The following is a 57671-nucleotide window of genomic DNA, read 5'->3' on the forward strand; positions in this document are numbered from 1 at the left end:
TGCGTCCGGTGCCTGGAACCGCTCGAGCGCGAGCTCACGGTGCGTTTCCAGGAGCTGTACGTCTACCCGGACACGGACGCCGACGAGGACGCCCTCCGGCTGCAGGACGACCTGTTCGACCTGGAGCCGGTCCTGCGGGACGCGACGGTGCTCGCACTGCCGCTCTCGCCGCTGTGCCGGGAGGATTGCCCGGGTCTGTGCTCCGAATGCGGAGCGCTGCTCGCGGAGGATCCCGACCACAGTCACGAGCTCGCCGACCCCCGGTGGGCGAAGCTGACCAGCATCTTCGACGGACCTTCCGCCGAAGCCGACGTTGACGGCGCCTCCGGCGCCGACGAGAACCAGGAGAAGTAGCCGTGGCTGTTCCGAAGCGGAAGATGTCGCGCAGCAACACCCGGCACCGCCGGAGCCAGTGGAAGGCCACTGCCGCCAACCTGGTGACCTGCGAGCGCTGCCGTGAGCCCAAGCTGTCGCACATCGCGTGCCCGAGCTGCGGCACCTACAACCGCCGCCAGGTCCTCGACGTCTGATCAGGCCGGTGGTAGTTCCGGTGACGGAATCACTCGCGCAATACGCGGATCTGGAAGGGCGGCTGGGCTGGTCGCTCGATGCCGCCCTTCTGGAACGCGCCCTCACTCATCGTTCGTACGCCTACGAACACGGCGGGCTGCCGACCAACGAGCGCCTGGAGTTCCTGGGCGACTCGGTGCTCGGCCTCGTCGTCACCGACACGCTCTACCGCAGGCACCCCGACCTGCCCGAGGGCCAGCTCGCGAAGCTGCGGGCCGCGGTCGTCAACTCGCGCGCCCTCGCGGGCGTCAGTCGGCGACTGGACCTGGGCGCCTTCATCCGGCTCGGCCGCGGTGAAGTGGGGACCGGCGGGCGGGACAAGTCCTCGATCCTGGCCGACACGCTCGAGGCCATCCTCGGCGCGGTGTACCTGGACCAGGGCCTGGACGCGGCGACCGAGCTGATCCACCGGTTGTTCGATCCGCTGATCGAGCAGTCGGCGAATCTCGGCGCGGGCCTGGACTGGAAGACCAGTCTCCAGGAGCAGACCGCCGCGGCGGGCATCGGAGTCCCCGAGTACGTGGTCTCCGAGACCGGCCCCGACCACGAGAAGACCTTCACGGCCCTGGCCCGGGTCGCGGGTGTCGATTACGGCACCGGCGTCGGACGGAGCAAGAAGGAGGCGGAGCAGCAGGCCGCCGAAAGCGCTTGGCACTCGATCCGCGCCAAGTACGGAGACGGTTCCGGCGCCTCGCCGGCCACCGCCTAGTCTCCGAGCCAATGCCTGCCGATAGGTAAGTTCGAACCGGTCGACGACCCCCGTCCTCGCCCGGCACGACCTCACCTACCGGCAGGCATTTTCGCATTCCCGAACCCGGTCCAGCCGGGTCCGGCTTCCTCAGTCGCGCCGTCTCCAGGGGGAGTGCCCACGTGCCCGAACTGCCCGAGGTCGAGGTCGTCCGTCGTGGACTGGAGACGTGGGTGGTGGGCCGGACCATCGCACGTGTCGAGGTCACCCACGAGCGGGCGATCCGCCGCCATCTCGCGGGTTCGGCGGACTTCGCCGACGCGCTGGTCGGCGCCCGCGTGCACGCCGCGCGCCGGCGCGGTAAGTATCTGTGGTTGCCGCTGGTGGCACCCGGCGCCGAGGAGCCCGAGGACGCGCTGCTGGCGCACCTGGGGATGAGCGGCCAACTTCTCGTGCAACCGGCCGAGGCGCCCCGGGAGAAACACCTGCACGTGCGCTTCGGCTTCACCGACGGCGGGCGCGAGTTGCGCTTCGTCGACCAGCGCACGTTCGGCGGGCTCGCGGTCGAGCGCGGCGGCGCCGAACTGCCGCCCTCGATCGCGCACATCGCGCGCGACCCGCTTGATCCGCTGTTCGACGACACGCTCTTCCACGCCGCGCTGCGCCGGCGCAACACCGAGGTCAAGCGCGCGCTCCTGGACCAGTCGCTGGTCAGCGGCATCGGCAACATCTACGCCGACGAGGCGCTGTGGCGCAGCCGACTGCACGGCGCGCGCCCGACCGGACGGTTGACCCTCGCGCAGACCACACTGCTGCTCGCCTCGGTCCGCGACGTGATGAACGACGCGCTCGCGGCGGGCGGCACCTCGTTCGACAGTCTGTACGTCAACGTGAACGGGGAGAGCGGCTACTTCTCCCGCGGCCTGGACGCCTACGGCCGCGAGGGCGAGCCGTGCAACCGGTGCGCGACGCCGATCCGGCGCATCTCGTTCATGAATCGCAGCAGTTACTTCTGTCCGTCCTGTCAGCGCGCGCCACGCAGGGCGACGGTCGGGGCGTAGGCACGGTAGTCAGGGAGCGTGTCATGGCATTCAACGGGGACATCGTCGTCGTGCGTGGGGCACGACCGTTGTCCGAGTTCGCGCCGCACGTGGACGTCGCGGCGCACCCGGCCCGAACGATGTGGGAGTCGCCGGACGGCTGGACCGCGACGCATGTCCGGCACGACGACGATCCGTTCGCGTTCGAGCGGCCGTGGGTCGCCGCGCTGGCGGCCAAGGCCGACTCGCCGGTGCTGGTGTGCTGGGTGTTCGAGACGCACGTGGCGCACGTCCAGGGGGTGAGCGAGGCCGGGGAGTGGGAGGCCTGGCTCAACCCCGGCGAGGCGGCGGCGCATCTGGCGATGAGTCGGCTCGAACTGGAGGCGGCGCGCACCGGCGACGACGTCTTCGACGGCGACGGCGACCTGCTGCGGCCGGCGCGTTACGCCGAACTGCGCGACGAGGTGGCCGAGGTGCTCGTCCGGGCCCGGCCGAAGGTGGCCGCGGCGGCGGTGCGCTGGGCTCGGGCGGCGGGTCGGCCCACCACCCGGCCGGCGATCGAGGGGGTGCTCGCGCGCAACCAGGGCGAGTCGGGGCTGCGCGTGTTCGGTCTGCTGGCGGATCGACTCGGGGTGGGCCCCTGCTGACCGGAGCCCGCGGTGTCCGGGTGCCCTGAGGTGTCGGGGTGCGTGGAGCGGGTCAGCGGCCGAATTCCTGGGTCCACCACGGGCCGCCGGTGCCCTCGTGGATGCCGACGCCGAGTTTGGTGAGCGAGCAGTCGAGGATGTTGCGGCGGTGGCCCGGGCTGTTCATCCAGGCGCGCATCACCGCGTCGGCGGTCTTTTGGCCGCGCGCTATGTTCTCCGCGCCCAGGTAGCTCACGCCGGCCTTCTCGGCCCGGTCCCACGGGGTCTGCCCGTCGGGCGTGTTGTGGTCGAAGTAGTCGCGGGCGGCCATGTCGTCGCTGTGCGCGCGGGCCAGCGCGACCAGCTTCGCGTCGTTTTTGACCGGGCCGCAGCCCGCGCTCGCCCGCTCGTCGTTGACCAGCGCGAGCACCCGCTCCTCGGGGTCGCTCGGCAGTTTCGGCGCGCTCGTGGACGGCGTCGCCGCGGGCTTGCCGGGCGTCGGGGTGCTCGGGCTCGGCGTGCCGGTACCGGTGCCGGCGCTGCTCGGGGTGCTCGGCGGCGCGGTCGTGGTGGGGGCGGTGCCGGCGCCGGGATCCGGCAGGGCGGTGCGGCCGGTGGTCGCCGCGCCCGGCAGCAGGCTGCGGGACGCCTCGTCGCCGGTGCGGTCGGCTCCGGCGAGGCCGGCCGGCCCCGATCCGTCGAGGGGCCGCCCGGCGCGGTCGCCGCCGGGGCCGTTCGCGCGCCGCGTGGAGGATTCGCCGGCGTGCTCCGAGACGACCATGCCGGCCACCGTGCCGCCCACGGCGAGTACGGCCAACAGGGCGAGCAGGGGCGCGAGTCGTCGCCGTCGCGACCTCGCGCGTCGTCGATGCGGGCGTGCCGACGTCGGAGTGCGACTGTGCCGGGCCATGGAGGGTCGAGTCACCTTCCGGCAGGGGGAGGTCGATTCACCCGAACGGGTGTGGTGCCGGTGTGACTCTAGGGCACGGCTGTCGGGAGTTGGCGGACAACCGGAATCTTCTTGACGCCGACGTCGAAAGATGATCTCGTACACCCAGCACGATGACCGTCGCCCCAGTCCGCAGAAAACTGCGTTGATCGGGTGAAGGTCCCGTTATCGTGCCGTTATGATATTGACCTCCTGCGCTTTTGATGCGACGCTGGAAGCCCGCGCACCCTATCAGGAGCCTTGCGGCCGGGTGCCACATTTAGACCCGCGAATCTGCGTGGTCATTCATTTTCAGCGTGGAGGACCCTCTCATGGCGAAGGCGCTTCTCGGTTACGTCGGTGGCCCCGATCCCCGACTGCTCGCCGAGAATCGACGGCTCCAGCAGCGTGTTCGTGACCTGGAAACGGAACTTGTCCGTGCCCAGGAGCGCAACGACGCGCTCAATGCCGCCGCTTCGGACGAGCTGCTTGCCGGCTTCGACGTCTCCACGGCGGAACCCGCGCTGTCGCGAGCGTAGGTTTGTAAGCGATAACCAGGGACGCCTTCAGGCGTCCCTTTGTCGTTTCCGACCGCGTTCCCTGTGCCTTCGGTCTCCGCGCGACCCGAGTGCGGCGCGCCCGTCGACCCGCGCGCCCGGTGTTTTTGCCAACCGCCCCGTGTGTCGTCCCCGCCGATCCCCCTTGCCCGCCCTCCCGCTCGCTTCCAGCGTTTGATACCCCCATACGGGGCACTCGACACGCCGACCCGTCGACGGAGCACGGCAATCGTGTGGGCACCGCCGACTACCCTTTTGTCGCGTGCACCTCAAGAGTCTGACCCTGCGTGGCTTCAAGTCCTTCGCGTCGGCGACGACGCTGCGCTTCGAGCCCGGCATCACGTGCGTGGTCGGGCCCAACGGCTCCGGCAAGTCGAACGTGGTCGACGCGCTGTCGTGGGTGATGGGCGAGCAGGGCGCCAAGACGCTGCGCGGCGGCAAGATGGAGGACGTCATCTTCGCCGGCACCGCCGGCCGGCCGCCGCTCGGGCGGGCCGAGGTGAGCCTGACCATCGACAACACCGACGGCGCGCTGCCCATCGACTACGCCGAAGTCACCATCACCCGGCGGATGTTCCGCAACGGCGGCTCCGAGTACGAGATCAACGGCAGCACGTGCCGGCTGCTCGACATCCAGGAACTGCTCTCCGACTCCGGGATCGGTCGGGAGATGCACGTGATCGTCGGCCAGGGCCGGCTCGACTCCGTGTTGCAGGCCGACCCCACCGGGCGCCGCGCGTTCATCGAGGAGGCCGCGGGCGTCCTCAAGCATCGCAAGCGCAAGGAGAAGGCGCTGCGCAAGCTGGACGCGATGCAGGCGAACCTGAACCGGGTCCAGGACCTGACGGGCGAGCTGCGCAGGCAGCTCAAGCCGCTCGGCCGGCAGGCCCAGGTGGCCCGGCGGGCGGCGGCGATCCAGGCCGACCTGCGGGACGCGCGGCTGCGGCTGCTCGCCGACGACTTGGTCGGACTGCGGCGGGCGCTGGCCGAGGAGGTCGCCGACGAGACGGCGCTGCGCGAGCGGCGCACGGTCGTCGAGCGCGAGTTGGGCGTGGTCCAGGCCCGGGAGGCCGAACTGGAGGCCGAGGTGCGGGCGATGGCGCCGCGCCTGGCCCGGGCGCAGGAGACCTGGTACACGCTGTCCGCGCTGGCCGAACGGGTGCGCGGGACGGCGGGGCTTGCGGGCCAGCGGCTGCGGCACGCGAGCACGGCGCCGGCCGACGAGCGGCGGGGGCGCGACCCGGAGGAGATGGAGCGCGAGGCCGAACGCATCCGCGAGCAGGAGGCGGAGTTGGCCGCCGCGTTGGAGTCGGCGCAGATCGAACTGGCCGAGACGGTGGAGCGGCGCGGTGAGCTGGAGCGGTCCCTGGTCGCCGAGGAGGGCCGGCTCAAGGTGGTCGCCCGGGCGCTCGCGGATCGCAGGGAGGGACTGGCCCGGCTGGTCGGACAGGTCGGCGCCGCGCGCAGCCGGGTGGCCGCCGCGGAGGCCGAGATCGGGCGACTGGCGGGCGCTCGGGACGAGGCGCGGGAGCGGGCGGTCGCGGCGCGGGAGGAGTACGAGGAGCTGCGGCTCGGGGTCGAGGGTTCGCCCGAGGACGGTGACGGCGGGTCCGGGCCTGCCGCGATCGAGGCCCGGTTGGCGGCGGCCGAGGAGGCGCTGGTCGCTGCGGAGGAGACGTTGGCCCGGGCGCGTGACGCGGAGCAGGCGGTGGAGCGGGAGCGGTCGGCGGTGACCGCGCGCAAGGAGGCGTTGGAGCCGGCGTTGCGCCGCCGGGACGGTAGCGGTGCGCTGCTCGCGGCCGGTGATCGGCTCTCCGGCGTGCTCGGCACGGTGGCCGCGCTGATCACCGTGGAGCACGGCGCCGAGCAGGCGGTGGCGGCGGCCCTGGGGGCGGCCTCGGAGGCGGTCGCGGTGGACGGCGTGGAGCCGGCCGTGGAGGCGTTGCGGCTGCTGCGCAAGGACGACGCGGGGCGGGCTGCGCTGGTGCTCGCCGGGGCCGCGGCGGAGGGGCCGGCCGTGGGGCCGGAGGGGTGGCCCGTGCTGCCGGCGGACGCGGTGTACGCGACGCGGCTGGTGGTCGTGCCCGAGGCGTTGCGCGGGGCGCTGGCCGTGCTGCTCGATCGGGTCGCGGTGGTCGACGACCTCGGCGCCGCGGCGGACCTGGTCCGGGCGGTGCCCGGGGTGCGGGCGGTGACCCGGGACGGGGATCTGGTCGGCGAGGGCTTCGCGTCCGGCGGGTCGGCCGGTGCGCCGAGCCTGCTGGAGGTGCAGGCCGCGGTGGACGAGGCGGTCGCGCGGTTGGACGTGTTGACCCGGGCGTGCGCCGCGGCCAAGGACGCGCTGGCCGACGCGGTGACGGGTCGGCGGGAGGCCGCGGCGGCGGTCGAGCGGGCCCGGGCGGAGCGGCGCGAGGCGGAGCGCAGGGCGGCCGCGGCCGCGCAGCAGCTGGGTCGGCTCGGCGGGCAGGCCCGGGCGGCGGCGGGCGAGGCCGAGCGGTTGGCGGGCGCGGTGGCCACGGCCGAGGCGGCGCGGGAGCAGGAGGAGGCGAAGGCCGAGGAGTTGGCGGCCCGGCTGGAGAGCGCCGAGGAGTACAACGCGGCCGAGGGCGACGAGGAGCCGGACCACGCCGAGCGCGATCGGCTCGCGGGCGCGGCGGGCGCCGCGCGGCAGGCCGAGATGGAGGCCCGGCTCGCGGTGCGCACCCACGAGGAGCGGGTGCGCTCGCTTGCGGGTCGGGCCGACGCGCTGGACCGCGGCGCGCGGGCGGAGCGGGAGGCGCGCGCGGCGGCCGCGCGGCGCCGGGAGCGGTTGGCGGTGGAGGCACGGATCGCGCGGGCGGTGCTCGTGGGCGCGGAGACGCTGTTGCGCCACGTCGAGGCGTCCTTGGCGCGCGCCGGCGCCGAGCGCGAGGCGGCGGAGGCGGCGCGGGCCGCGTGCGAGGCGGACCTGGCCCGCGAGCGTGGACGGTCCCGGGAGTTCGCCGCCGAGTTGGAGAAGTTGACCGACTCGGTGCACCGGGACGAGATGTTGCGGGCGGAGAAGCGGTTGCGGGTCGAGCAGTTGGAGGCCCGGTCGTTGGAGGAGCACGGGATCGAGGCCGAGGGGCTGGTCGCCGAGTACGGCCCGGACCGCCTCGTACCCGCGTCGTTGCCGGCCGAGGGCGAGACGCGCGATCCGGATTCGGCCGAAGCGCAGCCGCGTCCGTACGTCCGGGCCGAGCAGGAGAAGCGGCTGCGCGCGGCGGAGAAGGCGCACGTACAGCTCGGCAAGGTGAATCCGCTCGCGTTGGAGGAGTTCGCCGCGCTGGAGGAGCGGCACAACTTCCTGACCGAGCAGTTGGAGGATCTGAAGAAGACCCGCCGCGATCTGATGACCGTGGTCAAGGAGGTGGACGAGCGGGTCGAGCAGGTCTTCACCGCGGCCTTCCACGACACCGCGCGGGAGTTCGTGGGGGTGTTCGCCCGGCTGTTCCCCGGTGGCGAGGGGCGGTTGGTGCTCACCGACCCGGAGGACATGCTGACCACGGGCATCGAGGTCGAGGCCCGGCCGCCGGGCAAGAAGGTCAAGCGGCTGTCGTTGTTGTCCGGCGGCGAACGTTCGCTGACCGCTGTGGCCCTGCTCGTGGCGATCTTCAAGGCCCGGCCCAGTCCGTTCTATGTGATGGACGAGGTCGAGGCGGCGCTGGACGACATGAACCTCCAGCGGCTGATCGGGATCTTCGCGGAGCTGCGGGAGAGTTCGCAGCTGATCGTGATCACCCACCAAAAGCGCACGATGGAGGTCGCCGACGCGCTCTACGGCGTCTCGATGCGCGGCGACGGCGTGACGACGGTGATCAGCCAGCGGTTGCGGCAGGAGGACCGGCGGGAGGCGACGGAGCACGCCGAGCCGATGAGCGGGGCGGTGCGCTGAGATACGCCCGGGGCGGTGTGGTGGGCCCGGACCGGACGAGGGCCGCGCTCCGGGGCGGAGCGCGGCCCTCGGCAGGGGTGTTACGCCGGGACGTTGCGCGGCATGACCTTGTCGTTGAACAGCTGCAGGCTGGCCCAGCCCGCGTCGATCGGCAGGCCGCCGACCAGCGGGTGCAGGATCAGCGCGTCGGTGAGGCCGCCGGCCTGCCCGATCTCGACACACTCGTCGGGGGTGAGGCAGCAGTAGATGCCCTCCTCGCGCAGCGCCGCCACGGTGGTGGCCGACGACTCGACGACGGAGGCGATGTCGGGGGTCTGCCAGCCGGCGTAGGTGGTGGCCTCGTGCAGGAAGTATTCGCCGTACTCGGCCCATGCCTTGTCCGGGTCCTCGGTGCAGTAGATCATCCGGGTCTTCACCGGCGGCAGGATCGCGAAGCCGCCCTCGAAGCCCTCCTCCGCGGCAAGTTCGTAGTAGTACTGCTCCAGCTCCGGGATCGGCGCCGCCGCGTAGAACGGCAGGCGCAGCCGGACCGCGCGGCGCACGGACGCCTTCGCGGTGCCGCCGACCATGACCATCGGGTGCGGGTCGGTGAACGGCTTCGGGGTCACCCGTACGGTGGTGCCGCGGTATTCGAACGGCTCGCCGGTCCACGCCTTGAGCAGGGTCTCCAGGACCTCGTCCTGGATCTTCCCGCGCCGCTTCCACTCCTTGCCGAGCGCCGCGTACTCCTCGGGCCGGTAGCCGATGCCCGCGACGAGGGAGAGCCGGCCGCCGCTGATGTTGTCCAGGACGGCGATGTCCTCGGCGAGCCGGATCGGGTCGTAGAGCGGGGCGAGCAGCGCGCAGACGATCACGCCGATGCGCTCGGTGGCGCCGAAGATCGCGCCCGCGGTACTCAGCGGTGACGGGCTCCAGGCGTTGTCCGCGCCGTGGTGCTCCTCCAGGCTGATCATGTCGAACCCGTTCTTGTCCGCGAAGGCCGCCATCTCGACGGTGGCCCGATAGCGGGCGGACATCTCCTGCCGGTCGAGACCGGGGAGCACCTGGTTGAACCGCAGATTCGTGACAGCCATGGACCGTGAACACCTTCCGGGTCGGGCCGAGCCGTCTCGGACACGTGTCGTCGGCCGGACGGTGCTTGGCATCGGCAAGCTATCTGACGCAGTGTCAGGATTCAACGGTCTCCGGGTGATCGCACCGCCCGCCGGGCGCGGACCCGCCGGAGGTGGTCGGTCGCGGTTCGCCGCCGGGCGGTCTGGGAGACTGGAGGTCCTATGGAGACTGTGATCCTGATCGTCGTCATTGCCCTTGTCGTCCTCGGCGCCGCCGGCTGGTTCGTGGTCGGCTCGCGCCGCAAGGGCGTCCCGCCGGCGCCGCCGCGCACGCCGGTCGAGCCGGGCGTCGGTGACGAGGCCGCGCCGGGCCTCGAGGCGCCGCGGCGTACCGTCGCCACGGTCGACCTGCCGGAGACCACGGTGGTGGTGCCGGCCGAGCCGGAACCGGCGCCGCTGGAGATTCCCGACCCCACCGCCGGCCGGCTGGTCCGGCTGCGGGCCCGGCTGGCCCGTTCGCAGACCTCGCTGGGCAAGGGGCTGCTGGCCCTGCTCGCGCGCGAGCACCTGGACGAGGACACCTGGGAGGAGATCGAGGACACCCTGCTGACCGCCGACGTCGGCGTCGCGTCCACGCAGGAGCTGGTGGACCGGCTTCGTACCCGGGTGAAGGTGCTCGGTACTCGGACGCCGGCCGATCTGCGGGCGCTGTTGCACGAGGAACTGCTCACGCTGGTCGGGCCGGACCTGGACCGGACGCTGAAGACCGCCCGGCACACCGGGGGAGAGGCGGGCGACCGGCCGGCCGTGGTGCTGGTGGTGGGCGTCAACGGGACCGGGAAGACCACCACGACGGGCAAGCTGGCCCGGGTGCTGGTGGCCGACGGGCGCAGTGTGGTGCTGGGGGCGGCGGATACGTTCCGTGCCGCGGCGGCCGACCAGTTGCAGACGTGGGGCGAGCGGGTGGGCGCCCGTACCGTACGGGGGCCGGAGGCCGGGGACCCGGCCTCCGTCGCGTTCGACGCGGTCAAGGAGGGCATCGCCGAGGGAGTGGACACGGTGCTCGTGGACACCGCCGGGCGGCTGCACACCAAGACCGGGCTGATGGACGAGTTGGGCAAGGTCAAGCGGGTGGTGGAGAAGCACGGGCCGGTGGACGAGGTGCTGCTCGTGCTGGATGCCACCACCGGGCAGAACGGGCTGGTCCAGGCTCGGGTGTTCGCGGAGGTGGTGGACATCACCGGCATCGTGCTCACGAAACTGGACGGGACCGCCAAGGGGGGCATCGTGGTTTCGGTGCAGCGGGAGTTGGGCGTGCCGGTGAAGTTGATCGGGCTTGGGGAGGGGCCGGACGATCTGGCGCCGTTCGAGCCGTCGGCGTTCGTGGACGCGCTCATTGGGGAGTAGGCGCGGGTTGGCGCGGAGCGCGCGGGTCTTCGGGCTGCGGTTGGGCTTCGCCCGCGCCGGGGTGTCCTCAAACGCCGGACGGGCTGGGTGGTTCGGGTGTCGTTTGCGCCGGAGGTCGCGGTTGGGTGGTGGCCTCCGGCCCGGTGTCCTCAAACGCCGGCCGGGCTGAGGGGTTGGGTGCTTCGGGTGCCGGAGGCTGCCGTTGGGTGGCCTCCGGCCGGGTGTCCTCAAGCGCCGGACGGGCTGGGTTTGCTTGGCTCGGGCTGCGACGCGGGTCCTCAAGCGCCGGACGGGCTGGATTTGCCTGGCTCCGGTTGCATCGCCGGCCGGGCTGAGGGGTTGGGTGGCCTCCGGCCGGGTGTCCTCAAGCGCCGGACGGGCTGGAGTTGTTTGGCTCGGGCTGCGACGCGGGTCCTCGAGTGCCCGACGGGCTGAGGGGTTGGGTGTTCGGGTGTCGGAGGCTGCCGTTTGTGGTGGCCTCCGGCCGGGTGTTCTCAGGGGCCGGGCGGGGTGGATTGGTCAGGAGGCCAGCCACAGGGATCGGCCTGTGGGGGGTGTGTCCTGGCGGTGGCAGGTGTAGGCGAGGGTGCCCAGGAGTAGGCGGGCTTCGGGGAGGATCGGGGTGCCTGGGGCCGGGGGGCGGATCCATTCGACCGGGCCGAGCAGGCCCATGGGGGATGGTGGGGCGAAGACGTAGTCGCCCGTGCCGTGGCAGCGTAGGTCCAGGTCGGCGTCGTCCCAGCCCATTTGGTAGAGCAGGTGCGGGAGTTCGGCGGCGGCTCCGGGGGCGACCAGGAACGCCAGCCGGCCGGTCGGGGTGGCAAGGACCGGGCCCAGCGGGGTGCCCATACGTTCCAGGCGTGCCAGCGCCCGCGAGCCCGCCGCGCGCGGCACGCTGATCGCGTCGAAGACTCGACCCGTGGGGACCACCACGGTGCTGTCCGGCCACTGCGACCACAGGTAGCGCACCGCCGCCGGCGACGCGGTGGCCCGTTCGGACCAGCGCGGGTCGGCCGGGTGCATGCCCGGCGCGGCACACGTTCGACGGCCGCACGAACAGTGTGTGCCGCGTCCGTCGCGGACCAGATGTGCCCCCTGGGCCACCGGCCAGCCGCGTTCCTCCGCGAACTCGGCCACCGCCTGCCACAGTGCGGCCCGCGTGCGCCGGCGCGATCCGAGCATGATGTCCATGTCCTCCCCAACGGCGCTCATTACTTTTGGTTACGCTGTGACCGCATAAGGTCACCTCGACGATCGTGGTGTCCGCACGATATGAACGGCGGCAACGGGCAGCCGTCGGTGACACCGCGTCGCCGATCAGTCAAACGTGGCCTCCCCCGTAGCGCGTCCCGGGCGCGTGGGGTGGCGAAGCGTGGCGTTTGCGGTATCGACCGGCACCTGCGCGCGAGTCGGAATACGTTCGGCGAACGGGCCTGCGCGTACGGTTTCCCATCGGGGCCCGACGCCTGACCGGCCGGACCGCTGAGGGCATGGGGGCGATGCGGTGGCGACGACGCGAGCGCGGGACGGCGGGTGCGCCGACGAACCCGAGCCGGACGGCGGGCGGCAGCCCAACGATCGGCTCTCGACCTGGTTCGCGCGCAGCGGCTGGTCGAAGGGCGAACTGGCGCGCCAGGTGAACCGCCATGCGAAGGCGATGTCCGCCCCGCACGTCAGCACCGACACCTCGCGGGTGCGCCGCTGGCTGGACGGCGAGCAGCCGCGCGAGCCGATACCGCAGATCCTGGCCGAGCTGTTCACCCGGCGCTTCGGGCGTGTGGTCAGTATCGACGAACTCGGGCTGCGCGAGCCGGACGAGCCGCACGGCGACTTCGGCGTGGACCTGCCGTGGACCTTCGAGACGGTGGTGGACATCCTCGGCGAGTACACGCGCGGCGATCTGCTGCTGGGCCGCCAGGAGTTCGTCGGCCCCGCGCTGCGGCTGGCCGCGGGTCGGGACCTGGTGGAGCCGTTGCAGCGCTGGTCGGCGCCGCTGCCGGTATCGCTCCCCGCGGTGGTCCCGGGCCGCCCGGCGAGCGCACGGGGTGCGAGGCCGAGGCGCTTCGCGCGGTTGCCGGCCGGTGCGACCGAGCACCTGGACGAGACGGTCCGGCTGTTTCGGCGCTGGGACATGCAGGGCGGCGGCGGACTGCGGCGCAAGGCGGTGATCGGGCAGCTCAACGGGCTCACCGACCTGCTGCGCGACGAACATCCGCCCGCTGTGCGCGCCCGGCTGCTCGGGCTGACCGCCGAACTCGCGCTGCTGGCCGGGTGGATGTCCTACGACACCGGCCTGCAGCCGGGCGCGCAGAAGTACATGGTGCTCGCGCTGCACGCGGCGAAGGAGTGCGACGACGCGCCGTTCGGGGCCAATGTGCTGGGGGTGATGTCGCGGCAGATGATCCACTACGAACTGTCCGAGGACGCACTGGAGTTGATCCATCTGGCGCAGTACGGCAGCCGGGACACGGGCAGTACCGCGCTCCAGGCGATGTTGTACGCGCTGGAGGGCCGGGCGTATGCCGCGCTCGGCGACGCGGACCGATGTCGGCGCGCGCTGGGCCTGGCCGAACAGGCGCTGGCCGACACCAGGGCGGAGTTCGAGCCGGACTGGATCCGCTACTTCGACCGGGCCGAACTGCTCGCCGAGAGCGGTCACGCGTTCCGGGATCTCGCCTACACCAGACCGGTGTTCGTGGCCCCGGCGAAGGAGCGGCTGGGCGAGGCGGTGCGGCTGCTCCAGGGCACCGGCGAGTATGTACGCAGTCTGGCGCTTGCCCGGGTGGGGTTGGCCACCGTGTTCCTGATCGAGCGCAACCCGGGGGCCGCGGTGGAACAGGCCGCGGCGGCCCTGGAGATCGCCTTCCGGGTGCGCTCGGAGCGGCTGATCGTACGGTTGCGGCGCACCGTCGAGGCATTGGTGGGCGCCTTCCCGGCGGACGCGGCGGTGCGCGCGCTGGCCGCCCGGGTGGCGCGCGAGTTGCCCGAGGCGCCGTTTCCCACCGCGTGACGCGCGTCGGCCCCCTCCCACACCCGGGAGGGGGCCGACGCGCGCGCGGGTTCGGCGACTACTTGAACCCGATCCGGTCCATGAAGAAGACGCCGGTGTTGAACTGCACGACGCCGGTGATCTTCTTGTTGGAGATCACCGCGATCGAGGACTCCGCGTAGGTCCACGCCGGCAGGTCGGCGACCATCGCCTTGCTCAGGTCCGAGGCGGCCTTCTTGCGCACGGCCGGGTCGGTGGAGTTGCGGCCGGTCAGCAGCGCGGCGTCCACCGCGTCGCTCTTCCAGCCGACGAAGTTGGTCGGGCTCTTGGAGAACCAGTTGTTGAACGTCACCGGTTCGGGGTCGGCCAGCCACTGCTGGAAGAGCATCGCCTGGAAGTCCTTGCGGAACGCGTACTTCTCGACGTACGCGCCGATCTCCAGCGGCTCCAGCTTCATCGACACGTTCTTGTAGTCGGCCAGCTGGGTCTGCATCCACTCGGCGACCTTGATCGACGACGGGTTCTGCGGCAGCAGGTAGGTGAACTCGACCTTCTTGCCCTCCCGCTCCAGTTCGTCGAAGAGCTGCTTGGCCTTGGCCTTGTCCGGTGCGGCCTGCACGGCGGCCGGGTCGTAGAACGGCGACTTCTGGGCGAAGAAGCCCTTCGCCGGCACGTAGCCGTTGGCGAGGGTCTTGGGGATGCCGGCCGGGTCCAGGGCCAGCGTGATCGCCTGGCGCGCCCGCAGGTCGTCGAACGGCGGACGGGTCATGTTGAACTGGATCATCTGGCCGCCGTCGACCGTGCGCTGGACGACGCCGATCTCCTTCTCCGCCTGCGCGATGGTGGCGTTGTCGGAGCTGACGAACACGTCGGCGCCACCGCTGGTGACGGTGCTGTACTGCTGCTTGATGTCCGGCACGTTCTTGATCGTCAGCTTGTCCAGCTTGGGCAGACCCTTGTCCTTCTGCCAGTACTTGTCGTTCTTGACGAAGACCTGCTGGCTGCCGCGTGTCCAGCTTTCCAGCTTGAACGGCCCCGCGCCCACGGGCCGGTTGCGGTACTCGTCCGGACCCTTGGCCAGCGAGGCGGGCGAGGCGATGTAGGTCAGGTCGATCGCGATCGCCCGGTCGAGGTTGGCGTTCGGCATGCCGAGCGGGGTGATCTCGATGGTGTTCGGGTCGACCACCTTGGTGGTCAGCCCGGCGGCGATCTGGCGGTGCAGGGACTGTACGTCGGCCTTGGCGTGCATGTCCCAGTTGGTTTTGACCGCCTCGGCGTTCAGCGGCGTGCCGTCGGAGAACACGACCCCGGGACGGAGCTTGAGCAGCCACGTCTTGCCGTTGTCCGCGGTGGTCAGCGCCTCGCCCAGGTGCGGCTTGACCGAGTTGTCCTTGTCTATGTAGAACAGCGGGTCGTACAGCGCCGCCAGGCGCGGCTCGTCCGCCACCGCGACCGAGGAGGCCTTGAACGGGTCGAGCGAGGCGGAGTCCTGGACGGCCAGCATGGTCATGCCGCCACCGGACTTGGCCTCGCCCTGGACCGCGGACTGATTGCCGCCGGAGGACTTCGAGTCGTCCGAACCGCCACACGCGGTGGCCGTGATGCCGAGAGCCAGCGTCATCGAGACCAGAGCAGTGCGACGTGCGGTCGTGCGTCGTGCAGACAACGTTCTTGCCACCTCCGCCGGGGAACAACACAAGTGGTGCCGGGAGCCTTGAGCGTGGAGCGTGGAGCGGGGACTGCCGAATCGGTACTGCGTGCGGCACACCGTAGATCCACTCGGCGCAACATGCACGACCTGTACGCCGATCTGTTACATCGTTACAGGCAGTCGTTGAATCGTGTCGGAACCTTGCCCCGCACGGCCCCGCGGAACCGGCCGGGAAGCCCGTCCGCGATGTGCGAACGAGCCTCCCGGACACCGTCGGTGACGATGCGTCGGATCCGGCCGGGGTCGATCCGGCGCGCGGGATCGGCTACTTCAGCCCGACCCGGTCCATCAGCATGCCACCGTCCTGGACGCCGACCACACCCACGGCCCGGGGGCCGGAGATGATGTTGGTGACAGCCTCCTGGTAGGCGAGCATCGGCAGATCCTTGACCAGCGCCTTCTGCAGATCCGCGTAGGCGGCCTTGCGCACCGTCTCGTCGGTGGTGGAGCGGCCCTTGATCAGCGCCGCGTCCGCCTCGGGGCTCTTGTAGCCGGTGAAGTTCAGCGGGGTCTGCGAGAACAGGCTGTTGAACAGGATCGGTTCCGGGTCGCTCGACCAGATCTGGTAGAGCGCGGCGGTGTAGTTCTTCTGCACCGTCAGTCGCAGGTAGTAACTGCCGACCTCGGCCTTGTCGAGCTTGACCTCGACGTTCTTGAAGGCGTTCAGCGCCGTCATGGTGTATTCGGAGGTCGCGTTGGAGGTCGGGTTCTCCGGGACCAGGTAGTTGAACTTGACCGGCTTGCCCTCGCCTGCCAACTCGTCGAAGAGCTTTTGCGCCTCGACCTTGTTCGGGCTCGGCTGCACGGCGGTGGAGTCGGTGAAGTTCTTGCCGCTGTGGAAGATGCTCTTGGCCGGGGTCGCCGTGCCCGCGAACATCTTCTGGTTCAGGTCGGCCGGGTCGAGCGCGAGCGCGACCGCACGGCGGGCGCGCGGGTCGTCGAACGGCGCCTGCGAGGTGTTGAACACGATCATCTGGCCGCCGTCGAGGGTGAACGGCGTGACGCCCAGGCCCGCTTCCTGGGCGGCCTTGGTCTTTTGCGCGTCGATCGTGAAGGTGATGTCGGCGCCGCCGGCCTTGATCGTGTCGACCTGCTGCTTGACGTCGTTGACCACCTTGATGGTCAGCGTGTCCAGATACGGCTTGTCCGCGCCCTGCCAGTAGTTGGGGTTCTTCTCGAACACCATCTGGCTGTCCCGGTTCCAGGTCTTGAGGATGAACGGGCCCGCGCCGACCGGCCGTTCGCCCTTCGGGTCGATCCCGTACTGCTTGGGCGACTCGATGTAGGACAACTCCGTGGCCACGGTGCGGTCGAAGTTGGCGTTCGGCATCGGCAGGGTGACTCTGAGCGTCAGCGGGTCGGCCACCTCCAACCCCAGGCCGGACGCGGCCGGGCGGTGCTGGCTGAGCACCTCCGGCTTGGCGTGCATCTCCCAGTTGAACTTGACCGCCGCGGCGTCCAGCGGGGTGCCGTCGCTGAACTTGACGTTCGGCTTGACCTTGAGCTCCCAGGTCTTGCCGCCGTCGTCGCTCTTCAGGCTCTCGCCGATCTGCGGGACGACCTTGTTCTGCGTGTTGTCCACGTAGAACAGCGCGTCGTAGACCGCGAGCATGCGGTTGAGGTCGGTGACCGCCGCGTAGGACGCGTTGAACGGTGTCATGCTGCGGGCGTCGGAAACGGTCAGCAGGGTGAGGTTGCCACCCTTCTTCGCGCCCGCCGAGGCGTTCGGGTCCGCCTTTCCGCCCGGGGCGTCGTCACCGCCGCCGCACGCGGCGAGGGTCAGGGCCAGGACCGAGGCGCCGGCGAGGGCCGCCGTACGCCGTCGTGCGATGGTGCCGTGGTGCTTGCTCATGTGACTCCTCCGTTGTCACAAGGCACACCGGTCCCCGTTCGGACCGGATGTGGTGGTGCGGTGGTGCACGGCCGGGTGGTGCCGGCGGCGCCCGAAACGCGGCGTCGTGGCGGCCACCCGGCCGGGTCTGTGGGGTCAGCCGTCCATCAGCGCCGCCCGATGGCGTCGAAGTGGATCAGCCCGTCGTTGTACAGCTGGATCCCGACCACGTCGGAGCGGTGGACCGCGCCGATCACCGCCGACGAGTAGACCCAGAACGGCAGATCACGATTGACCTGGTTCTGCAGCCGGGTGTAGGCGTCGCGTCGCGAGGCCGCGTCGGTGGAGCGTCGGCCGTCCTCCAGGGCGGCGTCCACGACGTCGTTGGCGTAACCGGTGATATTGCTCAACCCGGCTTTGCTGTACAGGAACTGATAGATCGTCGGTTCCACGTCGTCGGCCCACAGCTGACACACCGTGGCGTCGAAGTCGTTGCCGGCCAGCCGGGTCACCAGCGAGGCCATGTCGGTGACCTCGACGATCACGGTCACGCCCGGATAGCCCTCCAGGGTCTGCCGGATGTATTCGGCGGTGTCCCGCATCTTGCCCGCGTCGGGCACCAGATAGCGGAAGACGAACGATTTCCTCCCGTTCGCGGTGATCTGCGCGAACAGCGCCCTGGCCTCCTCCGGTCGGTTCTCCGGTGCGGCCAGGTTGACGTTCGCCAGCGGCGAGGAGGCGTCGAAGATGCCCCGCGCCGAGTCGTCCCGGCCGCCGTAGAAGCGCCGATTGATCTCCGTACTGCTCAGCGCGAGCGTCACCGCCCGGCGGGCGTTCGGGTCCTGGAAGGGGCCCTTGCGCACGTTGAAGGCGACCATCAGGCCGCCGTTGAGCCGGGCGTCCTCGACGACGAGTCCGTCCGCGCGGGCCTGGGCGATGCCCTGCGGATCGGTGCTCAGCGTGAGGTCGGCCCGCTTCGCGCGGATCGTCTTGTTGCCCGACTCCGCGTCCTTGTCGACCCGGAAGACCACCTCGTCCAGATAGGGGCGATCGTGTTGCCAGTACTGCGGGTTGCGCTCCAGACGCAGTTCCTTGCCCGGCTCCCAGCTCTTGAGCTTGAACGGGCCCGCGCCGACCGGCGCGTGCTTGAGCTCGAAGCGGCCCTCCGGCGTGGCGGCCAGTCGCCGGGGCGCCACGAACGACAGGTTGCGGGCGACCGTGTGGTCGAAGTTCGCATTGGGAGAAGGGAGTTCGATCTTCAGCTGGAGCGCCGACACCTCGGTCAGCTGCACCTTCTGCAGCGGGCCGCCGACCAGCGAACGCACCGAAGGGTCGCGATGCGCCTCCCAGTTGGCCTTGACCGTGCCGGCGTCGAGCAGGCTGCCGTCGGTGAAGCGCACGTCCGGGCGCAGCGTCAGCGTCCAGATCCGCGAGGTCTGGTCCGACACCAGCGACTCGGCCAGTTTCGGGCGCACCCCGCCGGTGGTCGGATCGGTCCACACGAGGACGTCGTACAGCGCGGAGAGTCGGTTCGAGTCGGCGATGCTGGAGTAGGACGCGGTGAACGGATCGAGCCCGCGTTCCTCGCCCGGCATCAGGATCGTCATCGAACCGCCGTGTGGGGGCTCGCCGGACGAGCCCTTGGAGTCGGACGAGCCCAGCCCGCAACCCGCCGCGGCCAGCGCCGTCGCCGCCGCGAGCGCGAGGGTGAGCGAGAGCCGGCGGCGCGGGCCCCGGCGTCCTGGTGGTAAGGGTGTCTTCTTATTGGGTACCACTGCCGGCCTACCTACCTATCACTGTGGGGTTCGAACGTGCGTCGTGCGTCGGTGCAGTCGTTCCAAAAGTGCGGTAGCGCTGTGGTGCGAGGGCGCGGATCGGCGGAGGGATCGGGCCCGTCCGCGGTTCGGGGGAGGGACGGACCCGGATGCGCCGGGGGCGTCCCGCCCGGGTTCACGGATTCCGGGCGGGACGAGGTGGAACGACTAGCCGGTGGTTCCGATCCGGTCCCACAGGACGATGCCGTCGTTCATCAGCTGGACGCCGGTGATCCTGGGGGCGTAGATCGCGGCGGTGACCGCTTCCTGGTAGACCCAGAACGGCATGTCCTTGTTCACCTGCAGCTGTACACGCGTGTACGCGTCACGTCGGGCCGCGGGGTCGGTCGTCTTGCGCGCGTCCTCGAGCGCGGTGTCGACCGAGGCGTTCTCGTAACCGCTGTTGTTCGTCATGCTCTTGCCGTGCAGGAGATCGTAGATGCCCGGCTCCGGGTCGTCGATCCACTGCTGTCCGAGGGCGGCCTGCCACTCGGTGCTGCCGCCGCCGCGCACGGTTTTGACGTAGGTCGCGATGTCGACGACCTTGACCTCCATCTCGACGCCGGCATACGTGCCGAGCACCTGCTTCATGTACTCCGCGACCCGGATCGAGGCCGGCGCCTGCGGCACCCAGTACGTGAACTTGATCGGCTTGGTGCCGTTCGCGGTGACGTCGTCGAAGAGTTCCTTCGCCCGCTGCTTGTCGTTCTCCGACGCGGCCAGCTGGATGTTGGCGACGGGGGAGGACGCCGCGAAGATGCCCTTGGCGGGGATGCCCTTGGCGCCGAAGAACTTCTGGTTGATCTCGGCGCCGCTGAACGCGAAGACGAACGCGCGGCGGGCGCGCAGGTCCTTGAAAGGCGCGACGTTCATGTTGAACACGACCATCTGGCCGCCGTTGAGGCCGATCCGCGACACGCCGAGCTTCTTGTCCTCGCCCTGCGCGACGGCGAGGGGGTCCACCGCGACGGTGAGATCGGTCTTGCCGTCGTCGACCGCCGCCACCGAGTGGGTGACGTCCGTGTCGACGGTGATGGTCAGGTTGTCCAGGTGCGGCAGCCCCTTCTCGCGCTGCCAGTAGTCGGGGTTGCGGGTGAAGGTCTGCTTGACCCCGCGCTCCCACGCCACCAGCTTGTAGGGGCCCGCGCCGACCGGCTTGTCGGCGATTCCGGTCGGGCTGGCCCGCAGTGCGGTGGGCGAGGCGATGAAGGCGAGTGAACGGGTCACCAGGTGGTCGAAGTTCGCGTTCTCGGAGATCAGTTTGACGTCGAGCGTGAGCGGGTCGCTGACGGTGAGCGAGAGGATGTTGCTCGCCGCGCCCCGCTGGAAGGAACCGATCTTGGGGTCCTTGTGCCGGTCCCAGTTGAAGCGGACCGCCTCGGCGTCCAACACCGTGCCGTCGCTGAACTTCACGTTGGGGCGGAGCTTGAGTCGCCACGTGTCGGCTTTGCTGCCGAGGACGGCCAGCGACTCGGCGAGCTGCGGGCGCACGCTGCCGGTGGTGGGATCGGTCCACACCAGCGAGTCGTACAGCGCGGACATCCGACTTCCGTCGGCGACGTTCACGTACGAGGTGGAGAAGGGGTCCAGGCTCGTGGAGTCGCCCGGGAGGCTCATCGTGAGCGAGCCGCCCTGTTTGGGCGTGCCCGCGGCCGACGGTTTGGTGTCGTCGTCGTTCCCGCAGCCGGCGAGGCCGCCGGCCAGCGCGGTCGCCGCGAGCAGCGCGACTATTCGACGGCGGGTACGACACGAGGATCGAAGGGACAACAGGGAAGTACGAGTCACTGCAAGGCCAACCTTCACCTGACGGACCGTCCGGGCAACCGGGCCCGGGCGGCGGACGTGCTTGGTGCCGGGGGCGCCGGCCGACTCGGGGGGAGAGGGCGACGGTGCCCCGGGTGGAGCATGGTGGTGCGTCCGTGCGGTTGTGCGGTCGTGCGGTGGTACGGGGTGTACGGGAGTACTCGACTGTCTGCGACCTGGAGACGAGATGCGTGAAGGCCGGGAATCGAGGAATGATTCCCGGCCTCCACGAACCGACTGGTAAGGGCGCCGTCCCTTTCTACTGCCTTCCGGCGAACGGGTCCATCAAGATCGGGTCACCGTTGTACTTCTGATGACCAGTCAGCCCTTTTTGCCGAGCCGGTCGAACAGGAAGATGCCGTCGTTGCACAGCTGCACGCCGGTGACCCCGGAGTGGAACACGCCCGCGACCACGGCCTCCTGGTAGACCCACAGCGGCATGTCGCGGTCCAACTGCAGCTGGAGCTGGGTGTAGGCGGCGCGCCGGCGGGAGGGGTCGGTGGTGTTGCGCGCGTCGTCGAGCGCGCGGTCCACCGCGTCGTCGCCGTAGAAGCAGCAGTTGCTCGGGCTGCCGCGGTGCAGGTACTGGTAGACCACCGGCTCCGGGTCGTCGGCGAGGAGTTGGCTGACCTTGACGTCGAACGCGTCGGCCAGATTCGATCGTTTGACGAACTCGGAGAGGTCGGCGGTCTCCACGTCGAGGGTGACACCGGGGAACTTCTCCAGCGTCTCCTTCATGTAGCGGCCGAGTTCGTCGATCGCGGCGCTCTTGGGCGCGATGAACTTGATCCGCATCGGCTTGGCGCCCTTGTCGGTCACCTTGGCGAACAGCTCGGCCGCCTGCTGCGGCTTGTTCTCCGGTGCCGACAACTGCGGATTGGCCAGCGCCGTGGACTGGTTGAAGATGCCGCGGGCCGGGGTGCCGGCGCCGCCGAACACGCGCCGGTTGATCTCCTCGCTGCTCAGCGCCAGCACGATCGCGCGCCGCACGTCCGGGTTGGCGGTCGGGCCGCCGGAGGTGTCGAAGCTGAGCAACTGCCCGCCGGACAGTGCCAGGGTCTCGACCCCGACCCCGGCCGCGCGAGCCGCCTTGAGGGTGAACGCGTCGCTGACGTTGGCGACGTCGGCCCGGCCCTTCTTCACCCGGTCGACCGCCGCGGTGCCGCTGGACTCGTAGCGGAACGTGATGGAGTCCAGATACGGCTTGGCCGGACCCTGCCAGTAGGTCGGGTTCTTCACCAGGGTCAGGTGGTCGCCCTTGACCCAGCCGCCCGGGGCCAGCATGAACGGACCGGCGCCGACCGGGTGTTCGGCCAGCTTGTCGACGCCCTCGGCGATCGCCTTGGGCGAGGCGATGAAGGACAGGCTGCGCGCGACCAGGCGGTCGAAGTTGCCGTTCGGCTTGTCCAGGATGATCCGCAGCTCCAGCGCGTCCGCGCCGATCTGGCTCTTCATCCCCACGGTGGCGTCGCGCTGGCGGGAGTTGGTGGTGGGGACCGCGTGCGTGTCCCAGTTGATCTTGACCGCCGCGGCGTCGAAGACGGTGCCGTCGGTGAACTTCAGATTGGGCCGCATGCGCAGGCTCCAGATCTTGTTCCCGCCGCCCTCCACCGGGTTCAGGCTCTCCGCCAACTGCGGCTGTACGGAGCCGGTGACCGGGTTCGTCCACAGCAGGCTGTCGTACAGCGCCGCCATCCGGTTGCCGTCGGCCTGCGCGGCGTAGGAGGGCAGGAAGGGGTCCAGGCTGCGCGCGTCGGAGGTGGCCAGGATGTCCAGCGAGCCGCCGGCCCGGGGCGTGCCCACCGCGCTGGGCGGCTCACCGGAGTCGGAGCCGCAGCCGGCCGCGGCCAGCAGGCCGATCACCGCGACGACGGCGGCGGCGCGGCGGCGGGCCCGAAGGGCGAAAGGTCGTGCGTGTGCCACAGAAAACGTCCTCAAGCGTGGAGCAGGCCGGCCGGAGGCCGGTTGCCGCGCGAACAGCGCGGTCAGCGCCGTGAGGCTATAGCTCGACACGTGTCGCATCGAGGGCGGGATGCCCGATTCGGGCCTCGATCGACCGGCCCGGACACGGCCGTGTACGCACAGCGACGCGGTACGGCCGGTCGTGGGCCGTACCGCGTCGGACGAGAGTGCGTCAGTCCTGCTTCGGGGCCTCGGAACCGGGCTCCGCGGCCGGTTCGGCGTCCGCGGCCTCGGCCTTCGGCGCGCCGGTGGTCGCCTCGTCGGCGAACACCGCCGCCTCGCCCACCAGCGGGAAGTGACACGCGACCCGGTGCCCCGGCGCGATCTCGCGCAGCGTGGGCACATGCGCGGCGCACTGCGCGCGGGCGATCGGGCAGCGGGTGCGGAACCGGCACCCGCTGGGCGGGTTCATCGGCGAGGGGATCTCGCCGCCGAGCGCGGGACCGGACGGGGCGGCGGCCGGGTCGGGTGCGGGTACCGCGTCCAGCAGGGCCCGGGTGTACGGGTGCGCGGGCGTGTCGTAGATCGCCGCGGTGTCCCCGGTCTCGGCGATGGTGCCCAGGTACATCACCGCGACGTCGTCGCTGATGTTGCGCACCACCGCGAGGTCGTGCGCGACGAAGATCATCGACACGCCGGTGCGGTGCTTCATCTCGTCGAGCAGGTCCAGCACCTGCGCCTGTACCGACACGTCGAGCGACGCCACCGGTTCGTCGCAGATCAGCAGGTCGGGGTCGACGACCATGGCCCGGGCGATGGCGATCCGCTGGCACTGGCCGCCGGAGAACTGGTGCGGCCGGCGATCGGAGACCAGCTCCGGGTCCAGCCCCACCTGGCGCAGTACCGCCTCCACGCGCGGGCGGATCTGCTCGGCGGGCAGGCCGGAGATGACCAGGCCCTCGGCGACGATGTCGAAGATCTTCCGGCGCGGGTTCAGCGCCGAGATGGGGTCCTGGAACACCATCTGGATGCGCCGGCGCATGGTGCGCAGGCCCGCCTTGGGCAGCGTGGTCAGCTCCTGCCCGTCGAACCGCACCGAGCCCTCGGACGGCTTGGTCAGCTGCAGGATCGCGCGGGCGAGGGTGGACTTGCCGCAGCCGGATTCGCCGACCAGGCCGAGGGTGCGGCCGCGGCCGAGTTCGAAGCTGACCCCGGCGACCGCGTTCATCATCCCGCCGGGCACCCGGAAACGCTGGACCAGGTCGGTGACCGTGAGCAGCGGGTCGGTACCCGTGGCGGCCGCGGGCTTGTCGTCGAGGGCGAGCGCGCCCGGCGCGGTGTCGTCGGCCGTCATGCGGGGGTCTCCTTCATCAGGGACGGCTTCTCGTCGGCGCCGGTGCCCGAGGCGGCGTCGGCGGCGCCGTCGGCCGGCGCGTCGGTGCCGACCGGGTGGTGGCAGGCGAACCGGTGCGTGCCCAAGTCCTCGCCCAGCTCGGGGCGTTGCGCGCGGCACAGGTCGTCGGCCGCGCCGCAGCGGGCCGCGAACGCGCACCCGGAGGCGAGCGTGATCAGGTCGGGCGGGCTGCCCGGGATCGCGCGCGGCCGCTGGTCCCGCGGTACGTCCAGGCGCGGTACGGCGCCGAGCAGGGCCTCGGTGTAGCGGTGCCGGCGATGCGCGAACAGGTCGGCGGTGGGCGAGTGTTCGACCATCCGACCGGCGTACATCACGGCGATCTGGTCGGTGCGTCCGGCCACCACGCCCAGGTCGTGGCTGACCAGGATCATGCCCATGCCGCGTTCGGCCTGGATCTCCTGGAGCAGGTCGAGGATCTGCCGCTGCACGGTCACATCGAGCGCGGTGGTGGCCTCGTCCGCGATCAGCACGTCGGGGTCGCAGGCGAGCGCCATCGCGATGGTCACCCGCTGGCGCATGCCGCCGGAGAGCTGGTGCGGGTATTGCCGGGAGCGCTTGAGCGGTTCGGGGATGCCGACCAGCGTGAGCAGTTCGATCGCCCGCTCGCCGGCCTCCTTCTTGCCCAGGCCCAGGTGCAGCCGCATCGACTCGGTGAGCTGGCGGTCGATCCGCAACACCGGGTTGAGCGAGGTCATCGGGTCCTGGAAGACCATCGCGATCCGGTTGCCCCAGATCTTCCGGGCCTCCTTGCGCGGCACCCCGACCAGTTCGCGTCCGTCCAGGCGCACGCTGCCCCGGATGTTGGCGATCGAGGGGCAGATGCCCATCAGCGAGCGGACCAGCATCGACTTGCCCGAGCCGGACTCGCCGACCAGGCCCAGGGTTTCGCCGCGTTCGATGGCGAAGGACACGCCGTCCACGGCCTTGAGCAGGCCGCGCGGGGTGTCCAGGTGCACCCGCAGGTCCTCGGCCCGCAGCAGGGGTTCGTCCGGCGTGGGCGAGCCGGTCGTGGTCGGCTCCGCCATGGTCACCACGCCACCTTCGTGCCGCGCGGCCGTTGGATCCCATTCATGAGAGCGGTCCCGTCTGTGTGATGGGGTCGAAGCAGGGCGCCGGCGACGGCCGTTCGGGGGGCCGTCGCCGGTGCCGCGGCTACAGCTTGGTGTCGCGGACGTCGAACTTCGCGCGCAGCCGGTCGCCGATGACGTTGAGCGAGAAGACGGTCAGGAACAACACGGCGCAGGGCACGAACACCTGGGACGGATACAGCGACAGATCGTCCTTCGCGGAGTTGATCATGCCGCCCCAACTGGGCATCGGCGGCGGGATGCTGAGCCCGAGGAAGGACAGCGAGCCCTCCGCGACGATCAGCACGGCCATCACGATCACCGAGTAGGACATCACCGCGGGGAAGGTGTTGGGCAGCAGTTCCTTGAAGATGATCCGGCCCGGACCCGCGCCCATCGCCTTGGCCACCGTGACGTATTCGCGGTTGGACTGGGCGATCGCGCTCGCCTTGGTCAGCCGGGTGAAGCCGGGGATGGTGAGCACGGCGAGCCCCGCGGTGATGCTGGTCTGCGACGGCTCGTACACGGAGGACAGCGCGAGCAGCAGGATCAGCGGCGGGAAGGCGAGCAGCGCGTCGGAGAACAGGTCGATGATCATCTCGGTGACGCCGCGGAAGTAGGCGGCGACCAGGCCGAGCAGGCCGCCGACGAGCACGCCGACCACGACCGACACCAGCGCGACGATCATCGACACGCGCGCGCCGAAGGCCAGCCGGGTCAGGTGGCTGCGGCCGAGGCCGTCGGTGCCCAGGAACTCCGGCCAACTGGAGAACGGTGCCTGCTTGGCCTCGCCGAACGCCTTGTCGTACCCGTGCGGGAAGACGCCGGAGGCGACCAGGCTGAGCAGCGCGCCGAGCAGGACGACGGCCATCCACGCGATGGCGAACCAGAGCAGGAAGCTGGGCCGCTTGCGCGCCTTGCCGCTCTTGGCGGCGGCCACCGTCGCGGGGGTCTCGCCGACGGCGGGGGCGGTTTCGAGTGTGCTCATCGGGCCCTCACTCTCGGGTCGATGAGGGAGTAGCCGATGTCCACGAGCGTATTGAGCAGCACGTAGATCAGCGCGATGACCACGACCGTGCCCTGCACGACGGGGATGTCCTTGCCGTTGATCGCCTGGTACATGCCCTGTCCGAGGCCGGGGATGGCGAAGTAGGACTCGACGATGACGGTGCCGCCGATCAACCGGCCCAGGGTCAGCCCCGAGACGGTCAGCAGCGAGAACGACGAGGGCCGCAACGCGTGCCGGAAGAGCACGTACGGCGTGGACAGGCCCTTGGAGCGCGCGGTGAGGATGAAGTCCTCCTGCAGCGTGGCCAGCATGTCGCTGCGCAACAGGCGCTGGAACTGCGGGATCTCGGCGAGTGCGAGGGCGAGCGCGGGCAGGAACGCGAACTCGATGTTCTTGGCGAAGTCGACCGAGATGTACTCCCATCCGGTCGGCTTGAACGCGAGCATCATCTTCGGGTTGGCGAAGAAGTAGACGAGGATGAACACGCTCACGAAGGTGGGGATGGACAGCAGCCCGGAGGAGACGCCGCCGATCACGCGGTCCACCCGGCCGCCGGCCTTGGCGGCCGTCCACACACCCAGCGGCACGGCCACGATCAGGGCCATGAGCAGGGCGAAGACGGCGAGTTCCAGGGTCACCGGGAAACGTTCGGCGATGCCGTCCATCACGGAGGTCCGGGTCTTCAGGGACTCCCCGAGGTCGCCGGTGAGCGCATTGCCCACCCAGGTCACGTATCGGACGGGCAGCGACTTGTCGTACCCGAACTCGTGCTCCAGGTCCTTCAGGTCCTGCGGCGTGGAACCGGGGCCGAGCATCTGGGCGACCGGTGAACCGTCCACCAGGTCGGGCAGGGCCGTGGTCGCGAAGGTGACCAGGAACAGCACCGGAATCAGGGCCAGCAACTTGCGACCGAGCAGGCGCAACACGACGGTGTCACCCCCTCTCGCTGGTCTGGTCGGTTGACGAGGTCTGTTGAACATTCCGTGCGGTGGTACACCCGCGCCGAGGCGACGAGGCCCGGGTCGGCCGGATCACCGGTGGTGACACGTGCCTTGACGGGTCGTCAGTTAAGCGCGGTGATTAATTACGGCAGTGGGCGCGATCAATGTCAATGGATTCATCGCAACCGTTAGCGGGTCGAAAACGTCCGTCGCGAGCCGGTGCGCCGCCGGCCGTCGGCACGTGTCGACCTGCGGGAACAAGGTGTGGAGAGCAGCTAACTGACGGTGCGTCAGATGTCGTCGACGGGCCGTGTGCGGGACGCGTTCCGCTCACCCCGCGGACACCCCTCGGACACTCCCGGCGACCGGCCGGGACGGTCTCGGTGACCGGTGGGATCCGGCCGTTCGCAGGCGTGAGCGGACGTTCATCCGCCCGAAACACTCGTGCGGCAAGCGTCACGTCGGCGAAACACGGGGCGCCACGGCGTGAAACCTCACACCCCGAAGCTCCTTCCCATGAGCTCCCGGAGGTCGGCCGGGGCCACGGAGAAGAGAGGCAGAGTATGGACACGGGTAACACCGCATTCGTACTCCTGAGCGCCGCACTGGTGATGCTCATGACGCCCGGGCTGGCGTTCTTCTACGGCGGCATGGTCCGCGTGAAGAGCGTCCTGAACATGTTGATGATGAGCTTCATCTGCCTGGCTGTCGTGACGGTGCTGTGGGTGCTCTACGGGTTTTCCATGACGTTCTCCACGGACGCCTTCGGCGGCCTTGTGGGCAACCTGGACTGGTACGGCATGCGCGACATCGGAGTCGCGGAACTGTGGGACGGCTACACGATCCCGGTCACGGTGTTCGCGGCCTTCCAGCTGATGTTCGCGATCATCACCCCCGCGCTGATCAGCGGCGCCGTCGCGGACCGCACCAAGTTCACCGCCTGGGCCCTGTTCGTCGCGTTCTGGGTCACCCTGGTCTACTTCCCCGTCGCGCACTGGGTCTGGGCCGCGGACGGCTGGTTGTTCGAGAAGGGCGTGATCGACTTCGCCGGCGGCACCGCCGTGCACATCAACGCGGGCATCGCGGCACTGGCCCTGGTCCTGGTGATCGGCAAGCGGGTCGGCTTCAAGCGCGACCCGATGCGCCCGCACAACCTGCCGCTGGTGATGATCGGCGCCGGGCTGCTGTGGTTCGGCTGGTTCGGCTTCAACGCCGGCTCCTGGCTGGCCGCCGACGGCGTCACCGGACGGGCCCTGATCAACACCCAGATCGCCACCGCCGCGGCGATGCTCGGCTGGCTGTTCCTGGAGAAGATCCGCGACGGACACCTGACCACCCTCGGCGCCGCCTCCGGCGCGGTGGCCGGCCTGGTCGCGATCACCCCCGCGTGCGGCGCGCTCAGCCCGCTCGGCTCGATCGCGCTCGGCGTGGTCGCGGGCGCGGTCTGCGCGTGGGCGGTGGGCCTGAAGTACCGGCTCGGCTACGACGATTCGCTCGACGTGGTCGGCGTGCACCTGGTCGGCGGCATCATCGGCTCGCTCGCCCCCGGCCTGCTGGCCACCGGTCACGTCCAGAGCGACGCGAAGGGCCTGTTCTACGGTGGGGGCTTCGACCAGTTGGGCAAGCAGCTGATCGGCGTCGGTGCCGTCCTCGGTTACTCCTTCGTGGTCACGTACATCCTGGGCACGGTCATTCACAAGACCATCGGCTTCCGGGTGTCCGAGGACGACGAGGTGGCCGGCATCGACCGGGTCGAGCACGCCGAGACCGGGTACGACTTCGCCGCTCTCGGCGGTTCCACCCGACCGACGGCGGGCATCGGCACCGCTACGGGCGCGGGTGCCGCGGCACCCGCCGACACGAAGGTGGATGCGTGAAGCTCATCACGGCGGTGATCAAGCCGCACCGGCTCGACGACGTCAAGAACGCCCTCCAGGCGTTCGGCGTGCACGGCCTCACCGTGACCGAGGCGAGCGGCTACGGCCGGCAGCGCGGCCACACCGAGGTCTACCGGGGCGCCGAGTACCAGGTCGACCTCGTGCCCAAGGTCCGCATCGAGGTGCTCGCCGACGACGAGGACGCCGAGGAACTGCTCGAAGTCCTGGTCAAGGCCGCCCGCACCGGCAAGATCGGCGACGGCAAGGCCTGGATCGTCCCCGTGGACAGCGTGGTCCGGGTCCGCACCGGCGAACGCGGCGCGGAAGCCCTGTAGGACCCGATGGCCGGTCCCGCCCCGAAGCGCGTGTTCGGGGACGGGTCCGGCCATCGGCCTTTTCGGGTCGAGCGCGCGGCGCGCGCCGATGCCCGTGAACGAGGGAGCAGTCACCATGGAACCGACCGCCGGCTCGCGCTACACCCGGGCCCGGGACGACCTCCTGGCCGATCCGGCCGGGCCCGCCGGCGCCGCCCGCCGACAGGCGCTCTGCGCGCTGACCGACCGCTGGCTGACCGAATTGTTCACCGCCGCCGGCGCCCCGCCGCGAGGCGTGGCCCTGGTCGCCGTCGGCGGCTACGGCCGCCGGGAGCTGTCCCCGGGCAGCGACCTCGACGTGGTCCTGCTGCACGACGGCCGCGCCGGCGTCGCCGAACTCGCCGAGGCGATCTGGTACCCGGTCTGGGACGCGGGCATCGCCCTCGACCACTCGGTGCGCACCCCCGACGAGGCCCGCCGGGCCGCCGCCGACGACCTGCGGGTCCAGACCGGCCTGCTCGACATCCGGCACATCGCCGGCGACCCCGAGCCGACCGCCGCGCTGCGCACGTCGATGTTCACCGCGTGGCGCGCCGCAGCGGTCAAGCGGCTGCCCGAACTGCACCGGGCCGGCCGCGAGCGCGCGGAACGCCACGGCGAGGTCGCCTTCCTGCTCGAACCCGACCTCAAGGAGGCTCGCGGCGGTCTGCGCGACGCCACCGCCCTGCGTGCGATCTCCGCCTCCTGGATCGCGGACGCCCCGCACGAGGAGGTGGACGCCGCCCGCGCCACCTTGCTCGACGTGCGCGACGCGCTGCACCTGGTCACCGGGCGCGGCGCGGACCGGCTGCTGCTCCAGGAACAGGACGCGGTGGCCCGCCGGCTCGGCCTGCTCGACGCGGACACCCTGCTTCGCCGGGTCTCCGAGGCGGCCCGGGCGCTGGCCTACGCCGGCGACGTGACCTGGCGCGAGGTCTCCCGGGTGCTGGCCGCGCGCGAGGCGGGCGCGGGGCTGCGCCGGTTGCGGTGGGCGCAGCCCCGCGCGAACGGAGCGTCCGCCCGTACGCCGCTGGCCGAGGGCGTGGTCGAGCACGCCGGCGAGGTGGTGCTCGCCCAGGCCGCCCGGCCCGCCCGGGATCCGGTCCTGCTGCTGCGCGCCGCGGCCGCCGCGGCCCGGGCCGGATTGCCCCTGTCGCGGCACACCGTGGACCGGCTGGCGAACGAGTGCCCGCCGCCGAGCGATCCGTGGCCGGCCGACGCGCGCGAGGCGTTCGTGGCGCTGATCGGCGCCGGGCGCGACGTGCTGCCGGTGTGGGAGGCGCTGGAATCGCGGCGGCTGATCACCCGGTTGTTGCCGGACTGGGAGCGGGTGCGCTGCCGGCCGCAGCGCAACGCCGTCCACCGCTTCACCGTCGACCGGCACCTGATCGAGACCGCGGTCGAGGCCGCCGCGCACACCCGCCGGGTGGCCCGGCCCGACCTGCTCCTGGTCGCCGCGCTGCTGCACGACATCGGCAAGGGCTGGCCCGGCGACCACAGCGTCAGCGGCGAGGTGATCGCGCGCGAGGCGGCCACGCGGATGGGCTTCGCCAAGGACGACGTGGACGTGATCGGCACGCTGGTGCGCCGACACCTGCTCCTGGTGGACACCGCGACCCGGCGCGACCTGGACGACCCGACCACCGTGGCGGCGTTCGCCGAGGCGGTGGGCAGCGTGGAAACCCTCGAACTGCTCCACGCGCTCACCGAGGCCGACGCCGCCGCCACCGGACCCGCCGCGTGGAGCGACTGGCGGGACGCCCTGGTCCGGGACCTCGTCGCCCGGACCAGGGCGGTGTTCGCCGGCCGCCCCGCGCCGGCGGCGCTCGCGCTGCCGGCCGAGCGCATCGTGCTCGCCGAGGTGTCCGGCGACCTGCCGGTGGTGCGCCTGGAGCCGCTGCCGTTCGGCGCCGAGGTGACCATCGCCGCCGCCGACCGGGTCGGCCTGCTGGCGCTGGCGGCGGGCGTGCTCGCGCTGCACCGGCTCACCGTGCGCTCGGCCGCGATCGACGTGGTCGACGCGCTCGGCGTCACGATATGGACGGTGGAGACCGAGTTCGGCCGGCTGCCCGACCCGGCGGCGCTGCGCGAGGACTTGCGCAAGGCCCTGGACGGCGGCCTCGACGTGGCCGCCCGGCTGGCCAAACGCGAGGCCGCCTACCCGCCCCGGCGCGGCGCCCCGCGCGCCCCCGCCCGGGTCGAGGTGATCCCCGACGCGTCCGCGACCGCGACGGTCCTGGAGGTACGCGCGCCCGACAGCCCCGGCCTGCTGCACCGCATCGGCCAAACCCTCGCGGACGCGCACGTCAGCGTCCGGCAGGCCCGGGTGGGCACCCACGGCGCGGACGCGGTGGACGCCTTCTACGTGGTCGCTCCCGACGGCGCGCCCCTGACCGCCGCCGAGGCCCGCGGCCTGGCCAGGACCCTGGAGAAGGCGCTGGCGCCGTGACCGGTCGGGCCCGCCGCCGGCGGAACCGGGACGCGTGCCCCCGTCACGACCGCTCGGTGGGCGGTTAGGCTGGGCCCGACACCACCCGTATCTGACGAAGGACCTCTGCCGACGTGTTCGACACTCTCTCCGACCGCCTCGCAGCGACCTTCAAGAACCTTCGCGGCAAGGGGCGGCTCTCCGAAGCCGACATCGACGCCACCGCCCGCGAGATTCGGGTCGCCCTCCTCGAGGCCGACGTGGCGCTCCCGGTGGTTCGCGAGTTCATCGCCCGGGTCAAGGAACGCGCCCGCGGCGCCGAGGTGTCGGGCGCGCTCAACCCGGCCCAGCAGATCGTCAAGATCGTCAACGAGGAACTGGTCGGGATCCTCGGCGGCGAGACCCGCCGGCTGCGCTTCGCCAAGACCGGCCCCACGGTGATCATGCTCGCCGGCCTCCAGGGCGCGGGCAAGACCACGCTCGCGGGCAAGCTGGGCAAGTGGCTCAAGGCGCAGAAGCACCAGCCGCTCCTGGTCGCCTGCGACCTCCAGCGCCCGAACGCGGTCAACCAGCTCTCCGTGGTCGCCGAGCGCGCGGGCGTCGCGGTCTACGCGCCCGAGCCCGGCAACGGCGTGGGCGACCCGGTCAAGGTGGCCCGCGACTCGATCGAGTTCGCCAAGACCAAGCAGTACGACGTGGTCGTCGTCGACACCGCCGGCCGGCTCGGCATCGACGCCGAGATGATGCAGCAGGCCGCCGACATCCGCGACGCGGTCAAGCCGGACGAGATCCTGTTCGTCGTCGACGCGATGATCGGCCAGGACGCGGTGGTCACCGCGCAGGCGTTCCTCGACGGCGTCGGCTTCGACGGCGTGGTGCTCTCCAAGCTCGACGGCGACGCGCGCGGTGGCGCGGCCCTGTCGGTCGCCTCGGTGACCGGCCGGCAGGTCATGTTCGCCTCCAGCGGGGAAAAGCTCGAGGACTTCGACGCGTTCCACCCCGACCGGATGGCCTCGCGCATCCTGGGCATGGGCGACATGCTCAGCCTGATCGAGATCGCCGAGGCCAAGTACGACCAGGACCTCGCGCTCAAGGCCGCGGAGAAGCTGCACGGCGGCGGCAACAACTTCACCCTGGAGGACTTCCTCCAGCAGATGGAGCAGGTCAAGAAGCTCGGCTCGATCTCGAAGCTGCTCGGCATGCTGCCCGGCATGGGCGCGATGAAGGACCAGATCGACAACATCGACGACCGCGACCTGGACCGGGTCGCGGCGATCATCAAGTCGATGACACCGGCCGAGCGGGCCGACGTGAAGATCCTCAACGGCTCGCGCCGGGCGCGCATCGCCAAGGGCGCCGGCACCGAGGTCAACGCGGTCAACAACCTGATCGAGCGGTTCGTCGAGGCCCGCAAGATGATGGGCCAGATGGCCAAGGGCGGCGGCATGCCGGGGATGCCCGGCATCCCGGGCATGGGCGGCGCCGGCAAGAAGAAGGGCAAGGCGCCCAAGCAGGCCAAGGGCAAGCGCCAGTCGGGCAACCCGATGAAGCGCAAGCAGGAGGCGGCGGCCGAGGCGGCCCGGCGCGAGGAGCGCGCCGCCAACCCGTTCGGGCTGCCGGCCGGAAACGGCGCGGGCGGCGGCGCGGCCGACTTCGAACTGCCCGACGAGTTCAAGAACTTCCTGCCCCCGGGGCAGAAGTAGCGGCGGGGTACAACAGGCGGGCGGGGACCGCGACGTGGGGGCACCACGTCGCGGCACACCCACGAGGTGCCGTCTCGACCCGCTCGGACGACGAGGCGAGGATGGAGATGACGGGGGCCATGGACCTGTACACCGTGCCCGGGTGCCGGGTGGGCGTGCGACCGCCGACCGCGGCCGACGCGGCAGCCTCCGCCGAGGCGATCCGCCGCTCCGAGCACATCTCCCACTGGAACCCGGCCGACCCGAACGACCTGCCGGACCTGATCCGCCGCCAGGGCGACACCTTCCGCACGTTTTTGGTGATCGACCTCGCCGAGCGCGGCCTGGCCGGCCGGATCAACGTCTCGAACATCGTGCGGGCGCGCTTTTGCAACGCGACGCTCGGCTACGACGCCTACACGCCCTACGCGGGCACCGGGCGGATGACCGAGGCGCTGGCCCTGGTGATCGATCGGGTGTTCGCCGCCGACGGCCTCGCGCTGCACCGCCTGGAGATCAACGTGCAGCCCGGCAACGACGCCTCGATCGCGCTCGCGCGCCGGATGGGCTTTCGCTACGAGGGCTTCACCCCGCGCATGTTGTTCCTCAACGACGCCTGGCGCGACCACGAGCGCTTCGCGCTGACCGCCGAGGAGTGGCCGGGCGCGGAGAAGACCATTCTTCCCTCGTAGGGCCGGACATGGCAGGCTGCCCGCCCATGACGTACGAGGTCGAGCCTGCCGTTCATCCAGAACTCGCCGCGCACACCGCGCACTTCGCCAAGCGCGTATACACCGTGGCGGGACACGTGCACGTCGCCGTGGGCTGGTCCTCGGCCAACGCCGCGGTGATCGAGGGCCCCGAGGGACTGGTGGTGGTCGACACCGGCAGCGGGGCGGACCTGGCCGCGGTGATCGAGGCCGAACTGCGACCGCAACTGCGCGACCCCCGGGCCCCGGTGCGGGCCGTGGTGGTCACCCACCACCACCCCGACCATGTGAACGGACTGAGCCACTGGGCCGCGACGCCCGACGTGGACGTGTACGCGCACCGGACCTTCCTGGCCGCGCTCACCGACCAGTCCGGGCCCACGCTGCACATCATGGGCCTGCGCTCGGTGTACTCGCTCGGCAACCTCCTCGGCCCCTCGGACACCGAGGGCGTCAACGACGCGGTCGGTCCGCACGCCGGGGTGGGCACGCCGTCGTTCGTGATGCCCACCGTGCTGGTGGGGGACGCGCTGGAGACCGAGGTCGCGGGGGTGCGGCTGCGGCTGTTCCACAACCCCGGCGAGACCGACGACGCGATCAGCGTGTACCTGCCGGACAGCGACGTGCTGCTGTGCGGCGACACCATCCAGGGACCGACCCTGCCCAACATCCACACCCTGCGCGGGTGCCGCTACCGCGACCCGATGCAGTGGGTGCGCAGCATCGACGCGCTGCGCGCACACGGGGCCGCGCACCTGATCCCCAGCCACGGCCAACCGGTGTCCGGGGCGGACCGGGTCGCTGAGGTGCTGGCCGTGGAGCGGGACTGCATCCAGTACATCCACGACCAGACCGTGCGCCGGATGAACGAGGGGCTGACCCCCGACGAGTTGGCCGAGACGATCGAGCTGCCCGAACACCTGGCCTCGTACGCGCCGTACGCGCGGGAGTACTACGGCACCGTCAAGCACACCGTGCGGCAGATCTTCTTCGGCTACCTCGGCTGGTTCGGCGGCGATCCGGTGGACCTGGATCCGCTGCCCCGGGCCGAGCACGCGCGCCGGACGGTGGCGCTGATGGGCGGCCGGGAGCGGGTGCTCGGCGCGGCGACCGAGGCATACGAGACGGGCGAGTACCAGTGGGCGGCCGAGCTGGCCACGCACCTGACCCGGATCGACCGCGAGGACACGGACGCGCGGGCGGTCAAGGCCGCCGCGTTTCGCCGACTCGGCTACGCCCAGCTCAACGTCAACTGGCGCAACTGGTACCTGACCAGCGCGGACGAGCTGGAGGACCGGATCCAGCCGATCCTGCCACTGATCAACTTCGCTGCGGTCTTCGCGCCCAGGGACCTGGTCGCCCGGATCCCGGCGGCCTGGCTGATCGAGCTGTACACCACCCGGCTGCGCGCGGAGGAGGCGCTTGAGGTGGACACCGTGCTCGGCTGGCGGGTGCTCGGCGGTGTGCACGGCGAGGAGGAGGTGGCGCTGCACATCCATCGCGGTGTGGCCCGCTTCCTGCGGGAGATCCCGGCGGACGCCGCCGTGGTCCTCGAACTGCCGCGCGAGACCGTGGAGTCGCTGCATCTGGGCCGGACCGATCTGCGCGGCGCGCTGGCCGGCGGGGACGCCCGGGCGATCCGGGGCGGTGCGGCGGAGGCGGCGGCCCTGCTCGACCTGTTCGACCCGCTCCAGCCGCGCAGGCCCACCGAGTTGACGCTGCGCTGACCCCCGCACGACGAGCGCCCCCGCCGAGTGTGTTCGGCGGGGGCGCCCAGGCCTTACGCGAGGGGGTCAGCTCGCGTCGAGGACCAGCTTGCGCACGTACTCGACCGCCTCGGCGACCGGGACCAGGGCCTTCTCGCCGCTCGCGCGCGAGACGATCTCCACGTTGCCCTCGGCCAGGCTGCGGGCGCCGACCGTCACCCGGAACGGGATGCCGACCAGCTCGATGTCCTTGAACTTCACCCCGGGGCGCTCGGCGCGGTCGTCCAGGATCGTGTCCACCCGCTGCCGCCCCAGTTCCGCGTAGATCTCCTCGGCGGTCGTGCGCGACTTCTCGTCGTCGACGTCGAGCAGCGCGACCGCGACCTCGAACGGCGCCACCGCGACCGGCCACACGATGCCGTTCTTGTCGTGGTGCGTCTCGACCATCGCGGCCATCGCGCGCTCGACACCGATGCCGTAGCTGCCCATGACCGGGGTGATCCGCTCGCCGTCCGCGCCGAGCACGTTCACCCCGAGCACATTGGTGTACTTGTCGCCGAGCTTGAAGATGTGGCCGATCTCGACCGTCTGCTCGACCTCCAGGCCGGTGCCGCACTTCGGGCACGGCTCGCCGGCCACCACCTCGCGCAGGTCCACCCAGCGACCCACCGTGATGTCCCGCTCGACGTCCACGCCGCGCACGTGCACCTTGTCCACGTTGGCGCCGGTGACCATGTCCCGACGGCCCCGCAGCGCCTCGTCGGCCAGGATCGGCAGGTCGGTCACGCCTACCGCGCCCAGGCTGCCCGGGTACGCGCCGAGCGCGGCCTTGATCTCGTCCGGCGTGGCCGGGCGCACGTCGTTGGAGCCGGTGGTGTCGATCAGCTTCTGCTCGACCAGCGCGTGATCCCCGCGCAGCAGGGCCAGCGTGAGCTGCCCGCCGACCATGTAGACCAGCGTCTTGATCTGCCGGTCGGCCGCGACGCCGTGTGCCCTGGTCAGGTTCTCGATGGTCTTGACGCCGGGGGTGTCGAACCGCTCCGGCGCGTCGAGCCCCGGGCCGTCCTCGATCGCCGCGAGCGTGGACGTGGCCTTCTCCACGTTGGCCGCGTAGCCGCAGTTCGGACAGTGCACGACGAGGTCCTCGCCGGCCGCCGACGGGCACATGAACTCGGTCGAGCCGCTGCCGCCCATGGTGCCGCTGGACGCCTGCACCGCGATCGCGGGGATGTTCAGCCGCTGGAAGATGCGGACGTACGCCTGCCGGTGCGCCTCGAACGAACGGTCCAGCCCCTCGGCGTCCAGGTCGAAGCTGTACGAGTCCTTCATGGTGAACTCGCGCACCCGGATCAGGCCGCTCTTGGGCCTCGGCTCGTCCCGGAACTTGGTCTGGAACTGGTACCAGGTCTGCGGCAGGTCGCGGTAGGAGCTGAGTTCGAGCGCGAGGGTCGTGAAGATCTCCTCGTGCGTCATGCCAAGCGCCAGGTCGGTGCCCTTGCGGTCCTTGAGCCGGAACATCTCGTCGCCCATGACCTCCCAGCGACCGCTCTTCTGCCAGATCTCGGCCGGATGCATCGTCGGCAGGATCATCTCCTGCGCGCCGATCCGGTCCATCTCCTCGCGGATGATGTGCACGACCTTCGCGCGCACCCGCACCGCGAGCGGCAGCAGCGAGTAGTGGCCGGCCATCAGCTGCCGGATGTAGCCCGCGCGCACGAGCAGACGGTGGCTGACCGCGTCGGCGTCGGCGGGGTCCTGACGGAGAGTGGGTACGTACAGTTCGGACCAACGCATGAGACCGTGGCGACCTAACGACTAGGGGGAAGGGCGTGCGACCTGCATTCTAAAAGCCGCGCGAGGCTCGACCACCCGGGTTTTCCCCCGGTCCTCGCCCCGGCTTTGGTCGGCGCCCGGAAGTCTGGCAGAATGGCGAGCTGAGTACCCGGGGCATTGCCGGACCCTCTCTCCGCATGCTTACCGTGTCCACGATCAGCCGAGCCTCATGTCCCCACGTGAACGCCGGCTGTTCACCCACGTCAAGATGCAGGAGACACCACTCTCGTGGCAGTCAAGATCAAGCTGAAGCGCCTGGGCAAGATCCGTTCGCCCCACTACCGCATCGTCGTCGCCGACGCCCGCACCAAGCGTGACGGTCGGGCGATCGAGGAGATCGGTATCTACCACCCGATGGAGAACCCCTCGCGTATCGAGGTCGACTCCGAGCGTGCGCTCTACTGGCTGGGCGTCGGCGCGCAGCCGACCGAGCCCGTCGCGCACATCCTCAAGCTGACCGGCGACTGGCAGAAGTACAAGGGCGAGCCGGCTCCGGCCCCGCTCCTGGTCGCCGCGGAGAAGGCCGACAAGAAGTCGCTCTTCGAGGCCGCCGCCCGCGAGGCGATGGACGAGCCCAAGGACGGCGCCACCACGCCGAAGGCCAAGAAGGAGAAGAAGGTCGAGGCCGCCGCCGAGACCGAGACTCCGGCCGCCGAGGGCGAAGCCGCCGCCGAGACCGCCGCTAACGAGGGCTGACCGTGCTCGAGGAAGCCCTCGAACACTTGGTCAAGGGCATCGTCGAGCATCCGGACGAGGTCAAGGTACGGGCGCGTAATCTTCGCCGCGGCCGCATTCTCGAGGTCCGGGTCCACCCCGAAGACCTCGGGAAGGTCATCGGGCGAGGTGGCCGCACCGCGCGTGCGCTGCGTACCGTCGTGACCGCGCTCGGCGGCCGGGGAGTCCGCGTCGACCTCGTCGACGTCGACCAGGTTCGCTGACGTACCCGGACATCACGTCCAACCGGGAGCTGCCCGGCGGAGTCATATCCGCCGGGCAGCTTCTTGGCATTTCCGGTGCTCGGCGGTCGGACCGTCGGGTCCGGTCGGTTTTCAGGGTTTCCAGGCAGAGATTGAGGAGTCGCAGGTGCAGCTTGTGGTCGGCCGTATCGGCAAGGCACACGGCATCAAGGGCCAGGTGACCGTCGAGGTCCGTACCGACGAGCCCGAACTGCGGCTCGCGCCCGGAGCGGTGCTGATGACCGACCCGCCGTCGGTCGGTCCGCTGACCATCGCCGACGGTCGGGTGCACAGCGGTCGACTGCTGCTGAGCATCGAGGGCGTGACCACCCGCAGCGGCGCCGAGGCGCTGCGCAACACGCTGCTGATCGCCGAGATCGACCCGGACGAACTCCCCGAGGACCCCGAGGAGTTCTACGACCACCAGCTGATCGGCCTGGATGTGGTCACCGCCGACGGCGAGGCGGTCGGCGAGATCACCGAGGTGGCCCACCTGCCCTCGCAGGACCTGCTCATGGTCCGCCGGGCGGACGGGCGCGAGGTGATGATCCCGTTCGTGCAGCAGATCGTCCCCGAGATCGACCTGGAGAACCAGCGCGCGGTGATCACCCCGCCGCCGGGCCTGCTCGACGCGGAGGACGCGGTGCTCGCGGTGCCGGACCCGGCGCGGGGCGACACGTCCGAGGACCCGTCGTGAGGATCGACGTCGTCACCATCTTTCCCGAATACCTGGCCCCGCTGGACGTCTCGCTGGTCGGCAAGGCGTGCGCCAAGGGCCTGTTGGACGTACACCTGCACCAGCTCCGGGACTGGACATACGACGTGCACAAGACCGTCGACGACACCCCGTACGGCGGCGGTCCCGGCATGGTGATGAAGCCCGAGCCGTGGGGGCTCGCGCTGGACGCCGTGCTGGAGCAGGGCGAGAGCGCGGCGGCCCCGGTGCCCCGGATGATCGTGCCCACGCCGTCGGGCCGGCCGTTCACCCAGGACCTCGCGGTCGAACTGGCCGAGGAGCCGTGGCTGCTGTTCGCGCCCGCCCGGTACGAGGGCATCGACCGGCGGGTCCTGGACGAGGCGGCGACCCGGATGCGGGTGGACGAGGTGTCCATCGGCGACTACGTGCTCGCGGGCGGCGAGGTGGCCGTGCTGGTCATCGTCGAGGCGGTGGCGCGGCTGCTCCCGGGAGTGCTGGGCAACGCGGAATCGCACCGGGACGACTCGTTCGCGCCGGGCGCGATGGCCAACCTCCTGGAGGGGCCGGTATATACCAAGCCCGCCGAGTGGCGCGGGCGCGAGGTGCCGCCGATCACGGTGTCCGGGAACCACGGCGCGATCGCCCGCTGGCGGCGGGACGAGGCGCTGCGCCGGACCTCGGCGCACCGGCCCGATCTGATCGGCCGGATCGATCCCGCGGCGGTGGACAAGAAGGACCGGGCGCTGCTCGCCGAGCTGGGCTGGGTCGAGCGGGACGGCCGGTTTCATCGGGCCGACCCACCTGTGGCAGACTGAGACGCTGTTGCCATGTCCCGATCCGGACCGGGTTCCCCGGGAGCCGGACGGCACCCCTGCCACAGGGGGAGCGCCATTCGGGACCGGCGACCCCCCTTTCGTAACCACGAATCCCCGTGGGTGACCTGTGGCACCCCCGAGAAAGCGACGCGAGATGAACAAGCTCGACCACATCGATGCCGCATCCCTGCGGGACGACGTCCCGGACTTCCGCCCCGGTGACACCCTCAAGGTGCACGTGCGCGTCATCGAAGGCAACAAGTCCCGCGTCCAGGTCTTCCAGGGCTTCGTGCTGCGTCGCCAGGGCGACGGCGTCCGCGAGACCTTCACGGTCCGCAAGGTCAGCTACGGCGTCGGCGTGGAGCGCACCTTCCCGGTGCACACCCCGGTGATCGAGAAGATCGAGCTGGTCACCCGCGGCGCCGTGCGTCGCGCGAAGCTCTACTACATGCGTGACCTGCGCGGCAAGGCCGCGAAGATCAAGGAGAAGCGCTCGGACCGTCCGACGCGCTGACCCGTGCGCCACACCCGGGGTGCCTCGCCCATGGCGAGCCGACCCGGACGCTAGGCTCGTTCGTGATGGACGACGCAGAGCAGAGCAGAGGCCGTGCCTCCACGGCGGAGGAATCCGCCGGTACCTCGTCCACCGAGGTCGTGGAGGCGCGGCCTTCGCGTGTCCTGGGACGGGCGTCGGGCGGGAACGGTCACGGGGGCGGGCTCGACGGGGCGCTCGGGACGGTGCCGGTGGTGCCGGTGGCGCCGAAGTCCCCTGATTTCGCAAAGGATTCGACGGCGGGCACGGGCGGCGGCGCGGGTGTCTGCTCGGCCGCCGAGGCGAGTGTCGATGTGCCGTCGAAGGGTCCGGAGAAGGCCGACACCCCCGAGGACGGGGCGGGTGCGACGGTCGAGACGGCACCCGAGCCCGGGACCGCGACGGCATCCGGGGCCGAGACTGTGACCGCCGAGGCCGCGACCGCGTCCGGGACTGACGTTGTTGCCGGGACCGAGTCCGACGGCGACCTTGATGGTGGCGCCGACGCCGACGCCGACGCCGACGCCGATTCCGAGGCCGAGTCGGGTCCCGAGGTCGAGGGCGCTCCCGAGGCGCCGCGTCGGCGGCGGATGCCCGCGTGGGTCGAACTCCCGCTCCTGGTCGCGATCGCGATGGTCGTCGTCCTGGTGGTGAACTCGTGGGTCGCCCAGCCGTTCGTGATCCCCAGCGGTTCGATGGAGAACACGCTGGAGGTCGGCGATCGGGTCCTGGTGAACAAACTCGCCTACAAGTACGGGGACATCCACCGCGGCGACATGATCGTCTTCGACGGGCGCGGCTCGTTCACCCCCGAGGGCGGCTCGCCCGACCCGGTGACCGGCGCGCTGCGCAAGCTCGGCGGGGTGTTCGGCTTCACCAACCCCGACGACAACGACTTCGTGAAGCGCGTCATCGGGATCGGCGGCGACGTGGTCAAGTGTTGCGACCCGCAGGGTCGGGTCACCGTCAACGGGGTGCCGCTGGACGAGGGCGACTACCTGCATCCGGGCGACAAGCCCTCCGACTTTCCGTTCGAGGCCGAGGTGCCCAAGGGAAAGCTCTGGGTCATGGGCGACCATCGCAGCAACTCGGCCGACTCGCGCGACCACCTGGGCGACCCCGGCGGCGGCATGGTGCCGGAGAGCAGGGTGATCGGGCGCGCGCAGTGGATCATCTGGCCGTTCGGGCGGATCCAGGGCGCGGATCGGCCGAAGACGTTCGATCGGTCGGACTTCGACCGCCGTGGGTAAACGCGGCAAGCCCAAGGGCGCCCGGGCCGCCGATCCGGTGCCCGCGCGGCCGAGTGCCCACCCCGAGGGTGCGGCCGGTCCGCTCCCGACCCCGGAGGTCGCGGGCGCGGTGGCGCTCGGCGAGGCCGAACCGGTCCGTGCGGCGCCGTCGGTCGAGGCGCCGACCCCCGCTCCCGCGCGCCGGCGTCGGGGCAGGCGTTCGCGGCGCAAGGACAAGGTGGTGCCGCTGTGGCGCGAACTGCCGATGCTCGCGGTGATCGCGCTCGCCCTGGCGCTGCTGATCAAGACGTTTCTGGTACAGGCGTTCTACATCCCGTCGGGATCGATGGAGCACACCATCGACGTCGGCGACCGGGTCCTGGTGGACAAGTTCTCGCCGTGGTTCGGGTGGACCCCCGAGCGCGGCCAAGTGGTCGTCTTCAAGGATCCGGGCGGCTGGCTGGGCAAGAAGAAGACGGACGATCCGCCGCCCGGCCTCAAGCAGTTCAAGCAGGGACTCGTGTTCGTGGGCATGTTGCCCTCGGACGACGAACAGGACCTGATCAAGCGGGTGATCGGGGTCGGCGGCGACACGGTGGCCTGCTGTGACCCGTCCGGGCGAATCACCGTCAACGGTGTTCCGCTGGACGAGCCCTACCTGTACAAGGGCAATGCGCCCTCGGAGAAGCGCTTCAGTGTGACCGTGCCCAAAGGGCGGCTGTGGGTGATGGGCGACCATCGCGGCGACTCGGCCGACTCGCGGGCACATATGGATCGGCCCTATCAGGGCACGATCCCGGTGGACGATGTGGTCGGGCGGGCCGTCCTGGTGGCCTGGCCGTTCGGTCGCGCGCATCGGCTGCCGGTTCCGGACACATTCGGGAACAAAGCCCTGTCGGTTGCGATTCTCCCGCCCACCCCGGTCGTTATGGGAATGGTGGGTGCGGTTCCGCTGGTCCTGCTACGCCGACGTGTACGCTCGCGCCGGCGCATGCCGGCCCCGTGGGGTCGACATCGACCCGGCGACGTGCGCGGCACGGGTCGGAAATCATCAAGACAGAGCTGTGGGCAGCCGGTGGACAGCCCCGACCGGATGCCGTGTGGCCTGCACGGGTACGAGGAGGCGCCGTGGGGGAAGTCGTGATCGGAGCGCGATCCGCTGGTGGAGACGACGATCGTGGGCGGGAGCCGCACGAGCGGCACCCGACCGACGCGCCGCACGATCCCGGAGCGCCACCGACCCAACCAACGAGCGGGGACGAGCCCCGGCAGTCACCCGATCTGGTGAAACATCCGAAGAACGGGGCCGCCGCCGACGCGGCGCCGATCTTTCCGCCGGTGGCGCCGACCCCCGCGACCGGTGGGCCGGGTGCGGGCGGACCGTCGGACGCGGACGGCCCCGGCGGTCCCGGTGGTCCGGGCGACTCCGGGGGATCGGGCGGCTCCGGCGAGCCGGAGGGTGTCGGTGAGCCGGAGGGCGCGGGCACCGACGAGGGCGCCTCGGCCTCGGGCGAACGGCGCAAGAAGAAGGGGTCGTTCTGGAAGGAACTGCCGCTGCTTCTGGTGATCGCGGTGGTCCTGGCGCTGCTCATCAAGACCTTCCTCGTGCAGGCCTTCTCGATTCCGTCGGAGTCGATGGAGAACACCATCAAGGTCGGCGACCGGGTCCTGGTGAACAAGTTTTCGCCCTGGTTCGGCGCGGAGCCGGAGCGCGGGCAGGTCGTGGTCTTCCACGACCCGGGCAACTGGCTCCAGGAGGCGCCGAAGCAGTCCGACAACGCGGTGGTGCGCGGGCTGCAAAAGGGCATGTCCTGGGTCGGCCTGATGCCGTCCGCCGACGAGAAGGACCTGATCAAGCGGGTGATCGGGGTCGGCGGCGACCGGGTGCAGTGTTGCGACGCGCAGGGCCGGCTCATGGTCAACGGCAAGCCGTTGGACGAGAGTTCGTACCTGAAGAAGGGCGTGGCCCCGTCGACGAAGGTGTTCGACGTGACCGTGCCCAAGGGCCGGATCTGGCTGATGGGCGACAACCGGGACAACTCGTCCGACTCGCGCTATCACATGGACCAGCCGTTCAACGGGACGGTGGACAAGGACCAGGTGATCGGCCGCGCGTTCACCGTGGTGTGGCCGCTGAACCGGATCCACGGCCTCGGCGTGCCGGGCACCTTCGACCAGCCGGGCCTCGGGCTCGACGTGATCGGCGGCACCCCGATGGCGGCCGGGCTGATCGGGGCGGTGCCGCTGGTGTGGTGGCGGCGCAGGCGGCGCGGCGGGCCCGAGGAGCGTACGGCCACGCGCCCGCCCTCGGCGGCGCCGCCGGCCTGACGGCCGACCTCTCGCATCCGGCCGGGCGCTCGGGAATCCCCTCCCGCGCGACCCGGCCGTTCGCGGCTCGGGGCACAATCCGGGGATGACGACTCAACCCGTGTCATGGCCCGGAGACGTACCGGAGCCGGTGCCGGACTATCCCGCCGACCTGGCTCCCGACCTGGAACGACGCGCCGTGCGCGTGGTGATTCTCGACCCCGACGACCGGGTGCTGCTGTTTCGCACCCGGGTCCCCGAATCCGATCCGTCCGACTGGTACGACCTGCCGGGCGGCGGCCTGGACCCCGGGGAGACCTATGTGGACGCGGCCGTTCGGGAGATCCGGGAGGAGACCGGCCTGCGGATCGAGCCCGCCGAGGTGGGGCCGCCGACCTGGCGGCGGAGTGTGACGTGGGTGCGGCCGGGGCATCGGCGGGTGCAACACGAGTTCGTGGTCCTGGTCCGGGTCGCCGAGCGGGCGCCCGCGGTCTGCGAGGACCGTTCGTTGTGGACCGCGGACGAGTTGGCCGAGTACCAGGAGGCGGTGTGGTGGCCGGTGGACGAGATCCGGGCGGCGCCGGCGCGGTTCTACCCGGGCCGGCTGCCCGAGCTGCTGCCGAGGTTCCTGGCCGGCGAGCTGATCGACGAGCCGTTCGAGTGGTGGAACGGCTGAGCGCCGCGGTGCCGGCGGGTCGACGGCCGGTCGATCCGGGCCGCCGGGGGTGTCCCGGACGGTTGTGCCATGGTGCGCCGGTGGGCGCGAGGGTCGCCGGTACACAATGGGAGGCGTCAGCGAAGCGCAGGAGCGAGGGGCGCGCATGAGTGCGGAAGATCTCGAAAAGTACGAGACCGAGATGGAGCTGCAGCTCTACCGCGAGTACCGCGACGTCGTGGGTCTCTTCAAGTACGTCATCGAGACGGAAAGGCGCTTCTACCTCACCAACCAGTACGAGCTGCACGTGAGGTCGGCCGACGGGGAGGTCTTCTTCGAGTTGTCCATGGCGGACGCGTGGGTGTGGGACATGTATCGACCCGCGCGATTCGTTAAGAATGTCCGGGTTCTTACGTTCAAGGACGTCAACGTCGAGGAACTGACCAAGAGCGAATTCGAGATGCCCGCGGGCAACGAAGGGTTCGGCGGCTGAGCGGACTCCGCCCGCCCGCAAGGGCGGTATCCACAACGACCGGTTTGTCCACAGGTCACGGTGGGCCGACACACGACCACCTCCGGCTCCGGCAGCGTCGAGCCCGGAGGTGGTCGTTGTGCGGACCGATGCGGGTGGCAGGGAGGGTCGGGGCGGCCCGGCCCGGCAGTCCCGGAACGGCGCGGTGGGGCGCTACGGCGAGCGGGTCGCGGCGCGCTATCTGACCGAGGCGGGCATGGCCGTCTTGGCGCGCAATTGGCGCTGTCGGGACGGCGAGATCGACATCGTCGCGCGCGATGGGCCGGTCCTGGTGGTGTGCGAGGTCAAGACCCGGCGCGCGGGCGGGTTCGAGCACCCGCTGGAGGCGATCGGCCCGGTCAAGGCCGCCCGGCTACGGGTGCTGGCCGAGCGCTGGCGGGCGGCGAACCCGCTTGCCGGGCCGCCGGGGCGCGAGGTGCGGATCGATTTGGTCGCGGTGGTCGCGGCGGTGCGTGGGGCGGCCGGGGTCGAGCACGTCCGGGGGGTGTGCTGAGCATGGGCTTCGCGCGCACCCGGTCGGTCACCCTGGTCGGGGTGGACGGCGTCGTGGTCGAGGTGCAGGCCGACCTGGAGCCGGGGGTGACCACGTTCACCCTCGTGGGTCTGCCGGATCGGACCCTGGTGGAGTCCAAGGAGCGGGTCCGGGCGGCGGTGGTCAACAGCGGCGAGGAGTGGCCGCAGCGCAGGCTGACGGTGGGGTTGTCGCCGGCGACGGTGCCCAAGACCGGATCGGGCTTCGATCTGCCGATCGCGGCCGCGATGCTGGCCGCGGCGGGCGTGCTGGACCCGCGCGCGATCGAGGACCTGGTGATGATCGGCGAGCTGGGCCTGGACGGGCGGCTGCGGCCGGTGCGCGGGGTGTTGCCGGCGGTGATGGCCGCCGCGGCGGCCGGGTGCGTCCGGGTGGTGGTGCCCTCCGTGGCGGCCGGCGAGGCCGAGTTGGTGCCGGGCGTCGCCGTGTGGGGGGTGACCTCGCTGCGGCACCTGCTGGCGAGGCTGCGCGGGGAGCCGGCGCCGGCCGAGCCGGAGGCGGTGCGCGACATCGGTCTGGGCCCCGATCCGTTGGCCGTGGTCGGCGCTTTGACGGCGGGCCCGCCGGCCGGGTCGGCGCCGGCCGATCTGGCCGACGTGGCCGGTCAGGGCCGGGCCCGCAGGGCCCTGGAGGTGTGCGCCGCGGGCGGGCACCACCTGTTCCTGCTCGGCAGTCCGGGCGCGGGCAAGACCATGCTGGCCGAGCGGCTGCCCGGGATCCTGCCGGCGCTGGACGGACCGGCCTCGCTCGAAGTCAGCGCGGTGCACTCGATCGCGGGCACGCTGCGCCCCGATCTGCCGCTGGTGACCACGCCGCCGTTCTGCGCGCCGCACCACAGCGCGACGATGCCCGCGATCGTCGGCGGCGGCAACGGCCTCCCACGCCCGGGCGCGGTCTCGCTGGCCCATCGGGGCGTGTTGTTCCTGGACGAGAGCCCGGAATTCAGCGGGCGGGTGCTGGACGCGCTGCGCCAGCCGCTGGAGTCCGGCACGGTCACCGTGGCGCGCAGCGGGGGGATGTTGTGCTTCCCCGCCCGGTTCCTGCTCGTGATGGCGGCCAACCCCTGCCCATGCGGGCGGTTCTCCGGACGGGGGCTGGACTGCACGTGCTCGTCGCTGATGCGGCACAAGTACCTGGCCCGGCTGTCCGGGCCGCTGATGGACCGGATCGACGTGCGGGTCACGGTGGATACGGTCTCCCGCGCCGAGTTGTTCGCCCCGGAGGCGGCGGGGGAGCGGTCGGAGGTGGTGGCCGCACGGGTGCTGGCGGCCCGGGAGCGGGCCGCGCGGAGGCTGGCCGGCACGGGGTGGACGGTCAACGCCGAGGTGCCGGGGCGCGAGCTGCGCACGCGGTGGACGGTCGACGGCGACGCCCTCGACCGGGCGGCGCGCGACATGGAGCGCGGCTTCCTGACCGCCCGGGGGCTCGACCGAGTCCTCCGCGTCGCCTGGACCCTGGCCGACCTGCACGCCCACCCCCGCCCCACCCGCTCCGACGTGGACACGGCCCTCGAACTGCGCACGGGAGTGATCCGAGGCGACACGGCGGACGACGACGGGTTCGAGAGATGAGGCACCGCCGACCCGGCAGGCCGCTTGCGGCCTCGCGTGGTGGCTGGGGGTGGTGCGGGCGTCCGGATGTGGAAGGCCGGGGAGCGGGCCCGTGGGGTGGGTGGGAGTTGCGGCGGGGTGGTCCGGGGTGAGCGGACCACTGCGCGCGTCACTGCGTCACCACGTACGTCCGACAGCGTCGGATGTGGGCCCGCCGTCACCACACGTCCGGGGCGTCGCCGTTGCCTTGCCCCGGGGTTCACCCGCACCGCAGGCCCCGACCGGGCCCGCCTACCCGCGCTCGCCCCTCTGGCCGGCGGCCTCGTGTGCGGGGGGTGGTGGCGGGGCGGTGTGCGGGGCGGAAGGTCGGTGGTGGCCACCGTGGGGTGGGTGGGAGTTGCGAAGGGGTGGCCCGGGGTGAGCGCGTCAACGCCCCGCGCCGGGCCCGGTAACGCACGTGGTCGGCACCCGAGCGGGTGGCGGTCTTTTGGCGGGGAGCGCGGTTTTGTTGGGCCCGGCGGCGGTGTCGGGGGACGGAAGGCGTGGGGGTGGGCGGGGTGGAGTCGTTGCCATGGGGGGATGGGGACTTTCCCGAGCGGGATGTGGTGGGGGAGCGGGCGGCTCGGGCGGTGTTGAGTCGGCTGGTGGAGCCCGGGGACGCGGTGTTCGGGCGGGCCGTGCGGGTGTATGGGGCCGCTCGATTGTTGCGGGATCTGCGGGGGCACGGGGCGTTGCCGGGGGAGTTGGCCCGGCGGGATCCGGCGGGGTATCGGGTTCGGCTGGGGGCGTGTGATCCCGACGAGGACTCGGCTCGGCTCGCCGAGGTGGGTGGGAGCTTTGTGGTTCCCGGCGATCCGGGGTGGCCCACCCAGCTCGACGACCTCGGGGACGCCCGGCCGCTGGGGCTGTGGACGCGCGGCGCGACCCCGCTGCGGCTCGCCGCGCTGCGGTCGGTGGCGGTGGTGGGCGCGCGAGCCTGCACCGACTACGGCGCGCACGTCGCGGGGGCGCTCGCGGCCGAGCTGGCCGAGGCGGGCTGGACGGTCGTCTCCGGTGGCGCGTACGGGGTGGACGGGGCCGCGCACCGGGGGGCGCTCGCGGTGCGCGGGTCCACCGTTGCCGTGCTGGCGTGTGGCATCGACGTGAACTATCCGCGTGGGCACGAGCGGCTGCTGGCCCGGATCGCCGAGGAGGGTGTGCTGGTCACCGAGCTGCCGCCGGGCGCGCATCCGACCCGCTACCGCTTCATCGAGCGCAATCGGGTCATCGCGGCACTGACCCGGGGCACCGTGGTGGTCGAGGCGGCGCTGTGCAGCGGTGCGCTGATCAGTGCCCGGCGGGCCGCGCTGCTCGGCCGCCAGGTGATGGGGGTGCCGGGGCCGATCGGCTCGCCGAGTTCGGCGGGCGTACACGTGCTGCTGCGCGAGCCGGGGTCGGTCCTGGTGACCCGGGCGGCCGAGGTGATCGAGCAGGTCGGGGCGATCGGCGACGACCTCGCGCCGGTCCTGGCCGGCCCGAGTCGTCCGGGGGACGATCTGCCGCCCGAGATCCGCCGGATCCTGGATGTGGTGCCGTGGCGCGGCGCGCTGTCCACGGCCGCGATCGCGCACGAGGCGGGATCGGCGCCGGCCGCCACGCGCCGCCGACTCGACGTGCTGGCGGCCCGCGAACTCGTCGATCGCACCTCGAAGGGGTGGCGTCGCCGTGGCGGTGCTTGACCTGGGGCCGCAGTGATCATCACCGTGAGGGGAGGAGGTCCGATCGAGGAGGTGTGCCATACCCGTGACCGACGAGCGCGCGCCCGAGAACGCCGCCCCGGACATGAATCACCCCACCGGCGACCCGTCGCCGTCCCGCAGGACCCACCCACCACACTCCGACACGGCCCACGACGAAGCCCCCGACGCGCCCCACCCCCGAGCCCACCCCCACTACCAGCGCGCCGCCCGGGGTGTTGGTTGTTTGTGCGCCGGTGCCGGGGTGTGGGGGCGTGCGGGAGGTGGGGTGTGCGCCGCCTTGGGTGCAAGTGCTGTTGGCGGGCGTGTCGTGCGGGGCAGGCCGGTCACGCCGCCGCAGAGGGGCCGCCGTGTGCGCGGGTGTGGCGAGGGGCGTGGTTCGGGTGGCGCCGAGCGACCCTTTTCGCCTCGGTCCGAGCCGGGCCGAGCGACCCCTTCGCCTCGGTCCGGGGTGGTTCGGCGTGCGCCGGGCGGCTTCGGGCGGGATGCCGTGATTCGGGCGACGGGGGCCGAACCCCGCCGTTGTAGCGCTCGGGAGTCGTCAGGTCACGCTACGCTCGCGAGGACGCAGATCTACACGCACGTTTCCGTGGAACGACACAAGGCCACGTATGCCCAAGCACACCCCAGGGCGTAAGAGCGCCACCGCGGCCGCGTCCGAGAACGGACCGGTCGTCACCGTCGAGGACGGTGGCGCTTCCAACCGCGCGCTGGAGAACCTTTGGAGCGACTTCAAGCGCTCGGGGGACCCCACCCTGCGGGAACGCCTCATCCTGAACTACTCGCCGCTCGTGAAGTACGTCGCCGGGCGGGTCGGCGTCGGCCTTCCGGCCAATGTGGACCAGGCCGATTTCGTCTCGTACGGGATGTTCGGCCTGATCGACGCGATTGAGAAGTTCGATCTTGATCGCGCGATCAAATTCGAAACCTATGCGATCAGTCGCATCCGCGGCGCGATCATCGACGAACTGCGCGCGCTGGACTGGATCCCCCGGTCCGTCCGCCAGAAGGCCCGGGCGGTCGAACTGGCGTACGCGGGACTGGAAGCCAAGCTCAACCGCACCCCCTCGGAGGTCGAGGTGGCCCGCGAGATGGGCATCGCGCTGGAGGACCTGCACGCGATCTTCAGCCAGCTCTCGCTGATCAACGTGATGGCCCTCGACGAACTCCTGCACACCGGCCAGGACGGCGGCGACCGGCTCAGCCTGGTCGACACGCTGGAGGACACCACCGCCGACGACCCCGTCGAGGTGGCCGAAAGCCGCGAGATGCGCCACCTGCTCGCCCGCGCGGTCAACGCACTGCCGGAACGGGAGAAGACCGTGGTCACGCTCTACTACTTCGAGGGATTGACCCTGTCCCAGATCGGCCAGGTGCTCGGGGTGACCGAGAGCCGCACCTGCCAGATCCACACCAAGGCCGTGCTCCAGCTGCGCGGCAAGTTGTCCGACGCGCGGTGAAGGCTTCGCGCAGTGTTCGTGGCCCGGCCTCCGTCGAATGTCGGAGCAATTCCTTAATGTGGACAAGTGGACAGCACATCGGCAGACCCGGCGACACCCCGCTCCGTACCGCGGCGATACGGCCCCGACGACCTCGCCCGCTGGGTCCCCGAGCCCAACAAGCGACGCGGGCGCACCGCGTTCCAGCGGGATCGGGCCCGGGTGCTGCACTCGGCCGCGCTGCGCCGACTCGCCGGCAAGACGCAGGTGGTGACCCCCGGCGAGAGCACCCCGGCCGGCCAGGACAGCCCGCGCACCCGGCTCACCCACTCGCTCGAATGCGCCCAGATCGGCCGTGAGCTGGGCCAGGCGCTCGGCTGCGACCCGGACCTCGTGGAGACCGCCTGCCTGGCGCACGACCTGGGCCACCCGCCGTTCGGCCACAACGGCGAACGCGCCCTCGACGAGGCGGCCAAGAGCTGCGGCGGCTTCGAGGGCAACGCGCAGAGCCTGCGCCTGCTCACCCGGCTCGAACCCAAGACGTTCGCCCCCGACGGCCGCAGCGTCGGCCTCAACCTGACCCGCGCCGGCCTCGACGCGGTGCTCAAATACCCGTGGCCCCGCCGCCAGGACAAGCACGCCTACGGCGCGTACGACGACGACCGGGCCGTGTTCGACTGGGTGCGCGAGGGCGCCGACCCCGGCCGCCGCTGCCTGGAGGCCCAGGTGATGGACTGGTCCGACGACGTCGCCTACTCCGTGCACGACCTGGAGGACGCGGTCCAGTCGCACCGCCTCGACCTGGTCCGCCTGCGCGACGCGGGCGAGCGCCGCGAACTGCTCGACCTCACCGTGCGCCGCTACCGCCCCGACTGCGTGGCCGACGAACTCGGCGAGGCGCTGGACCGGTTGCTCGCGCTCGACTTCTGGCCGGCGGGCTACGACGGCTCGCGCCGCGCCCAGGCCCGGCTCAAGAACGCCACCAGCGGCCTGATCGGCCGCTTCTGCCTGGCCGCCGAGCACGCCACCCGGGAGCTGTACGGCACCGCGCCGGCCCTTCGCTACGCCGCCGACCTGATCGTCCCACGCGAGATCCGCCTCGAATGCGCGGTGCTCAAGGCGATCACCGCCCGCTACGTGATGGCCCGCGAGGGCGCCGAACAACTGCGCGAGCGCCAGCGCACCGTCCTGACCGAACTGGTCGAACTGCTCGCCGCCGGCGCCCCCGAGCGGCTGGACGCGTCCCTGCGCGAGGACTGGCTCGAAGCCGATACCGACGCGGCCCGGCTGCGCGTGGTGATCGACCAGGTCGCCTCCCTGACCGACCGCGCCGCCCTCACCCTGCACGCCACGCTGACGACCCGATGAACCGGGCCGACCGGTCACCGCCCCCAGGTGTCGGACGGACCCGTAGACTCGACGATCGTGGCCGGCCGTATCCGTGAAGAAGACGTCAGGCGGGTCCGCGAGACGGCACGCATCGCGGAGATCGCGGAACAACACCTGCAACTGCGCAACGCGGGCGGAGGAAACTTCAAGGGGCTCTGCCCCTTCCACGACGAGAAGTCCCCCTCCTTCCAGGTCAGCCCGGCCAAGAACCTCTGGTACTGCTTCGGCTGCGGCGAAGGCGGCGACGTTCTCGACTTCGTCATGCGCCTGGACCACACCACGTTCTCCGAGACGGTGGAGCGGCTGGCCCAGCAGTACGGCATCGAGCTGCACTACGAGGAGGGCGGCTACACCCCCGGGCGCCAGCAGGGCCGGCGCACCCGCCTGGTCGAGGCGCACCGGATCGCCGCCGCGTGGTTCGCCGACCAGCTCGGCACCCCCGAGGCGGAGACCGCCCGCCGGTTCCTCGCCGACCGGGGCTTCCCGCAGGACGCGGCGGAGCGGTTCTCGCTCGGCTACGCGCCCAAGGGCTGGGAGAACCTGGTGCGATTCCTGCGCGGCAAGGGTTTCACCCCGCAGGAGATGCTGGAGGGCGGACTGGCCAGCGAGGGCCGCAACGGCCCGATGGACCGCTTCCGCGGCCGGCTGGTCTGGCCGATCCGCGACATCACCGGCGACGTGATCGGCTTCGGCGCGCGCAAGCTCTACGACGACGACAACGGCCCCAAGTACCTGAACACCCCCGAGACGCCCATCTACAAGAAGTCCCAGGTGCTCTACGGCCTCGACCTGGCCAAGAAGGAGATCGCCAAGTCCGGCCGGGCGGTCATCGTCGAGGGCTACACCGACGTGATGGCCTGCCACCTCGCCGGCGCCGGCACCGCGATCGCCACCTGCGGCACCTCCTTCGGCGACGAGCACATCAAGGTGCTGCGCCGACTGCTGATGGACTCCGGCGAGTTCCGCGGCGAGGTGATCTTCACCTTCGACGGCGACGCCGCCGGCCGCAAGGCCGCGCTGCGCGCGTTCGAGGAGGACCAGAAGTTCGTCACCCGCACGTTCGTCGCGGTCGAGCCGGGCGGCCTGGACCCGTGCGACCTGCGCCTGGAACAGGGCGACGAGGCCGTACTCGCCCTGATCGACGCGCGCGTCCCGCTCTTCGAGTTCGCCATCCGCAGCCGGATCGAGGGCCACGACCTGTCCACCGCCGAGGGCCGGGTCGCCGCCCTCGACGCCGCCGCGCCGGTCATCGCCGGTATCAAGGACCAGGCACTGCGCCACACCTACGCGGTCCGACTCGACTCGATGCTGGGCTTTTTGGACGAGAAGTTCGTGGTCGGCCGAGTCGCCCAGGTCAACCGCTGGCAGCGTGAGCGGGCCGCCCGCGGCGAGCGCGGTGGCGGGCCCACCCAGGGGCCCGCCACCCCGGCCGCCGGCCGCCGGCCGGCCGCCCCGCAGCGGCCCGCGGGCTTTCGACCCGACCCGCGCGACATGTGCCAGGCGGTCCAGCGCGAGGTGCTCAAGCTCGCGCTCCAGACGCCCGCGCTGGTCGCGCCCGCGTTCGACCACTACGAGGTGGACGAGTTCACCGCCGCGCCGTACGCGGCGGTGCGCACGGCGATCGCGACCGCCGGTGGCGTGTGCTGCGATATCGCGCAGACCCCGAACTGGGTCGGCGAGGTGCGCGTCGCGGCGCCCGACGACGCCGTGCGGCACATGGTCACCGAACTGGCCGTGGAAAACATGCGGTTGAGCAGCGACCCGGACCGGGCGTACGCCGACGGCAACCTGGTCCGGTTGCGGGTGTTCTCCGCCGAACGCCGGATCGCCGACGCCAAGTCCCGCCTGTTGCGCCTGGACCCGGGCCGCGACGCGGAGGAGTACGGGTGGGTCTGGCAGGAGCTGACCACCCTGGAGACGTACAAGCGGGCCCTGCTCGACCGCGGCGCCGAGGCCCTCTACGCCCCCGGCGGCTGACCACCGTCGGGCCGGGCGCCCGAAAGCTCCCTCCCGGCCGGCCGAATCGGGCGAACCGCCCACGCCGGGCGAGATTTCCACGCCCGGACTCTCGGCTACAGGCCCCCTCGTGGAGCAGACTGGGGAAGGTGCATCGGCACACCAGAGGGGGGAAAACGCCCGGCGGCGACCCCGCCCACACGGAACGGACGGATGAGCCTGAACCGGGCCCGGCCACCGTCCTCACGAAGCACGTCACCCCAGGAAACGCGCCACCCACCCCGACCGCGGTCGAGGCGACCGCCGCGCCGGCCGGCGACGGCGAACCCGACGAACTCGCCCGCCCCGCCGAATCCGCCGGCTCCTCCGCCGACCTGCTGCGCCAGTACCTGCGCGAGATCGGCCGGGTGCCGCTGCTGAGCGCCGCCGACGAGGTCGACCTGGCCCGCCGGGTCGAGGCCGGACTGTTCGCCGGGGCCCGCCTGCTCGACGACCCACCCGCCGACCCCGCGGCCCGGGACGCGCTCGCCACCCTGGTCCGCGACGGCGAACGCGCCAAACGCCGGCTGATCGAGGCCAACCTGCGCCTGGTGGTCTCGATCGCCAAACGCTACGTCGGCCGCGGCCTGGGCCTGCTCGACCTGGTCCAGGAGGGCAACCTGGGGCTGATCCGGGCGGTGGAGAAGTTCGACTACACCCGGGGCTACAAGTTCTCCACCTACGCCACGTGGTGGATCCGCCAGGCGATGAGCCGGGCGCTGGCCGACCAGGCCCGGACCATCCGGGTCCCGGTACACGTGGTCGAACTCATCAACCGGGTCATCCGGGTTCAGCGCCGCCTGTTGCAGGAACGCGGCGAGGAACCCACCGCCGAGGACGTCGCCGCCGCGCTCGACCTCACCGCCGAGCGGGTCACCGAGATCCTGCGGCTGGCCCAGGAGCCGGTGTCGCTGCACACCCCCGTCGGCGAGGACGAGGTGCTGCTCGGCGACATCGTCGAGGACACCGACGCGACCGCGCCGGCCGAGGCCGCCGCCTACCTGATGCTGCGCGAACACCTGGAGGCGCTGCTGTCCACACTCGGCGACCGCGAGCGGCAGGTGGTACAGCTCCGCTACGGGCTCGCCGACGGCGAACCGCACACGCTCGAGGAGATCGGCCGGGTCTTCGGGGTGACCCGGGAACGTATACGCCAGATCGAGTCACGCACCCTGTCCCGGCTCCGCGAGCGGTCGTACTCGGAGCAACTGCGGGGCTATCTCGACTGATCCCTGGCGTTTCGGCTTACGTCTGCTGTCAGAATTCGCCCATGCCGACAAGCCCGACACCCACCCTCGTCGCCGGGGTGCACTGCTCAGCGCACCAGTTGCGCATTCTCGTCTGCGACGCCGCGACCGGTACGCCGCTGCGCCAGGGGCGCGCCGCGTACGCCGAGGGCGCCTCGACCACGCCGGGCGCGTGGTTGCGGGCCTTCGGCGAGGCCGCGGCGGGCGGTCTGCTCGACGGCGTGGCGGCGATCGCGGTGGCCGCGCAGAACCACGGCGCGGTGCCGCTGGACGCCCAGGGGGTGATCCTGGGGCATCCGCTGCCCGACGAGGACCCCTCGGCCTCCGGTGCCGCCGCCGACCTGGTCGACGCGCTCGGCGGCCCGGCCGCGTGGACGGCCGCCACCGGCGCGGTGCCGGGCTCCTCGTCCGCGATCGCGCAGCTGCGCCGGTTCGCCCGGTTCGAGCCCGAGGCGGTGACCCGGATCGCCACCGTGCTGCTGCCGCACGACTGGGTGACGTGGCAACTGCTCGGCTGCCCGCCGGACCCGGTCACCGACCGGGCGGACGCCTCCACCACGGGCTACTACGCGACCACGGGGGAGTGGCGCGAGGACCTCATGCACCTGGCCATCGGCCGGGTGCCGCGCACGCCGATCGTGCTGCCGCCGGGCGCCGCCGCCGGGCGCACGCCGGAGGGGATCCTGGTCGCGCCCGGCACCGGCGCCGAGGCGGCTCTGGCCCTCGGCGCGGACCTGGCCGACGGCGACGTGGTGGTGGCGCTCGGCACCACCGGCGTCGCGTTCGCGGTCCACCCCGTGCCGCTGGCCGACCCCGCGGGCGTGGTGGGCTCGTACGCCGACGCCACCGGGCGCCACCTGCCGCTGGTGCGCACCCTCAACGCGGCCCGGGTGCTGCGCGGCACCGCCTCGATGCTGGGCGTGGACGCCGAGGAGTTCGATCGCATCGCGCTGGAGTGCACGCCGGGCGCGAGCGGGCTGGTCCTGCTCCCCTACCTGGAGGGCGAGCACATCCCCGACCTGCCGCACGCGGCGGGCACGCTCACCGGGCTGCGCCGGGAGAGCATGACCCCGCCGGCGCTGGCGCGGGCCGGGGTGGAGGGGATGTTGTGCGGCATCTCGGACGCGTTGGACGCCCTGCGCGATCGGGACGTGGCGGTGGAGCGGCTGATCCTGATCGGCCCGGGGGCACGCTCGGCGGCGGTGGCGGGGATCGCGCCCGCGCTGTTCGGCGTGCCGACCGCGGTGCCGCCGGCGGCGCTCGCGGGCCGGTTCGTGGCCCGGGGCGCGGCCCGGCAGGCGGCCTGGGCGCTGTTCGGGGTGCTGCCGGGGTGGTCGGCGGACATCGACACGTTCATCGAGGCCGACGAGGACGAACTCGCCCTCGGCGACGCGGTCCGGGCCCAGTACCGCGAGGTACGCAACCGCCTGCACCCCGGCGCCGTGACCCCACCGCGAGAAACCGCCGAAACAGGCGGCCGCCACAGAAGAGACTGACCACCCTACCCACAACCACCGAGCAGACACCGACCGCAAACACCCTCGACCTCGCCGCCCGGGTATGCCGACAGCGTCTACACGGGCCACCGGGCTCGTGCCTGGTCGCGGATGCCTCCGACCTCGCCGGCAGGGCGTGCCGTCGGGTTTCACACGGGTCGCCGGGTCCATGTCGGCTGGCATGCCTGCGACCTCGCCGGCCGGGCGTGCCGCCGGGTTCCGCGTCGGCCACCGGATCCGCGCCCCCGGTGCCCGACGCTCTGCGGAGGCGGGTGGGAATGCCGACCCGGCCGGGGCCGGGCGGGCATGCCATGGGGGTGCCCACGCCGGTGGCCCCGGCGGCCCGTGGGTGCCCCCGTGGGCCGCCCGGGACTACCGGCGCGTTGTGGGCGTCGTCCGGGGTGTTACAGCCCCTGGCCGTGGCGTGACGACGTTACTGACGAGCCGTTCGTGCCGTGGCCGCCGAAGCGGTCCGGCAGGTGCCGACCCACCCGCTCGGGCAGGTGCTCGCCGATCGCGCGGCCGGCCTTGGCGCCCGCCTCGCGGCCGAGCCCGGCCGCCGCGTGCCCGGCCTTCTGCGCCGGCGGGCTGCCCGCCACCGTGCCGGAAAGCTTGCGGATCTGCTCGTACCGCTCCCGCCCGGCCTTCGCCCCCAGGACGTAGCCGATGGCGAGGCCGGTGACGAAGGTGAGCTTGTTGATCATGGTGTCCTC

Annotated in this window: 47 protein-coding genes (1 of these 47 running past the window's edge); 33 read left to right on the forward strand and 14 right to left on the reverse strand. The window is 71.6% G+C overall.

The window, feature by feature from the left end:
* The 5 genes from ACH4XV_RS09625 to ACH4XV_RS09645 all read left to right on the forward strand — a co-directional run.
* Positions 1–354: the 3' portion of a DUF177 domain-containing protein gene (locus tag ACH4XV_RS09625; protein WP_246127283.1), read on the forward strand. Its footprint begins 162 nt before the window's first position; 354 of the gene's 516 nt are visible here — the last part of the coding sequence; its start codon lies off the left edge, out of view; its stop codon occupies positions 352–354.
* 2 nt (positions 355–356) lie between these two features.
* On the forward strand, positions 357–530 hold the full coding sequence (gene rpmF, locus ACH4XV_RS09630; RefSeq protein ID WP_026218805.1) for a 50S ribosomal protein L32: 174 nt from the start codon (positions 357–359) through the stop codon (positions 528–530).
* Positions 531–538: 8 nt separating this feature from the next.
* Entirely contained in the window at positions 539–1279 is a 741-nt protein-coding gene (gene rnc / locus ACH4XV_RS09635) for a ribonuclease III (protein WP_395788044.1), read from the forward strand.
* Positions 1280–1440: 161 nt separating this feature from the next.
* Positions 1441–2319 carry a bifunctional DNA-formamidopyrimidine glycosylase/DNA-(apurinic or apyrimidinic site) lyase gene (mutM, locus tag ACH4XV_RS09640; RefSeq protein WP_395788046.1) on the forward strand — a complete coding sequence of 293 codons (879 nt, stop codon included), beginning with the start codon at positions 1441–1443 and terminating at the stop codon, positions 2317–2319.
* Between the two features lie 23 nt (positions 2320–2342).
* Positions 2343–2945: a hypothetical protein gene (locus ACH4XV_RS09645; RefSeq protein WP_379995245.1), complete on the forward strand. Its 603-nt coding sequence runs from the start codon at positions 2343–2345 to the stop codon at positions 2943–2945.
* Positions 2946–2997: 52 nt separating this feature from the next.
* Here the strand turns inward: ACH4XV_RS09645 and ACH4XV_RS09650 are convergent, their stop codons facing one another.
* Positions 2998–3741: a CAP domain-containing protein gene (locus tag ACH4XV_RS09650; RefSeq protein ID WP_395788048.1), complete on the reverse strand. Its 744-nt coding sequence runs from the start codon at positions 3739–3741 to the stop codon at positions 2998–3000.
* 443 nt (positions 3742–4184) lie between these two features.
* On the opposite strand from ACH4XV_RS09650, the gene ACH4XV_RS09655 reads away from it, so the two are divergent.
* Positions 4185–4391 carry a hypothetical protein gene (locus ACH4XV_RS09655; protein ID WP_379995249.1) on the forward strand — a complete coding sequence of 69 codons (207 nt, stop codon included), beginning with the start codon at positions 4185–4187 and terminating at the stop codon, positions 4389–4391.
* A 280-nt stretch (positions 4392–4671) separates the two neighbouring features.
* Positions 4672–8322 (forward strand): chromosome segregation protein SMC, encoded by a 3651-nt coding sequence (gene smc, locus ACH4XV_RS09660; RefSeq protein WP_395788050.1) that lies wholly within the window; start codon positions 4672–4674, stop codon positions 8320–8322.
* An 80-nt stretch (positions 8323–8402) separates the two neighbouring features.
* Here the strand turns inward: smc and ACH4XV_RS09665 are convergent, their stop codons facing one another.
* Positions 8403–9395 carry an LLM class flavin-dependent oxidoreductase gene (locus ACH4XV_RS09665; protein WP_395788052.1) on the reverse strand — a complete coding sequence of 331 codons (993 nt, stop codon included), beginning with the start codon at positions 9393–9395 and terminating at the stop codon, positions 8403–8405.
* 201 nt (positions 9396–9596) lie between these two features.
* On the opposite strand from ACH4XV_RS09665, the gene ftsY reads away from it, so the two are divergent.
* Positions 9597–10781 (forward strand): signal recognition particle-docking protein FtsY, encoded by a 1185-nt coding sequence (ftsY, locus tag ACH4XV_RS09670; RefSeq protein WP_395788054.1) that lies wholly within the window; start codon positions 9597–9599, stop codon positions 10779–10781.
* Between the two features lie 519 nt (positions 10782–11300).
* Here the strand turns inward: ftsY and ACH4XV_RS09675 are convergent.
* Positions 11301–11993, reverse strand: coding sequence for a bifunctional DNA primase/polymerase (locus ACH4XV_RS09675; RefSeq protein ID WP_395788056.1), 693 nt, complete (start codon positions 11991–11993; stop codon positions 11301–11303).
* Between the two features lie 292 nt (positions 11994–12285).
* Here ACH4XV_RS09675 and ACH4XV_RS09680 point away from each other — a divergent pair, with 292 nt between their 5' ends.
* Complete coding sequence (locus ACH4XV_RS09680) at positions 12286–13791, forward strand: hypothetical protein (protein ID WP_395788058.1); 1506 nt, start codon at positions 12286–12288, stop codon at positions 13789–13791.
* A 58-nt stretch (positions 13792–13849) separates the two neighbouring features.
* On the opposite strand, the gene ACH4XV_RS09685 is transcribed toward ACH4XV_RS09680, so the two are convergent.
* The 9 genes from ACH4XV_RS09685 to ACH4XV_RS09725 all read right to left on the reverse strand — a co-directional run bounded on the left by ACH4XV_RS09685 (position 13850) and on the right by ACH4XV_RS09725 (position 27247).
* Complete coding sequence (locus tag ACH4XV_RS09685) at positions 13850–15391, reverse strand: ABC transporter substrate-binding protein (RefSeq protein WP_395788060.1); 1542 nt, start codon at positions 15389–15391, stop codon at positions 13850–13852.
* A gap of 355 nt (positions 15392–15746) precedes the next feature.
* Entirely contained in the window at positions 15747–17333 is a 1587-nt protein-coding gene (locus ACH4XV_RS09690) for an ABC transporter substrate-binding protein (RefSeq protein ID WP_395788062.1), read from the reverse strand.
* Positions 17334–17479: 146 nt separating this feature from the next.
* The gene (locus ACH4XV_RS09695; protein ID WP_395788064.1) at positions 17480–19087 is read right to left on the reverse strand and encodes an ABC transporter substrate-binding protein; all 1608 of its coding nucleotides are present in this window, start codon (positions 19085–19087) and stop codon (positions 17480–17482) included.
* 207 nt (positions 19088–19294) lie between these two features.
* A complete protein-coding gene (locus ACH4XV_RS09700; RefSeq protein WP_395788066.1) occupies positions 19295–20911 on the reverse strand; it encodes an ABC transporter substrate-binding protein in 1617 nt (538 codons plus the stop codon).
* A gap of 339 nt (positions 20912–21250) precedes the next feature.
* Positions 21251–22852 carry an ABC transporter substrate-binding protein gene (locus ACH4XV_RS09705; RefSeq protein WP_395788068.1) on the reverse strand — a complete coding sequence of 534 codons (1602 nt, stop codon included), beginning with the start codon at positions 22850–22852 and terminating at the stop codon, positions 21251–21253.
* A gap of 211 nt (positions 22853–23063) precedes the next feature.
* Complete coding sequence (locus ACH4XV_RS09710; RefSeq protein WP_395788070.1) at positions 23064–24185, reverse strand: ABC transporter ATP-binding protein; 1122 nt, start codon at positions 24183–24185, stop codon at positions 23064–23066.
* Positions 24182–25270, reverse strand: coding sequence for an ABC transporter ATP-binding protein (locus tag ACH4XV_RS09715; protein ID WP_395788670.1), 1089 nt, complete (start codon positions 25268–25270; stop codon positions 24182–24184). The genes ACH4XV_RS09710 and ACH4XV_RS09715 overlap by 4 nt, the downstream gene beginning before the upstream one ends.
* A 127-nt stretch (positions 25271–25397) precedes the next feature.
* Positions 25398–26300, reverse strand: coding sequence for an ABC transporter permease (locus tag ACH4XV_RS09720; protein WP_395788072.1), 903 nt, complete (start codon positions 26298–26300; stop codon positions 25398–25400).
* Positions 26297–27247 (reverse strand): ABC transporter permease, encoded by a 951-nt coding sequence (locus ACH4XV_RS09725; protein WP_126642836.1) that lies wholly within the window; start codon positions 27245–27247, stop codon positions 26297–26299. Before ACH4XV_RS09725 ends, ACH4XV_RS09720 begins: the two co-directional genes overlap by 4 nt.
* A 578-nt stretch (positions 27248–27825) precedes the next feature.
* On the opposite strand from ACH4XV_RS09725, the gene ACH4XV_RS09730 reads away from it, so the two are divergent.
* The 6 genes from ACH4XV_RS09730 (at position 27826) to ACH4XV_RS09755 (ending at position 36039) form a co-directional block, all read left to right on the forward strand.
* Positions 27826–29139: an ammonium transporter gene (locus ACH4XV_RS09730; protein WP_395788074.1), complete on the forward strand. Its 1314-nt coding sequence runs from the start codon at positions 27826–27828 to the stop codon at positions 29137–29139.
* Positions 29136–29474: a P-II family nitrogen regulator gene (locus ACH4XV_RS09735; protein WP_395788076.1), complete on the forward strand. Its 339-nt coding sequence runs from the start codon at positions 29136–29138 to the stop codon at positions 29472–29474. Before ACH4XV_RS09730 ends, ACH4XV_RS09735 begins: the two co-directional genes overlap by 4 nt.
* A gap of 115 nt (positions 29475–29589) precedes the next feature.
* Entirely contained in the window at positions 29590–31941 is a 2352-nt protein-coding gene (locus ACH4XV_RS09740; protein WP_395788078.1) for a [protein-PII] uridylyltransferase, read from the forward strand.
* A gap of 113 nt (positions 31942–32054) precedes the next feature.
* Entirely contained in the window at positions 32055–33623 is a 1569-nt protein-coding gene (gene ffh, locus ACH4XV_RS09745; RefSeq protein WP_395788080.1) for a signal recognition particle protein, read from the forward strand.
* Between the two features lie 107 nt (positions 33624–33730).
* On the forward strand, positions 33731–34294 hold the full coding sequence (locus ACH4XV_RS09750) for a GNAT family N-acetyltransferase (protein WP_395788082.1): 564 nt from the start codon (positions 33731–33733) through the stop codon (positions 34292–34294).
* A gap of 26 nt (positions 34295–34320) precedes the next feature.
* Positions 34321–36039: an alkyl sulfatase dimerization domain-containing protein gene (locus ACH4XV_RS09755; RefSeq protein WP_395788084.1), complete on the forward strand. Its 1719-nt coding sequence runs from the start codon at positions 34321–34323 to the stop codon at positions 36037–36039.
* Positions 36040–36105: 66 nt separating this feature from the next.
* Here ACH4XV_RS09755 and ACH4XV_RS09760 read toward each other — a convergent pair whose 3' ends face one another.
* Positions 36106–37812 carry a proline--tRNA ligase gene (locus ACH4XV_RS09760; RefSeq protein WP_395788086.1) on the reverse strand — a complete coding sequence of 569 codons (1707 nt, stop codon included), beginning with the start codon at positions 37810–37812 and terminating at the stop codon, positions 36106–36108.
* A gap of 267 nt (positions 37813–38079) precedes the next feature.
* On the opposite strand from ACH4XV_RS09760, the gene rpsP reads away from it, so the two are divergent.
* The 18 genes from rpsP (at position 38080) to ACH4XV_RS09850 (ending at position 56958) form a co-directional block, all read left to right on the forward strand.
* Complete coding sequence (gene rpsP, locus ACH4XV_RS09765; protein ID WP_078975239.1) at positions 38080–38547, forward strand: 30S ribosomal protein S16; 468 nt, start codon at positions 38080–38082, stop codon at positions 38545–38547.
* 2 nt (positions 38548–38549) lie between these two features.
* Entirely contained in the window at positions 38550–38789 is a 240-nt protein-coding gene (locus ACH4XV_RS09770; protein ID WP_020553237.1) for an RNA-binding protein, read from the forward strand.
* A gap of 145 nt (positions 38790–38934) precedes the next feature.
* Positions 38935–39504, forward strand: coding sequence for a ribosome maturation factor RimM (gene rimM / locus ACH4XV_RS09775; protein WP_395788088.1), 570 nt, complete (start codon positions 38935–38937; stop codon positions 39502–39504).
* A complete protein-coding gene (gene trmD / locus ACH4XV_RS09780; RefSeq protein ID WP_379995290.1) occupies positions 39501–40319 on the forward strand; it encodes a tRNA (guanosine(37)-N1)-methyltransferase TrmD in 819 nt (272 codons plus the stop codon). Before rimM ends, trmD begins: the two co-directional genes overlap by 4 nt.
* A 154-nt stretch (positions 40320–40473) precedes the next feature.
* Positions 40474–40833, forward strand: a complete 360-nt coding sequence (gene rplS, locus ACH4XV_RS09785) for a 50S ribosomal protein L19 (protein WP_078975236.1) — start codon at positions 40474–40476, stop codon at positions 40831–40833.
* Positions 40834–40898: 65 nt separating this feature from the next.
* Positions 40899–42101: a signal peptidase I gene (gene lepB, locus ACH4XV_RS09790; RefSeq protein WP_395788090.1), complete on the forward strand. Its 1203-nt coding sequence runs from the start codon at positions 40899–40901 to the stop codon at positions 42099–42101.
* Entirely contained in the window at positions 42094–43224 is a 1131-nt protein-coding gene (gene lepB, locus ACH4XV_RS09795; RefSeq protein ID WP_395788092.1) for a signal peptidase I, read from the forward strand. Before lepB (ACH4XV_RS09790) ends, lepB (ACH4XV_RS09795) begins: the two co-directional genes overlap by 8 nt.
* A 140-nt stretch (positions 43225–43364) precedes the next feature.
* Positions 43365–44408 (forward strand): signal peptidase I, encoded by a 1044-nt coding sequence (gene lepB / locus ACH4XV_RS09800; RefSeq protein ID WP_395788094.1) that lies wholly within the window; start codon positions 43365–43367, stop codon positions 44406–44408.
* A gap of 85 nt (positions 44409–44493) precedes the next feature.
* Positions 44494–45063, forward strand: coding sequence for an NUDIX hydrolase (locus tag ACH4XV_RS09805; protein WP_380036300.1), 570 nt, complete (start codon positions 44494–44496; stop codon positions 45061–45063).
* A gap of 145 nt (positions 45064–45208) precedes the next feature.
* The gene (locus ACH4XV_RS09810) at positions 45209–45535 is read left to right on the forward strand and encodes a DUF2469 domain-containing protein (protein WP_078979196.1); all 327 of its coding nucleotides are present in this window, start codon (positions 45209–45211) and stop codon (positions 45533–45535) included.
* A gap of 118 nt (positions 45536–45653) precedes the next feature.
* A complete protein-coding gene (locus tag ACH4XV_RS09815; RefSeq protein WP_395788096.1) occupies positions 45654–46067 on the forward strand; it encodes a YraN family protein in 414 nt (137 codons plus the stop codon).
* Positions 46068–46069: 2 nt separating this feature from the next.
* Positions 46070–47677 carry a YifB family Mg chelatase-like AAA ATPase gene (locus ACH4XV_RS09820; RefSeq protein ID WP_395788098.1) on the forward strand — a complete coding sequence of 536 codons (1608 nt, stop codon included), beginning with the start codon at positions 46070–46072 and terminating at the stop codon, positions 47675–47677.
* A gap of 536 nt (positions 47678–48213) precedes the next feature.
* On the forward strand, positions 48214–49374 hold the full coding sequence (gene dprA / locus ACH4XV_RS09825; protein ID WP_395788100.1) for a DNA-processing protein DprA: 1161 nt from the start codon (positions 48214–48216) through the stop codon (positions 49372–49374).
* Positions 49375–50003: 629 nt separating this feature from the next.
* On the forward strand, positions 50004–50852 hold the full coding sequence (whiG, locus tag ACH4XV_RS09830) for an RNA polymerase sigma factor WhiG (RefSeq protein WP_395788102.1): 849 nt from the start codon (positions 50004–50006) through the stop codon (positions 50850–50852).
* A 66-nt stretch (positions 50853–50918) separates the two neighbouring features.
* Positions 50919–52199 (forward strand): deoxyguanosinetriphosphate triphosphohydrolase, encoded by a 1281-nt coding sequence (locus ACH4XV_RS09835; RefSeq protein WP_395788104.1) that lies wholly within the window; start codon positions 50919–50921, stop codon positions 52197–52199.
* A 57-nt stretch (positions 52200–52256) separates the two neighbouring features.
* Positions 52257–54197, forward strand: coding sequence for a DNA primase (dnaG, locus tag ACH4XV_RS09840; RefSeq protein WP_395788106.1), 1941 nt, complete (start codon positions 52257–52259; stop codon positions 54195–54197).
* A gap of 128 nt (positions 54198–54325) precedes the next feature.
* The gene (locus ACH4XV_RS09845; protein ID WP_395788108.1) at positions 54326–55444 is read left to right on the forward strand and encodes an RNA polymerase sigma factor; all 1119 of its coding nucleotides are present in this window, start codon (positions 54326–54328) and stop codon (positions 55442–55444) included.
* Between the two features lie 41 nt (positions 55445–55485).
* Entirely contained in the window at positions 55486–56958 is a 1473-nt protein-coding gene (locus ACH4XV_RS09850) for an FGGY-family carbohydrate kinase (RefSeq protein ID WP_395788110.1), read from the forward strand.
* A 404-nt stretch (positions 56959–57362) separates the two neighbouring features.
* On the opposite strand, the gene ACH4XV_RS09855 is transcribed toward ACH4XV_RS09850, so the two are convergent.
* Positions 57363–57662 carry a YtxH domain-containing protein gene (locus tag ACH4XV_RS09855; protein WP_395788112.1) on the reverse strand — a complete coding sequence of 100 codons (300 nt, stop codon included), beginning with the start codon at positions 57660–57662 and terminating at the stop codon, positions 57363–57365.
* Positions 57663–57671 lie beyond the last annotated feature (9 nt).

The sequence above is a fragment of the Embleya sp. NPDC020630 genome (genome assembly GCF_044334985.1).
GTDB lineage: Bacteria > Actinomycetota > Actinomycetes > Streptomycetales > Streptomycetaceae > Embleya.

Excerpts from the sequence above, each read along its gene's own strand:
- ACH4XV_RS09645 (WP_379995245.1), top strand. The coding sequence starts at position 2,343 with ATGGCATTCAACGGGGACATCGTCGTCGTGCGTGGGGCACGACCGTTG.
- ACH4XV_RS09690 (WP_395788062.1), bottom strand. The coding sequence starts at position 17,333 with ATGAGCAAGCACCACGGCACCATCGCACGACGGCGTACGGCGGCCCTC.
- ACH4XV_RS09760 (WP_395788086.1), bottom strand. The coding sequence starts at position 37,812 with ATGCGTTGGTCCGAACTGTACGTACCCACTCTCCGTCAGGACCCCGCC.
- ACH4XV_RS09720 (WP_395788072.1), bottom strand. The coding sequence starts at position 26,300 with ATGAGCACACTCGAAACCGCCCCCGCCGTCGGCGAGACCCCCGCGACG.
- lepB (WP_395788090.1), top strand. The coding sequence starts at position 40,899 with ATGGACGACGCAGAGCAGAGCAGAGGCCGTGCCTCCACGGCGGAGGAA.
- ACH4XV_RS09740 (WP_395788078.1), top strand. The coding sequence starts at position 29,590 with ATGGAACCGACCGCCGGCTCGCGCTACACCCGGGCCCGGGACGACCTC.
- rplS (WP_078975236.1), top strand. The coding sequence starts at position 40,474 with ATGAACAAGCTCGACCACATCGATGCCGCATCCCTGCGGGACGACGTC.
- ACH4XV_RS09855 (WP_395788112.1), bottom strand. The coding sequence starts at position 57,662 with ATGATCAACAAGCTCACCTTCGTCACCGGCCTCGCCATCGGCTACGTC.
- ACH4XV_RS09710 (WP_395788070.1), bottom strand. The coding sequence starts at position 24,185 with ATGACGGCCGACGACACCGCGCCGGGCGCGCTCGCCCTCGACGACAAG.
- ACH4XV_RS09730 (WP_395788074.1), top strand. The coding sequence starts at position 27,826 with ATGGACACGGGTAACACCGCATTCGTACTCCTGAGCGCCGCACTGGTG.
- ACH4XV_RS09755 (WP_395788084.1), top strand. The coding sequence starts at position 34,321 with ATGACGTACGAGGTCGAGCCTGCCGTTCATCCAGAACTCGCCGCGCAC.
- ACH4XV_RS09685 (WP_395788060.1), bottom strand. The coding sequence starts at position 15,391 with ATGACGCTGGCTCTCGGCATCACGGCCACCGCGTGTGGCGGTTCGGAC.
- ACH4XV_RS09715 (WP_395788670.1), bottom strand. The coding sequence starts at position 25,270 with ATGGCGGAGCCGACCACGACCGGCTCGCCCACGCCGGACGAACCCCTG.
- whiG (WP_395788102.1), top strand. The coding sequence starts at position 50,004 with ATGCCCAAGCACACCCCAGGGCGTAAGAGCGCCACCGCGGCCGCGTCC.
- ACH4XV_RS09665 (WP_395788052.1), bottom strand. The coding sequence starts at position 9,395 with ATGGCTGTCACGAATCTGCGGTTCAACCAGGTGCTCCCCGGTCTCGAC.
- ACH4XV_RS09675 (WP_395788056.1), bottom strand. The coding sequence starts at position 11,993 with ATGAGCGCCGTTGGGGAGGACATGGACATCATGCTCGGATCGCGCCGG.
- ACH4XV_RS09850 (WP_395788110.1), top strand. The coding sequence starts at position 55,486 with ATGCCGACAAGCCCGACACCCACCCTCGTCGCCGGGGTGCACTGCTCA.
- ftsY (WP_395788054.1), top strand. The coding sequence starts at position 9,597 with ATGGAGACTGTGATCCTGATCGTCGTCATTGCCCTTGTCGTCCTCGGC.
- ACH4XV_RS09805 (WP_380036300.1), top strand. The coding sequence starts at position 44,494 with ATGACGACTCAACCCGTGTCATGGCCCGGAGACGTACCGGAGCCGGTG.
- ACH4XV_RS09750 (WP_395788082.1), top strand. The coding sequence starts at position 33,731 with ATGACGGGGGCCATGGACCTGTACACCGTGCCCGGGTGCCGGGTGGGC.
- ACH4XV_RS09810 (WP_078979196.1), top strand. The coding sequence starts at position 45,209 with ATGAGTGCGGAAGATCTCGAAAAGTACGAGACCGAGATGGAGCTGCAG.
- ACH4XV_RS09655 (WP_379995249.1), top strand. The coding sequence starts at position 4,185 with ATGGCGAAGGCGCTTCTCGGTTACGTCGGTGGCCCCGATCCCCGACTG.
- ACH4XV_RS09820 (WP_395788098.1), top strand. The coding sequence starts at position 46,070 with ATGGGCTTCGCGCGCACCCGGTCGGTCACCCTGGTCGGGGTGGACGGC.